A 54762-nucleotide genomic window follows, 5' to 3' on the forward strand; every position below is an offset into this window, starting at 1 on the left:
CCCGAAGCTAAAAATAAAGATCGGATCAAGTATAACATTGAGGCCGCCGGAGATGAGCATGGAGTTCATGGCGACCTTCGCGTTTCCTTCCGAACGGATCACAGCGTTTGTCACCATTGCAAGGGAAAAAAGGACAGTACCGTAAAGAATTACTTCCAGATATTCAAGGGCATAAGGAAGAATAGTATCAGTTGCCCCGAATGTTTTCAGGAGTGGTACGATAAAAATAAGCCCTGCCTCTGTTATCAGTAAGCTCGAAAACAGGGAAAGAAAGATCAGATTTGCGAAAATTTTTTCGGCTTTTTTCTGTTCTCTTTCCCCTAGACGGCGAGATATGATGGACGCGCCTCCGATGCCGATAGCAAGACTTACAGCCATTCCGATCATCTGGATTGGGAATGCGACTGCAATGCCCCCGATTGCCTGAATACTCTCGGCTCCATAGGCCCTGCCTACGAATAACGTGTCCACAAGGTTATAGAAGGCCTGCACCAGCATTCCTATAATTGCGGGTACTGACAGCTTAAAAAGAAGTTTTCCGATATTTTCGTCTGCCAGCATCCGGCTTCTTTCGTCCATCCTTTAATTCCTCTAAATTGTATTGACGTATTCATTTTAGTTGTTTTTATTTAGGGCGAATTAATTCTAATTGCTTTTATAGCAGGGGAATTAATAATTAATTTTATATTAAGATATGAAACTTACAAGAACAGTTAATCGAATATAGTCTTATCGGCTTTATGGTTTATACCGTGAATTCGGAAGATAAAGCCGGAAAACTTTATCTGCTATGTTTCATCTGTGTTTAGTTTGTACTCATCACCTGGAATACAGTAGCATCCCATTCAACAAGTAAAAATAAATCTTCTCCCTCTAAGTTTATATAGTACCAGGAATTCGTTTTTATCTGGCTTATCCGGTGAACAGTACAAATCATTTGATAATTTTCGGAAAATGGTTCTCGGAAAAATGATTCTCGGAAAAATGATCTCAGAGATATGGTTCTCGGAAAAATGATTCTCGGAAATAGTCCTTTGAAATATCCCCGAATGGGTCTCGAAATATTTAATTACTGTTGGTTGGAAGAATTAATTAAGGTCATTAAAGATGGTAATGCCAGTTCTCAGAAAAATATTCAGAGGGACTGTATGTTTACTGGCATAATAAATAAATGAATAGAGTTCTATACACTTTTCAGGGTTCAGGAAACCGGAGAGATATCAGGATTAAGCGTATGATGCAGAACAACGGATACATGCGATATTTTACGAAAAAAAGCTGCTACCCAAATCAGGCAGAAGCTATGGAGAAGATTCACTCTGCCCTCCAGCATGAGAAAATAGTGCTTTTTGAGGGAGCATGTGGGACAGGCAAAACTCTGAGTTCACTTGCTCCTGCCCTTCACGTGGGGAAGAAACTCAACAAGGTCGTAATCATAGTCACGAATGTCCACCAGCAGATGGTCCAGTTCATCCATGAGACCAGGGATATCAACAGGGACAACAGCATAAAAACAATTGTTTTCAAGGGCAAGACCTCCATGTGTCCCGAGAACCTCGACTATGAAGAGTGCAAGCTAAAAGGGGAAAATACCTATGACCTCCTTGAGTTTGAGAGGGAAGTTTCTTCAAAGGAAAAAGAACTCAAAGATGCCTCCGAAAAACACAAAAGGACAAAAGACCCTGCCCTCTACGCCCTCAGGAACGAGCTTGAAAAAGAAATCGAGGAAGCCCGAAAAAAGGCTCAATCCCTGAGAAACCACTCCTGCCCAAAGCTTTATGAGGTCCTCAAGTTTGAAGGAAATGAATTTTCGTCCTGGCTCTTTTCTGATGTTAGAAGTCCGGAAGAAGTTATGGAATATGCTGAAGACCGGAGCATGTGCGGGTATGAGCTGCTTAAAAAGGAACTTAAAAACACGGAGCTCCTTATCTGCAACTTCCATCATGTGCTCAGTGCTGATATCTTCATGACTCTTCTTAAATGGCTTGAGAAAGATCCTGAAGACATAATTCTTATCTTTGACGAAGCTCACAACATTGAGGCTTCAGCCCGTTCCCATTCCTCCATAATGCTCTCAGAGCTGACCATTGAGAAAACCCTTTCCGAGGTGGGGGAGATTCCAGAGCCTGACAACTCTCCTGTATTCGGGGGAGGCTCCGGATCGAGTATCGGAATCCCTCTTGACCAGGACTATGCTTCCCGGCTCTATGCTAAAAGGCTTTTTTCCTGTTTGCTGACCTCTATCAGGGATACTTACGACTCAAAGCTGAAGTTCGGAGAGAGAAATCGGCTTGGAAAACACTGGCAAGACATCCAGATTAGTGACCCTTATGAGCGCCTTGACATCCTGAAAGCTCGCTTTTTGCGGGACGCAAAGAAAGAAGGGTTTGCAGATGAAGAAAATGTGCTGATCCGGTTGCGGGAAATCGGGGAGTTCGGAGGCAGGCTGGAAGAGATTTATGCTGAAAACTACAAGAAAGGGCTTCTTTCCGTTCCCAAGCGTTCCCAGATCCGTTATGTTGCAGATTTCCTTTCTTCCTATCTTGTTCTTTCGGACAGGCAGAACTATTATCCGATCCTGAATATGCGCAGAGACTTTAAAAGCGACAGGGTGGTCGGCAGGCTTGAACTTTTCACCTGTATTCCCAAAAATGTGACCCAGCCTTTGTTTGATTCCGTTTATTCTGCAGTGCTGATGTCGGCTACTCTCCGGCCTTTCGAGATGGTAAAATCCACACTGGGCATTACCCGGGAAGTTGAAGAAATCACCTATGGGACCACTTTCCCACAGGAACGAAGGCTTACTCTTGCGGTTTCAGTCCCTCCCCTCTTTGCAAAAAACAGGGACAGTCCTGAGACCCTGGACAGTTTGAAAGAGGCACTTCTCGCTGCTATTGCTGCATCGCCAGGGAATGTAACCATTTACTTCCAGAGTTATGCAGAAGCCCTTCGCTATACAAAACTCCTTGAGCCTGAGCTTTCGGTTCCGATTCTCCTTGATGAGGTAGGGGTTTCAGCCCATGAGGTCAGGCAGGAATTTTTCAAAATAGGGGAGCAGGGAGGAAAAGCTGTGCTTATAACCTATCTGTGGGGAACATTGAGCGAAGGTGTAGATTTCAGAGATTCCCGGGGCAGGACCGTGATTGTCGTAGGTGTGGGATATCCTGCCCTGAATGACAGGATAAAAGCTGTAGAGTCGGCCTACGATACTGTTTTCAACTGCGGAGATGGCTGGGAGTTTGCAGTTCAGGTGCCGACTATCAGGAAAGTAAGGCAGGCTATGGGAAGGGTTGTTCGTTCTCCGGGAGATTTCGGAGTAAGGATTCTCCTTGATGCCCGCTACCAGGGCTCTCAGATGCGTAAACTTGGCAAATTTTCGGTCTTCGGATACTTCCCACCTGAAGAGAGTAAAGAGTTTCTTGATGTAGCTCCAAAGGATGTGGGAAGCCTGGTAAAAGAGTTTTTTGCAAATATAGTACCTTATACTCCTGAAAAAAATGAAACTGAAATCAAAAAGACTGGAAAAGAGGATCAGGAATCTCCGGTTTCAGGTCGTCTGGAGTTCGGGAGCCTTGCAGAAAAGCTCTGAAAGAAAAGAGCTCCATCACTCCAGCCCAACTCTTGAAATGAATTTTCGTTAAACTCCTGGTCTTATCTTATTTTTTATTTTTCTTACTATCGCTTTTATTGTTCTTTTCTTCATTACTGACTTTCAAGGCGTGCTCAGGCCTTTGACACTACTATATAATTGTACTTTGTTGTCGTAGTGCTGCCTGCTCCATTGGTTACCGTCAGCTTTATCGTGTAACTACCTGCTGCCGAATATGTATGCTTTGGATTCTGGACTGTTGCGTACGTTCCGTCTCCGAAACTCCAGTTCCACGCAGTAGGCGATCCTGTAGAGTTGTCCTTAAAGGTTACAGTCAGGGGCGCAGTTCCTGACCTCGGAGTGCCCCAGCAGTTTATTACTGGTGTTTGTGCAGCTATTCCTGTCACTGTTATATAATTTGATTTTGTTACCGTATTGCTGCCTGCAGCACTGGTTACTGTAAGTGCTACCGTATAATTCCCTGCCGCAGAATAGGTGTGTACAGGACTCTTGGCTGTTGAGGATGTTCCGTCTCCGAAATTCCAGTTCCACACGGTGGGAGTTCCTGTACTTGTATCAGTAAACAGAACATTAAACGGTGCACTTCCTGAGGTTGCATTGCTGCTGAAGCTTGCAACCGGCGTTTGTGCAGCCGTTCCTGTCACTGTTATGTAATTGTATTTTGTTGATGTAGTACTTCCTGCTGCATTGGTTGCTGTAAGGGCTATCGTGTAAGTTCCTGCCGCTGAATAAGTGTGCTTTGGATTCTGGACTGTTGAATATGTTCCGTCTCCGAAACTCCAGTTCCATGCTGTGGGGGAGCCCGAGGAATTATCCTTAAAAGTTACAGTCAGTGGTGCACTTCCCGATCTCGGAGTACCCCAATAGTTCATAACCGGTTTTTGTGCAGTTGTCCCTACACTTATATAACTGGATTTTGTTGCCGTATTGCTGCCTGCAGCATTGGTTACTGTAAGCGTTACGGTGTAGTTTCCTGCTGTTGAATATGTATGCGTTGGGCTCTTCTGAGTTGAACTGGTTCCATCACCAAAATTCCAGCTCCATGTTGTAGGTGAACCTGAGCTGCTGTCAGTGAAGGTCACACTCAGTGGGGCATTTCCTGAGGTTGGAGATGCCGAGAACGCAGCAACTGGCATTTGTGCAGTTGTTCCTGTCACTTTTATGTAGTTTGATTTTGTCACCGTATTGCTGCCTGCAGCATTGGTTACTGTAAGCGTCACTGTATGATTCCCTGCTGTAGAGTATGCATGTACCGGGTTCTGGACTGCTGAATTGTTTCCATCCCCAAAGTCCCATTTCCATGCAGTTGGATTTCCTGTACTGCTGTCAGTAAAGATCACACTCAGTGGGGCATTTCCTGAGGTTGGAGATGCCGAAAATGAGGCAACCGGCATTTGCGCCGCATCCGTTCCTACACTTATATAGTTCGTCTTTGTTACCGTAGTATTACCTGCAACATTACTTGCTGTAAGCATTACTGTGTAATTTCCTGCTGAGGAGTATGTATGTACAGGGTTCTGGACTGTTGAATATGTCCCATCTCCAAAACTCCAGTTCCATGCAGTTGGAGTTCCTGTGCTTGTATCAGTAAACAGGACATTTAGCGGGGCTTTCCCTGACGTGACGTTACTGCTGAAGCTCGCAACCGGCGTTTGTGCAGCCGTTCCTGTTACTGCTATGTAATTGTACTTTGTTAATGTGGTATTGCCTGCAGCATTACTTGTTGTCAGTTTTATCGTGTAAGTCCCTGCCGCCGAATAAGTGTGCTTTGGATTCTGGACTGTTGCGTACGTTCCGTCTCCGAAACTCCAGTTCCATGCTGTGGGGGAGCCCGAGGAATTATCCTTAAAAGTTACAGTTAGTGGTGCATCTCCTGATCTTGGAGTGCCCCAGTAGCTTACAACTGGTTTTTGTGCGGTTGTTACCTTTATATAATTCTCTTTTGTTTTTGTGTCATTACCAGCTGTGTTGCCTGCCGTAAATGATACTGTGTAATTTCCTGCCATTGAATAGGTATGTACCGGATTTTTCTGAGCTGAGTATGTCCCATCTCCAAAACTCCAGTTCCATGCGGTAGCTGTTCCTGTACTTGTGTCGGTAAACAATACAGCCAGAGGTGCGTCTCCTGAGGTGATATTGCTGCTGAAGTCCGCATCAGGGGCTGCCGGGTTGGAAGGGATTACCAGAGGCAGATAATCTGAGTATATGCTGCTTGATATACTGGTGTATGCGGAGTCGGAAATTCCGTCTCCATCCTTATCTACTGCTGTGTCGGAGAAACCTGTTCCATCTGGTTTTCCCCAGTAGTTCCCGCCAATATAGGTTCCACTTATTATGTTTTTGCCTGCAACTTTTGTAGTATTGTAGGCGTTTCCGGTCCCGCTTTTGATAGTCATATTGGTGTTATTGAAATAATTGTTATAAATGAGGTTTCTATCGCTGAGCCCGCAGACGTACATTCCATAAGCACTGTTCGAAGCAACGGTATTACCTGAAACTTTATTGTCGTCAGAGGAGCCCAGATGGATGCCGCGGGCATCACTGGAAGCCGTATTTCCGGAAATAGTATTGGCGCTGGAACTTCCGAGCACAATTCCATAATAACCATTATTCATAATTGTGTTTTTCGAGATAGTGCACCCTTTGGAACTCACGAGATAAATCCCGCGTCCGTTGCTCAAAAGTTTGTTGTTTTCAATTACGCATTTATTGCATCCGGACAGATAAATCCCTGAATAACTGGATCCGCTTGCTCCAACAGCTCTGATCCCGCTAATCTTAACATTATCTGCCTGCACTGAAATTACATTGACTGTTGAGCTTTTAGCTTTTATTATTGTATTATCAGGGTTTCCTGACTCGGACCTGATTGTAAGATTACCTGTAGTTATTTTTACATTTTCGGTGTAAGTCCCGGGCTTTATAGTTATTACATCACCTGAGCTTGAACTGTTTATGGCAGCCTGTATTGAGTTTCCTGGCTGGACAATAATTTCAGCTGCTGCTCCAGTACCCGAAATTAATGCTAAAATGAGAAAGATTCCTAATAAAATGACCAGCTTATTTCTAATTTCAATTCCTCCGTCCATTAAAGAAAGTTAGGGATGAAGTCTGTATCAGGGGTAAAAATTGTGTTATTAGTAATTCATGAAAACATATACTCAATGTCCAATGAATGTACAAATGTAAAGCTCTGAATTTGCGCTGAATTTATCTAAAATCCAGAGTAAGATCCCTGCATGAGCCACTTTAACTAAGCGGGAATGTATATGAAGTAATATAAATATACTGATTTTAAATTAATACTTCTATAATAATAAAAAACAGCTTACAGATCGATAAAGTATAATTTAATTGTAAGGCAATAATTCGTTTTTTTAACTTCCTTAAAAATTACCTTTATCATTTCTATATTCCATTTGATGAGCTGTCAGCCTCTTTCAAAACAAGCAATAATCTTTTCTTACCATTCCTATATCAAATAGATTGAACTATACCAACACCCAAAATTACGTCCTTATATCTCGAATTTGGACTAATTAATCGATCTTCTGATCAGGAAAATATTCCTGAAACTCTTATTGATGTAGAAATAAAATTGTTTTTGGGATGAGCTCATTAAGAAATTACATGGATTATAAAATCAAGAGAAAAAGCTAGAAAACTGAACCTATATATAAATGATACATATAGAAAACAGGATGAAGGGATAAACCCTCATCAGCCTTTTTTTATCTAATTATGTATTTAAACTTGATACCTGCTTTGATTTGATTGTCTTTCTTTTGTATTCTTTTAGCTTTTCTATTTTCTTTTATACAGGAAAATGACGGACAGGCAGACCATCCTGTAGATTAGTTCAAACCCTGGGACCGTCGTGTCTTCTCCCTGCTCAGAGTTTTGTTCGACTTTAGACTTTATATTTTTCGTATCTTCTCTTTCAATAGATCGAATTTCCTGTTCAGGCTCCGAGTCTGTTACGCCTTCTCCCGATATGTTTTTTGCCTTTCCTGTTATTGCAAAGGAAGAGAAGCCCTTGACTTCGGTTTCAAAGTACAGGAATTTATCGTCTTCCCCTGACAGGCTAACTGGTAGTTGTTCCCATGTTTTGTTGCTGTACCTGTTAAGGGTAATGGAAGACTTGTCTATCTTTTGATCCTGTAGCCAGGCCTTTTCAACCTTGAAGCAGATAACAGGGTTTTCTATATTCTTTGAGGTTGCATAGCCGCTGTTTCCGACCCACACGTTAAAGGACTTATAGACTTCCCCGGAAGGCAGTTCGGAAACAAGTGCAGACTTATTCTTTAATTGTTCAACAATGGTTGTGGTCTTGCCTACGTTCTTGATTGCATCAAAACCAATATACACAACACAGGTCGCATTCTTCGTGAAGTCAAACTTTACAGCTTTTCCATTTGTGATGAAGACCTGGGAAAGTTCCTTTGTTTCAACGTTTCTTGCAGGCTCGGGTGAACCTCCACCACCGCCACCGCCACTGCTGCTTCCACCACTGCTCTTGTGGCTGCTTCCTCCAGAACTGCTCTCTTCCAGCACCTTTATTTCGAGAGTTTTTATAGCCGTGCCGTTTGCATTGGTTGCTAACAGATTTACAGTGTAGGTCCCAGGAAATGTATAGACATAAACTACAGTACTGGAGCTCACGTCAGTCACTCTGTCATTGTCAAAATCCCAGCCTATCTCAGTTGCATTTTGCGAATTGTCTGTAAACAGAACAGAGAGGGGAGCATAGCCGCTAGTAACGTTCGCATTGAAGTCTGCAACAGGAAGACCTGTATCCTTTTCTGCCTCCAGCACCTTTATTTCGAGAGTTTTTGAAGCCGTACCGTTTGCATTCCTTGCTGTCATGTTAGCGGTATAAGTCCCTGTAGAAGTATACACATAAACCGGACTCTGGACGGTAGAGTCAGGCTGTCCATTATTGTCAAAGTCCCAGCTCCATGAAACTGCATTTTGTGAAAGATCGGTAAACTGGATCACAAGAGGAGCAGGGCCCTGAGTAGCATTGGTGCCAAAATCTGCAGCAGGAAGTGCCGGATCAGGGTAAGGCTCAGGGTTTTGAAGAACATTTATTGCGCCTGTTTTTGAAGCCGTACCGTTTGCATTGCTCACCGTCAGGTTAACAGTATAATCTCCTGCTGAAGGGTATGTGTGTACGGGGTTCTGGACTTCTGAATTAGTTCCGTCTCCGAAATTCCAGTTCCATGAAGTGGGAGCTCCTGTGCTTTTGTCAGCAAAACTTACATCCAGTGGTGCATTCCCTGAGGTAACATTGCTGCTGAAGTCCGCAACAGGAATTACTGGTTCAATGATAGGTTCAGGTTTTTGAAACACAGTTATCTTACCGTCTTTTGAAGCTGCTCCGTCTGCATTGCTTACTGTAAGCTTTACCGTGTAAGTCCCTGCTGAGGTGTATGTGTGTACAGGGCTCTGTTCTGTTGAAACATTTCCGTCTCCGAAATCCCAGTCCCATTCAGTGGGATCTCCTGTGCTTCTGTCTTTAAAGGTTACAGTCAGCGGTGCATTCCCTGAAGTAACATCGCTGCTGAAGTCCGCAACAGGGAGTACAGGCTCAGGAGAATTGGACGGGTAGACAAGAGGCAGGTAATCTAAGTATGAGCTGCCCGGCAGACTGTATGCGGAGTCGGAAATTCCATCTCCATCCTTATCTACTGCTGTGTCGGAGAAACCTGTTCCATCTGGTTTTCCCCAGTAGTTCCCTCCAATATAAGAGCCGCCAATGATATTTGTGCCTGGGGTTTTTGTAGTATTATAGGAATTTCCTGATCCGCTTTTAACGGATATCTCGGTGTTATTGAAGTAGTTATTATAAATCCGGTTTCGGTCACACAAGCTACAACTATAGTACCCTAAAACACTGTTCAAAGTGACAGTATTGCCTGAAACGGTATTATCGTCAGAGTTGCCTATATAGATGCCACGCGCGGAATTGGTAACTGTATTTCCGGTAATGGTATTGCTTTTGGAACTTCCAAGCACAATTCCAAAATAACCGCAATTTATAACTGTATTACCTGAGACCGTGCACCCTGTAGAACTCACGAGATAAATCCCTTGCCCCTCGCTCGTGAGCTTGTTATTCTCGACTATACAGTTATTGCATCCGGAAAGGCAGATCCCTGAAGCACTGGACCCGGTTGCTGCAGCAGCTTTAACGCCGCTAATTTTGACATTAGCCGCCTTCACTAAAATCGCGTTGTCTGTTGTGTTTTTAGCTTTAATCATTGTATCATCAGGGTTTCCGGACGCCGACCTGATAGCGAGGCTATCTGTATATATTTTGACATTTTCGGTATAAGTTCCGGGCTTTATGATTATTGTATCCCCTGAACTTGCATTATTTACGGCATCCTGTATTGAATTCCCCGGCTCGACAGTAATCTCAGCCGCTGCTCCAATACCTGAAATTAATACTAAAATGAGAAAAATTCCTGGTAAAGTGATGGATTTATTTCTAATTTCCAATTCCTCCGTCTATTCAAGAAAGTAGGGGTAAAATCTGGATCACGGATGAAATTAATTTACCAATAATTAACTTTCATTTTTTTCCATACTCAAAAAAATATACAACTCCAATTATAAATATCTAATAAATGAATTTATTACATCAGGTTTAATTATTTATAAAATTTATTTTAACTAGATTGGAGAAAATGTGAAACAATATAAATATACTGATTTAGATTAATACTTTTAAATAGATATAAAAAAGGACCAACGATTTCAAGTAATATATTCTAATTCATAATGTCGACCTGCCGAAAGATATTACTTCGTCGTTTCACTTCATTTTTTTAGCTGTTTCTTACTGTCTATGTTTAATAATAAAAAGAGCACCATATCTTCGAAAGAAATCCATTAAAAGTGATGTCGGTATTAATTTGAAACCAGGGGAGGAGACAAAGAGACAAATATGGACTCTAAGAGTTTATCCAAAAGAAGAGTATAGCCCTAGTTCAAAGAACCATGTTTTGAATGGTGGGTGTTACGCCTGAAACTGTGAATACAGGATTACTCAAATATAATGAAGCTAATATTTAATAAAACAGGACTGGAAATATAGAAGAAGATAGATAACATTTATTATCCATATAAACAAATGATACCATACACATCGGGGGATAAAAAAGATGGGTGTAGAAGAAACCATTAGACAAATTGCAAGCGAACTTGAAAAAATTGCAACTACAAAAACTGTTGTTGGAGAGCCTATTACAGCTGCCGGAAAAACAATTATTCCCGTTTCCAAACTTACAATGGGCTTTGGAGGCGGAGGCGGAGAAGGCAAAAAGGAACACGAGTCCGGGTATGGTGGAGGTGGAGGTGCAGGTGCGAAGATCGAGCCTGTAGCTTTTATTATGATCTCCGAAGATGAAGCCAGAATCTTCCGGATCTCTGAAAAAGGCGATGTTGGATCAATCTTCAGTTCCATACAGGATGTCATGCCTGATGTTATAGATAAAATCAAAGGCATGAAAGGTAAACATAAAAAAGAAGAAAAACCGGAAGAAAAAGAGAGTAAAGAGCCGGAAGTCCGCGAAACGGAAGTCAAAGAGCACACGGAAACCTACTCTGAGAAAGGGGGCTGTTTCCACTAAATTCCTTCGGGTTAAACCCGTTTAAGGGATTTTCCAGGAAGCGGAAATAAAAGGTCAGGGTCTTCAGGATAGTCAGGACTATCCTTTTTCCCTCAACTTGTTTAGCATGCTTGCCATATATCTAATCATTCTGGTTTTTCTGCTTGTCTTATTCATACTTTTTACAGCTATAGTCCTCACCTTCAAGCTCAAGGTCCTGAGTGTAGAAGAAAAGAAAGAATTGGGGGGCATATTTACTGTAAAATGGCTGTTTTTTTCCCATACTTTTTTAATCGGCGAGCCGAATGAAAAAAAACCTATTCTTGAGGAATCAGCCAGAACAGAAAAGGAAAAAGAAATTATAGTGGAAACAGGAGCTCAACGGGACAGAAAAGGATCTAAGCAAACTGAAAACAGAGAAGTGGACCTTCTAAAAGCAGAATCCGAAGCAGAATCCGAAGCAGAATACAAAGCAGAATACAAAGCAGAATACAAAGCAGAACAAAAAATACAGGTAGAAAAAGGCAGGGGACCCGGAGAACAGAGACCTGAAGAGGAAACAATAATTATTGAGGGTAAAGAGAGAATTGAGGTTAAAGAAAAATCTCAGGGTAAAGAGAAAAGAGGGATATTTGACTGGATAAGAGGGAAAAAAAGAGTTAGTACGGAAGAAAAAGTTAGTACGGAAGGTGAGGTGGAGAGAAAGAAGGGAATGACAACCAGGGAAAAACTTCACTGGGGTCTGGAAGCTTACAAAGCCCTTCGAAAACCTCTATTTCGTCTGTTTTCCGATATGCTTAATGCAATAAAAATCAAAAATCTGAAAGCTGACCTTACCTTCGGGCTTTCCGATCCTGCAGATACAGGGATGCTTTGCGGATTTATACATGCTATTCTGGGGATGGTTTACAGCCGTTGTCGGAGTTGCAGTTTTTCTGTATGTCCTGTGTTTATGGAGTCACTACTGGATTTCCGGGGGGGTGCGGAGATCCGTATAAAAATATATTCGCTGATTTTCCCATTCATTAAATTTATATTTAACGGGAAAACTTTATCTTTTACTTATTCGATTGTTAAGGAAAAACTTCGGGGTAGTTCGAAGGTTAACTCCTAAGCTTTATGAATAAGCAATGAGGATACAAATGAATATGATTAATGTAGTGTCTCCGTCCAGACTGCATCTCACCCTTATTGATCTCAATGCAGAGATCGGCAGGGTCGATGGGGGAGTAGGAATTACTCTCGAGTCACCCAGCCTGGAAATTTCGGCAGCGGAAGCGGATGCTGTCGAAGTGGTGGGGGATTCTCTTCTCGCAGGCAGAATGCGAAAAGCAGCAAAAGCTCTGCTTCCGGCAGGGAAAGGCATCAGGATTCATATTAAAAGAGACCTTCCTGACCATGTAGGGCTTGGCTCCGGAACCCAGGCCGCTCTTTCGGTCGCAGCAGCCGTAAATGAGATTTACGGGCTCGGAAAAAGTGTCCGGGAACTGGCAGTTGCCGTGGGTAGAGGAGGAACTTCCGGAATAGGAGTTGCTGCCTTTGAAAAAGGAGGCTTTATCCTGGATGGAGGGCACAGGTTCAGGGATAAAGGTGCGTTTTCCCCTTCCGCAGCCAGCCATATGCCTCCGGGTCCTGTGCTTTTCAGGAAGGACTTCCCTGACTGGAATATTGTGCTTGCAATTCCCAATACCAAAGGTGTTCATGACGCAGAAGAAGTCGATATTTTCAAAAAAGTCTGTCCCATCCCTCTTAAGGAAGTTCAGGAAATATCTCATGTAATCCTTATGCAGATGCTCCCTGCGCTTATCGAAGAAGATCTGGAAAGTTTCGGCAGGGCAGTCAACCATTTTCAGACTGTGGGCTTTAAAAAGCGGGAAGTTGAACTTCAGCCCCAGGCTGTACTCGATGCCATGAAATATATGCAGGACAACGGGGCAAGTGGTTCAGGAGTCAGTTCTTTCGGGCCTGTTGTTTACGGGATTGTCGGAAGTCCGGAAGAAGGCAAAAAGCTCCAGAAAGAAATCCAGCGTATGCTTAACGAATCCCTTGGCGGAGAAGTACTGCTTACGAAGGCAAAGAATCGGGGCGCGGATATTTTCGGAGGCTCCGCTTGAAAATCAGTACCTGGTTTGGAGTCCTTGAGATGGGCAGTAAAGGAGAAATCCTTGCCTCCGAGCTTTTTCCAAAAGATGTAAGAGAGCTTGCACTCCATTCTCTTTCCCTGAGGGATAGCAGGCAGAATCTCCCTCCCGAAGGTTTTGACCTGAAAGCTGCAGCTGTCGAGTGCAGGTTTGTAGATTCTCTTTCGGAATATTATTCTCTTTTACATGAAGTAACTCTAGATACTGTAAAAATCCAGATTTCGGGGTCTCTTACCCCTGACCAGCGCATCATTCAGGCAGTAGAAGCTCTTGATGACATCAATGAAACCACAAACTCTCTCTCAGAAAGACTTTTTGAGTGGTATGGGGGCTATTTTCCTGAAAGCGGGCTCAATGGTGAAGCTCTTGCACTTTTTATCGTAAAATACGGCTCCCGTGAAAATGTTGCGACTGATGATCCCCTTTGCTTAAAAGCCAGGGATTCCATGGGCGCAAAACTTGAAGCTGCAGATGAAATGCTTCTTAAAGGCTTTGCAGAGAGCGTATGTAGCCTCTATGAACGGAGGAAGCAGATTGAGGCTTACATCGAGAGCAATATGGAAGTCCTTGCTCCCAACCTTACCACGATAGCGGGACCCATGCTGGGGGCAAGGCTCATAAGCATTGCTGGAAGCCTTGAAAAACTCGCTGCTTTTCCTTCAAGTACCATTCAGGTAATTGGGGCAAGTAAAGCCCTCTTCAAACACCTGCGTTCCCGGGCTCCGTCCCCAAAGCATGGTGTAATCTTCAGTCATCCTCTTATCAACACTTCACCCTGGTGGGTTCGGGGAAAAGTCGCAAGAGCCCTTGCAGCAAAACTTTCTCTTGCTGCAAGAATTGACTTTTATTCTGCAAAAAAAGACATCTCCCTTGAAGGTGCACTGGAAGAAAAAATCCGGAAGATCAGGGCTGCAAACCCCAGACCTCCTCAAAAGCGTCAGGAAGGTGGGGCAAAGCCACAAAAGAAAAGGAGGAAGTAAATGGCTGAAATAAGGCTGCTTTCCGAAGGGATTTTCGAGATCACAAAAGATAAAAGGCAGCTTGCTACCCCTAACCTTGATCCCGGAAAGGTGGTTTACGGAGAAAAGCTTGTCTCTGTTGAAGGGACAGAATACCGGACCTGGGACCCTCGCAGAAGCAAGCTTGGAGCCATGGTCCTCAAAAAATTCAATATCCCTTTGAGAAAAGATTCAAAGGTTCTCTATCTGGGCGCTGCTTCAGGTACAACGGTCAGCCACGTCTCTGATATCGTCTTTGAAGGGGCAGTATACTCTGTTGAATTTGCTCCAAGAAGTATGCGCGACTTTGTAGGGCTTGCTTCCAGGCGCAAAAACATTTTCCCTATTCTTGCTGACGCGGGAAAACCGGACAGTTACGCCCATATTGTTGAGCCTGTGGATCTTATTTTTCAGGACGTTGCCCAGCCCAACCAGGCAGAAATCGCTGCAAGAAATGCTATCCGGTTTTTGAAAAGAGATGGTTATCTCCTGCTTTCTATCAAAGCTCGTAGTATTGACACTGCGGCAAGCCCGAAGGAGATCTTCACCGAAGAAGTAAAAAAGCTTGAGAAAGCTTTCGAACCCGGATTCGAAATCTTGACTGCCAGGGACCTTGTGCCTTACCATGAAGACCACCTTGGAGTCCTGGCAAAGTTAAAGGAGTAAATCCTTCTCTTCAGGAAGCTGAATTTTTCGAGAATTCATTTGATCTGGATTCTCTGAATGGTAGTATAAGTTACTTTCACAGAGGTTACTTTCATGAAGATTACTTTAGTAAAAGCTTTTCTGGTAACCTTTAGTAAAAGTTGCTCTGGTAACCTTTAGTTAAAGTTGCTCTGATAAGCTCTAGTAAAAGTTGCTCTGATAAGAATTGCTTTATCTCTTTATATTCACAAACAACCTTTTTTTCGTGATCGGAATTAGCTTCTTCCACTCAACGATGGCATCTTCGTAAAATGTATACTCTTCCACAGTCTTATCCGAGAATTTGCCGTCCACTTCATATACATAAAAGCCCTCTTCTCCATCCGTAGAGACAACTTTTACCCTGTCTCCCATTTTCTTTACCTCGACAGCGGCTACGCTTTTCAGGGCTTCAAGCAGACTAGTACCCTTCTCTACCTCAAGCTTCCTGTTTTCTGCAAAGCGGTCCAGAAAAGAATAGACATTGTTCATTTTTATGCCTATCATATGAGTATTTCCGAACTTTTTCCTCTCTATAAGCTCGGCTTTTTCCAGGACTTTCACATGTTTTGCAGCTACGGGCACGGAGATTCCTATTTCTCTTGCAAGACCGGAGATATGCTTATCTCCTTCAGTCAGGCTTTCGAGAATAGAAAGACGTGTGTCGCTTGAGATCGCTTTGAAGAGGTTTTCTCCGCCGCAATTCATTCCTTAATCCCTCTAATACTTACTACCATGGTGGTTCTCTATTTTACCTCCATTACTTATAATTATTGCCTGATCTAAAACAAGTAACATATATTATCCTGTCTTCTAGTTGCTCTTTTTATTTATTATCCTAACAAATTTACTTTACTTATTATTCCTTACTTCCTTTTTTTAAAAATATTTCTTAGTTAACAGAGTGAATTATTGCATAATTTTTGTTAAATTCTGTTTTTTATTTGTTATTCAACCTGCGCAATCTTATTTTTAATTGGTTCTATATTAACACACTTTCATGACTATTGCTTCACTTCTATAATTACTTTTTCTGCACCCTTGTGACTGAGAGCCGGGAATTTAATCCTTATTCCAAAAAATGCCATCAATAGGCTTGTTATCCTGAAAGATAACGATTATTACCCAAAAACCAGTTTTTATTTAATTTTACTATAGATGCTCAGAAGGTACTATGGACTCTTCGACATTAACTGTTATTGGAATTATGATAGGTATTCTTATCTTCGGGATTAAAACAGGATTAGGTTGTGGATTTTCAAATATTAATAAGCGAGAAATTTTGACAATTGGAGGCAGTTATTTTTTTCTTGCCCTTTTATTCGGAAGCATTGCTGATCATATAAGCCTGGACGCCTTTGAGCGTCTTTCTGCAATGGGTATGGGAGTCCATGTTCTTGTCTCCCTGCTCCTTATAGGAGCCGGGATTTACACCCAGAAAAAGTGGAATGCAGGAAAGGATGTCTCAAGACACACTTTCCTGGCAATATCCTTGCCCTGCCCGGTTTGCCTGGGAGCTCTTGCTGTATCCTGCATGCTGCTTTCGGAAAGTCTCAACTTTTCCGGGATAAAAATAGGGCTTCTTGTAGGAATTGCTTTTTTTACGGCAGTGATAACTTCTTCTTTTCTTTTCAGGTTTGGGAAGACCCGGTTAGGAAAGACCCCCGAAACTATGGGAAGCGCCATGATGCTTCTTGGAATTTATTATCTTTTAGGGGCTTTGCTAATCCCGGCATATATGAAAACAAAACAGATGAACCTTGCTCCAATAGGTGGGGGAGATACAGGAATCGTCCCCCTTATGGGTTTTGGGGTCATTGTCTTTGCAGGTTTTTTCCTGGAACGTATAAGGAGGCAGGACCAATGAGCATGATGAATTTATTATCCGGCATGATGAATGTCTTCTCATCGGCTTTGCTGATCCCTGTAATGCTGCTCCTTACCCTCCTTGTATTTCTGGCCTTGATCCAATTGGGTGAATTCCTTTCCGAATATACCAAAAGGCACAGGGACTGGAATAACCTGGAGAGTAATTGCAAAAAGATTGAGCACGATATCCAGAATTCGGATTTTTCGGAAGCGTCCAGAAACCTTAATAACATAAAGCAAAACTACATGGTCACTTCCTTTGCAAGGGACGCTGCAAAATATCTGGAAGAGCGACATATCCCTGCAATTGAGAGGCTCTCGCAGGAATACGAGATCAAGATGGCAAAGCGGCTTGAGCAGACAAAGATAACCTCAACTGTCGGACCCATGCTCGGGCTTATGGGGACTCTTATTCCATTAGGTCCTGCCCTGATAGGGCTTTCACAGGGAGACCTCGAAACCCTTGCACAGAACCTGATGATTGCTTTTGCAACTACCGTTGTAGGGCTCTTTTCTGCCGGAATAGCCTATGTGCTTACCCAGGTCAGGAGGCGCTGGTACTGGGAGGATATGTCTGACATTGATTACATCCTGGATACCATTGAGGAAAAAAGCTGAGGCTTAGCATCTCTTAGTAAGGAGGAAGAAATCATGCGGAAATCCCGAAGATACAGGCGTACAGGGCTTTTAAGAGACGAGGATGAGCAAAACCCTATGGCCAATGTTGCCAATGTTTTTGATGTTGCAATGGTCTTTTCAGTGGCTTTGCTGGTAGCCCTTGTGATGTCTTACCATCTCCCTGAACTTCTGAGCTCGAATGAGGATTTTACAATTGTAAAAAATCCCGGGGCTGAGGATATGAAGATAATCATCAAGGAAGAAGGGAAACCCATTGAAGTAATGAATATGACCGAAAACATTGGCGGAGGCACAGGGGAAGCGCTGGGGACAGCATATAAGCTGGCTGACGGTAGGGTGATTTACGTCCCTGAAGGTTCTGAGGAAAATGGTAGCACTTCAACAGGTACATCCACTTCAACTGATGCATCTGCTTCAATTGATGCATCCGCTTTAGATTAATTTTTCAAACCTTCTGGACAAATTTTGTTTATCGAGTGATGGAATTTACCGGGATTCAGGAAAAAGAAGTTTTAAATTCCTATTTTAAATCCCTATATGAAATGCGACGTAAAATAATAACACCTTATTTTTTCTTTTTTTGGGCTGTACAGTTTTTTTAGAACAAAGGCTAAATTCTGATTTTCTCAGGATTAAAGTCTATTTTTAGTTCTATTTTTTATAAAAACGCTATCTACGTCTCTTTTTACCTGAATAGCTAATAATTGTGAGCCAAAAACCGCATTTTATGTATCTTATTTCCTAATGCTCCAAATGTTGAACATATCAAACAGAATCGGCTGCTCATTTGTTTGAGGAAGTTCTGGAGTTGAATTAAGAGCTATAATCGAGAGCCTCCAATTTCATTTCCAAAACTCGAAGACTGTTTTAATACAAGTTCCGAAAATTCGTAAACTTTTAAAATAAAATAGTCTGGTGAGCTGGGCATCCTGATTATTTTTCTCCCGGGGTGCCCCGGAGTTCATGATAAATTGTCTGGGGATAAAATGCATACGGCACAAAGCAGGTTGTTGGTTTTATGTGCGGTGGTTCTTCTACTGCTGACACAGAATGTATCGGCTGATGGAAATCAGGTAAACATTACTTTTATCTGTTATGATGGAAGCGCCCTTGCTGTGGCAGAGGAGTCCAATCCATACAATGCAAGTATAAATGTAACATATATTTCGGGGTATGCCAACTTTACTAATGTCACCTTTGAAAACCAGGATGTGATATTTTCCTACATGCTCTGGTCGCAGTTCGAAGATATCGGGGATGACCTTGAAAGTGCTCATGAAAATGGGACTGCACTAATAGACATTACATCAATGATGGATCCGACATATATTAACACTTCAACTTATGATCAGATCTTTGCTGGAACTAGCCCATATAATTCTACTGAAGAGAAATTCTTCTACAATATGGGTTCTAGGGGAGTCCTGAAGAAAAACGCTGAAAACTTCCTTATTTATCTCGCAAAAACTTACGGAGATAAACCTGAGCTTACGGATAGCTGGGTTTATCAGGACCCTGTAGAATTCCCTGAAGCTGCGCTCTATCATCCGGATGCTCGCTCTTCTACAAACGAATCTCAGCCCGACTGGTTTGAAAATACCACCGATTACCTTGAATGGTACTCTAACGCAACTGAGTCACGACATATTTACTACAAGAGTAAGCCCACTATAGGGATCTGGTTCCACGCTTCCGATTATACAGGTGATAACCTTGAAGTCATAGATGCCCTTATTCGTGATCTGGAAGGAAAGGGCTGCAACGTAATTGCAGGCTTTGATACCTTCAATGATATCCACAGGTTTTACTTTGACGAAAATGGAGAACCTCTTATCCAGTGTGTAATTTCTCTTAAGAGCTTCCGTTTGAATTATGAAGATCCTGATAAAGGTGTACAGGAGCTTGAAGACCTTGACGTTCCTGTTCTCACGGGACTGGTCGTTTCAAACCCTGCCGATTCTACAGACGTAGCTGACAGCAACAGGGGTATTCCCGGCAGTGAAGTTGTGTATAAGACCCTGCTTCCGAGTATTGATGGGATTTTTGAATACATTGTAATAGGGTTTGATAATTACGACTCCGAAACCGGAGAAAGCAATTATGAGCCACTGCCTGCACAGGTAGACTGGATGGTCAACAGGTCAATCAACTGGGCAGAACTGAAGCTAAAGGAGAATGAAGACAAGAAAGTAGCTGTCATCTATTACAACTACCCTTCAGGAAAAGACAATATAGTGGCAAATTACCTCAACACCACCCAGAGCATGCTTGATCTTCTCAATTCAATGAATGAAAGCGGGTATGAAGTCTCCGGAATTCCTGATAATAGCAGTGCACTCATGGAAATGCTTCAGGCTCAGGGCATCAATATCGGTTCCTGGGCTCCGGGTGCTTTGAATGAAATGGTAGTAAATAAGACTGAGTGGGGAGTTCGCCTCATACCCATGGAGACTTACAGAGAGTGGTTTGAGTCTGAAATTCCGGAAGACCTGAGAGCCAACGTAACAGCTGAATGGGGAGAACCCTGGTCTGAAGATCTGCCTCAGGATAAGAGCGTTATGGTCTATGAGAATGAAACCGGAAAGTACATTGTAATTCCTGCAGTGCGTTTCGGAGACGTCTGGCTCATGCCTCAGCCTGCCAGGGGAACAGGGCAAAACAATGACACCCTTTACCACAGTAGTGTTGTACCACCCACACACCAGTACATAGCTTTCTACCTCTGGCTGAATCATGACTGGCAGCCTGATGCGCTTATTCATATGGGTACTCACGGTACGCATGAATGGCTTCCGGGTTCTACTTATGGTATGAACAGGACTTCTGACTGGTCTCCTCTGCTTCTTCAGGACCTTCCGAATATCTACCCCTATATAGTTGCCAACGTGGGAGAAGGAATAACTGCGGAGTACAGGGGCAATGCCCTGATCATTGATCACCTGACTCCAACTCTCGAACGCAGCGGGCTTTATGGAGGCTTGCTGAACCTCTCAATTGATGTCCAGCAGTACTACGATCCCAGCATTACTTCCCAGACGAGGGCAGGATACAGGCAGGCAATAATCGATGAGATAACGGCACTTAACCTTGGTGTCGATCTTGGTATGGAGAATGTAACCGCTCTCCAGGATTACAGTGAAGAGGAATTTGAAAATTTCGTCAAAAATGTCCTTCATGAGTATCTGGAAGATGTAGGAAATGAAAATATTCCATACGGGATGCACATTCTCAGCCGTGTTCCCGGAACGAACATGACAGATCCTGATAAAGATGAACTCTCTGCAATGGTAAGGGCTATGCTTGGAGGAAGCTTTGAGGATAATGTTACTGCCTTCTATCCGGAGTCTGTTTATCCTCTCGGAATTCCGTTAAATGATACAAAAGTTACCAGACTTGTCTGGGAGGTCGTAACCAATAATACTGGCGTTTCCGCGGCGCAGCTTGAAGTTTACGGAGAAACAAACAGTTCGGTTACACTTGACCTTGAACTTGGACTGGAATACAGGGACCGGCTTCTTGACTGTGATGTGGAAATTGACAAAATTCTTTCAGCCTTAAACGGAGGCTTCATCTCTCCAGGTTCTGGGCTGGACCCGATAATGAATCCGGATGCTGTGCCTACAGGGCGCAACTATTACAGCATAAATTCGAAGCTCTATCCTTCAAAAGCAACATGGGAGATCGGAAAATCTCTTGCAATCCAGATGCTTGAGGACTACTATAGCGAGCATGGGGAATATCCTGAAAAGGTTTCATTCTCAAGGTTCGGGGTGGAGTTTATTGCAGACCACGGAACTCTGGAAGCAGAAGTGCTTTATATGCTTGGAGTACAGCCTGTCTGGGACGAGTACGGGTATGTTACCGGAGTTGAAGCTATCCCTGAAGAAGAATTGCTGCCAAACTATGATATGTCAAAACCGGGGAGACCGCGTATTGATATTGTCTACACAACCGCAGGAATGAGGGATGCTTTCCCTGATAAGATTAAGATGGTAGATAGCGCTGTAAAACTTGCAAGTTCTCTTCCTGGCGAAAACTACCCCAACTACGTTAATCAGAGTTCCCTTATACTCTACGATACCCTTGTCTCCGCAGGGTATGACAGTGAAACTGCAACAAAACTCTCTACAATGCGCTGCTTTGCGGTAATGGACGGTACTTATGATATAGGAGTCTCAGACGCGGTCAGTGCAAGCGGGACATGGGACGACGAAGAAGCTATCGCAAACGTATACCTGGACAAAATGGGATACGCTTACGGAGAGGATTTCTGGGGCATACAGTCCAGAGAACTCCTTGAAGGCAACCTGAAAAATGTTGAAGCTTCCGTGCATTCATCCTCTTCAAACCTTTACGACTCCCTTGACAACGATGACCTTTTCCAGTATTTCGGCGGCATGAACCTGGCAACAAGGTATATTAGCGGCAACACTCCGGAAATGTATATCTCGGACACAAGTGACCTGGACGGGGCTCAGATGGTGGGAATGCAGGAGTACCTCAGCAAGGACCTGCGGGCCAGATATTTCAATGACAAATGGATCGAGGGGATGCAGAGTTCCGGATATTCAGGCGGCAGCATGATGTCAGAATTTGTGGACAACCTCTTTGGATGGGAAGTCAGTGATCCTGACCTTGTAGACGACACTGTCTGGCAGCAGGTGTACGAAACCTATGCCAGTGATGCTTCTATGAGAGAGTGGTTCAAACAGAATAATCCGGACGCTTACCAATCAATCACTGCCAGGATGCTTGAAGCTGTCAGGCACGATTACTGGACACCTTCGGACGAGGTTATTGAGAGCCTTGCAACAGCATATGAAGAGTCCGTGGCTGAGAATGGGGCTTCATGCTGTCACCATACATGCGGAAATCCCCTGCTTCATGAGTTCGTAAGCGGGATGGTATCTGTTCCGGGTTATTCCGAGCAAATAAAGGCAGCAACTCAGGTCGAAACTCAGGAGATCACAGAAGAGACTCAGAGCAGCAGTAGCAGTAAAGGGCATCAGACGAGTGTTGACGAAAAACTGAACCAGACAGCCAGAGCAAATTCCGAATCCCAGGACAGCAATCAGACTGTTCAGGACTCTAACACGGGATACGGAACAGATTCTCCAGAACCTGCTCCCGAGGTCCGGCAGACTTCTGAACCCGATTATGTGGAGGGCTACGAGATGCAGAAGGAACCAGTCGAAGAAGCAGAAAATGGAGGTATCTCTTTCTCGGGCTCTGATATTGTCGGAATTCTCTTCGTGATAGTGGCAGTTGGAGGTATCTATCTCGGGTTCCGTAAAAAGAAAATGTAAGTAAAAGAAGATTCAAACCTTTCTGGAAGGAGAGCGCTTTTTAATTCTGTGCTCTTTTTCTTTTCCTTTTCCTTTTTAACCCTATTTTTATCTCTCTTTTCTTCTGGAAGACAAGGCTTTTACAATAAAAAACCAATTTTAATGCAGAGGCGAGGAGTTACTTTAATCAAAATAATTCTTCTTTTAATTATTCTGCTCTTTATGCTGTTGCCTGCTGCGTCAGCTGTGGAAATAGGGTTTGGATATGTCCCGGTAATCTGAACTTCGCTCTTTCACCGGGGGACTCGGCCGAAGTTTCCCTGTCCGTACTCAACAAAGGAGCCAGCACAGAAGAATATCTGATTTCTCTGGACAATGAGGTTTATGCCGGCTGGTTTGAAATAACTCCTTCAAACTTTGAACTTCAGCCAGGGCAGGAGAGGCAGGTTACTGTTAAACTTTCCGTTCCTTCTTTGGCGCGGGGGGACGCGGATTGCAAAATTGAACTATTACAAACCTCTGACACAAATGTACTTATGGGGTCAGAGTCCCTGTCCATATCGAAATAGTTTCTCCAAACTAATCTTTTTCTGGAGAGCCTTCAGGTATTTCTTTCCCTGGAACAGGAATTGCAGACAATAGAGATCCGGGGATTGAAAATAAACCGAGTAAAGCCTTTTCTGAACGGGAAAATAAAACGGATCAAACTGCCAAAAAGCACGGATTTCTCTATATTTTCGTCTCCTCCATTCTCGTAGGAGCAGGCCTGGCGTTTCTGGTTGTCCTGCTTAGAAAGCTACTGGACAAATAAGAGCCTTTCTGAATACCTTATTTTTCACTTTTTACCTCTTCCTAATTCCTTTTCACATTTTTGTTATCTTCTTAGCTAATGATTATTATCTAAAATCGCAGGTTTTTATGTAAGTAAGGTAAACTTGAGTTCAAATTGGTCAATATATTTCTGATTTCGAGGAGAACAGTTGATGATTTTTTGAGGCTATTGTTCTTTAAAATACCCTCAAAAATTTCCAATTGAATGATATTTTCCCCTCGTGTTGGGAAGTAAAGTTTACTTTATTTATTTGTGCAAAATGAAATTTTTTCCTATCAAGTCTGACCTTTCAAGTTTGGCGTGGTAAATTTCAAGCTAAAATTTTAAGAGTATCTTTGAAAACAGCATTTAGCTTCAAGATCATATTCTGATATTCTAACGACCTGGAACTTAAATTATTTGGAGAAGAGGTTATGAAAAAAAAGTTGATTAAAGGAACATCTGCTTTGAATAAAAAACTTAAAATTTACGGATTAATTTTTTTGATGCTTTTTGTACTGGTTTCAACTGCTCAGGCATCTGAAAGCGAAGATGCGCAATATGAGCTGGTTGCAAATTTAAACTGTGACGAGAGTGGATATTATGTCTTTAATAACATTCCTGATGGTAACTATACTCTGGTTGCAACTAATTATTCTGATGATAAAAGTAAATGGTACACCGCCTCGCTGAATATTACGGTGAACAGTGCGGATCTGGTTGACCAGAACCTGCTTATAAACGGCAGCAACAATATTGATCCTTACTGGGTTCAGGACTTGCTGAATAACTCTTTTGTTTCTACTTCTTATGCTACAGGGTTTTCGGTTTCTGGAATCTCTTATGTTATGAAACTTGAATATCCGAAAATGAGTACTGTTGTTTTACTTAAGAATAAGTCCGGCTATGGATTTGTAGAACTTCCAGGTCTCTCTGATTCTTCTGATTCTAATTCTTCTGATTCTAATTCTTCTGATTCTAATTCTTCTGATTCTAATTCTTCAGATCCTGATAGTTTCGATCAAAATTATACCGAATCTCAGGACTTAGAAGAAAATCAGAACTCTACATCTGAATATCTTTTCAAGTTTTCCGGCAACACTACAAGCGATGAGAACGGAGAATACCTCTTCTCAGATATCCCTAATGGAGAATACAGGCTCATGGCTGTAGTATACAGCTCTTCTATGGGCGGGATGTGGCTTGCCAATGAAAGCGAATTCAGTGTTGAAGACAGTCAGCCAGTAAATGTCACTTTTACGATGAGAACCGATGAGAATCTCGATTATGAAGAGATCCTTGGCTATCTGAACAAGACCACTATCTCCGGTAAGACAATAAGCAAAACCGGGGAAAACAAGGCTGGAACAGATTTAGTCCTTACAACACAGGCCGGAGAATTCGTTGCTAACACTACAAGTGATGAGAACGGAGATTATATTTTCTCAGATGTTCAAAACGGGGAATACAGCCTTTCTGCTGTCATATATAGTTCTTCTATGGGTGGGATGTGGCTTACCAATGAGAGTGAATTCAGCATTGAAGGTGGTCAGCCTGTAAATGTCACTTTCGCCATGAAAAGCGATGAAAGTATTGATTATGAAGAGATTCTTGGCTATTTAAACAGGACTACTGTTTCCGGTAAGACGATAAGCAAGACCGGAGATAACAAAGCTGGAACCGACCTTGTTCTTCTCACTCAGGAAGAAGAATTTGTTGCCAACACTACCAGTGATGAGAATGGAGAATACCTCTTCTCAGATATTCCGGATGGAAAATACAGGCTTTCTGCTGCAGTATACAGCTCTTCCACGGGTGGGATGTGGCTTACCAATGAGAGTGAAGTAAGTATTGAAGGTGGTCAGCCGGCAAATGTCACTTTAACCATGAGAAGCGATGAGAGTATCGATTACGAAGAAATACTCGGCTATCTGAACAGAACCACTATCTCGGGCAAGACAATAAGCAAAACTGGAGACCTCAAGACTGGAACCGACCTGGTCCTCCTGAAAAAGACGTACGGCTCGTCGACTCAGGATTCGGATTCTTCACATACCGGTGACGCTTCCCATCTCGATATTGCCATAATTACGGGATACTCAAATTATGACTTTAAATTAAATGCTCTGGCAGAGAGGATTAACGGTAACCCTTCCCTTAATATGAGCGTTTCCTATTACCTCCCGGCTACAAGCGGAGAAAACGTTGACCTCAGCGGCATGGATATAATTTATATCAACATGTTTACAGACAGTGCCGGCAAACTTGAAAATACAGTCAACGAAGCGATAGCAAACGGGGCTGTTATTATAGGTTATAACACTTATTTGCCCGACAGCATAGACAACTCTTCCTTTCCTTCGTCATTTACGGATGTAAGCGATTTTAAGGCTTACCTTCAGGAGTACTGGGTGTTTGGGGCTACTAATGACTCAAACTTTGATAATCTGATCTTCTATCTGGCCCAGGTGTTCTATGGTCGTGACGATCTTCAGGTCTCAGCTCCTGAAGGGGCCGCCAGTGCTATTTATCACCCTGGTATGGCCAATGGTTCTTATTTCACATCCAATGCGAGCGAATACTTTGAATGGTACGGCAGCAGGAATGAAGGTGAGCATTCTTTCAATGAGAGCGCTCCCACGGTAGGGATACTGTTCTATCTCTCCTATTATCCCGCGGATATGCAGCCTATCGATGCGCTCATAGAGGAGTTCGAATCCAGAAATGTGAATGTCATTGCATGTTATGGGTCAAGCGAGGAATATGTTGACAAATTCCTCAATTACGACAACTCTACAAAAGTGGACCTGATAGTCTCGACCACCTATCGCAGTCAGTACTTTGATGTTGAAGAACTGGGAGTTCCGGTTATCAACTGCATCCTCAACGGTTACATGAACCTTGCCGAATGGCAGAATGTCAGTGACCCTTTGACAAGTACCTATATGATCAGGCTGTACAGGCCCGAGACCTGGGGCTGGATCGACCCGATAATGATTGCCTCCAACGAGATGGATAATGAAACAAATTCTGAAGTTTATGTCCCTGTTGCAGATCAGGTGGAATGGCTCGTTGACAGGGCAGTTGCTCAGACCGAGCTTTCCGGAAAGAATGAATCCGATAAAAAAGTTGCAGTCCTCTATTACAGCCACGGCTGTGGAAATGACAGCATAGGAGCTTCTTACCTTGAGGTTATCCCGAGTATTAACAACCTCCTTGAGGGAATGGCAGATGCAGGCTATGATGTTGATCAGAACTCCATCCCGAATGAAAGTGAGTTAACGGATCTGATGTTAAAACAGGGTACTAACATAGGGACCTGGGCTCCCGGAGAGCTTGAAAGACTCGTAGAATCAGGTGGAGTCGAGCTGATTCCCGAATCCACATACCTTGAATGGTTTGAGTCCCTTCCCGAAACCTGCACGGAAGAAGTTCTTGACACGTGGGGGCCTGCTCCCGGGGAACTGATGGTCTATGAAGACGATTCCGGGGACAAATTCCTGGTAATTCCGAAAATCGAAGTCAGCGACAATGTAATCCTTGCTCCCCAGCCAACAAGAGGGTGGCTTTCGGCCAATGAAATTCTCTATCATGACGGAGAACTGTCCCCTCACCACCAGTACCTTGCATTCTATCTCTGGCTCCAGAATGAGTACGGGGCAGATGCAATTGTGAATATGGGCCGCCACGGGACTGTGGAATGGCTCCCCGGAAAAGAATTCTGCCTCTTCAGTGATGAATGGCCTGCAATCATTAATGGGGATATCCCGGTTATCTATCCCTATATTATGGACGGGATGGGAGAAGGGATGCAGGCAAAGCGCAGGGGCAATGCAGCGATTATAGATCACCTGATCCCGCCTGTGGTGCTTTCCGAAAGTTATGGGAATTACACTGAGTTGAGCAGCAAGATTTCCCAGTACCAGACTCTTCCCAGCGAATCCGAACTGAAAGAACTTCGCATGCAGGAAATCGTTTCTCTCACCGTGGAACTCAACCTGGATGAGTTTGTAAACGTAAGCCTCTCTGAGAGTGAGGATACGGAAGAAGAGTTCCTTGACGAGCTTGACGATATTCTGGAGGAACTCAGGACCACTTCCATGCCCTATGGGCTTCACACACTCGGGACCTCGCCAGAGGGAGAAAACCTTACACAGATGGTATACTCGATGCTGGGTGACGATTTTACAGGAGAGGTGGCTGCATACAATAGTTCCGGAACCGCTCCTCTTTGCCTTCTGGACCTTGTTCTGCTTCAGAACATGAGTATTGCAGACGCTCAGCAGCAGGTGCTTGGGAACAGTTCCGAAGAAGTGACTGATTATCTGACCACAGCTCAGGAATACGCAGAAAAACTCGGAGAAAGTGAAAATGAAATCCAGCAGATCCTTAAGGCTCTGGACGGTAAATACATCGAGCCGAATCTTGGTGGAGACCCCATACTCCGACCGGATGCACTTCCATCAGGAAGGAACTTCTATGCCTTTGATGAGCAGCTTCTCCCCACAAAGCAGGCATGGGAGCTTGGTAAGGAAATGGCTAACCAGACAATCGAAGCCTATCAGGCCGAGCACGAAGGGCAGTACCCGAAAAAAATCGGTTTAGTCCTCTGGGCCGGCGAATCTACCCGGAACGAGGGTGTAACTGAGGCTGAAATCTTCTACCTGCTGGGAGTCAAACCGGTCTGGGACGACGACGGAGATGAAGTTGTAGATGTTGAACTGATTAATTCTTCGGAACTGGGCAGGCCGCGTATTGACGTGCTTGTACAGATTTCGGGGCTTTACAGGGATACTTTTCCCCATAAGGTAGAGCTGATCGATAAGGCGGTCTATCTCGCTTACAATGATCCTGAAAATCAGTACGGAAAAGATGAGGAAAGGCCTGCTCCTGTGTATATTCCCTATGACCAGGAAGAAAATACGAATTATGTCCGGGAGAATACCAATGACCTTTTCTCTGTCCTTAACGAGTCCTTCCAGAACGAGACAGCTTCAATGACTATAGCCCTTTTGAGAGTCTTCGGGCCTGAGGACGGCACTTACGGGACCGGACTGGCAAATGTTGTTTCTGTGAGCAATTCCAGCACCAGCGAACTTGCTGAACTCTACATAGACAGGATGAGTTATGTTTATGGAGAATATGTATGGGGAGAAAGTATAGCTGAAATTGTCGAGCAGTTCCAGATTGACGGCAGCTCTGTTGATAATACGGAGGTTTTTGAGGCTAACCTTGGAGATGTCGAGGTCACGGTTTTGAGCCGCAGTTCAAGTACCTACGGAGTCCTGGATAATAGCGACGCCTTTGAGTACCTGGGAGGCCTTAACCTTGCAGTTTCCTCTGTTTCAGGACTCTATCCTGATTCGTACATAATGAACCTGCAAAATCCAGGTGACGAAGAGATAGAAACCCTGAGTGAATACCTTACAAGGGAAATTATCACTCGCAGCCTGAATCCTAAATATATTAAGGGAATGCTGGGAAGTGGTTTTGAAGGTGTGAGCCAGTTATCGGATTTTGTTGAAAATCTCTGGGGCTGGGAAGCTACAAACCCTGACCTGATCAGTGACGATATCTGGAACCAGGTATATGAAGCCTATATAGCTGACTCAGAACTCAGTAGTGCACTCAAAGAGGGTAATCCCTATGCATACCAGTCTATGACTGCCAGGATGCTGGAGACTGCCCTTGAAGGTAACTGGGAAGCTTCTGATGAGGTCCTCGAGAGCCTGGCTACGGAATATGCAGAATCCGTTGTTGAAGACGGGGTCGCCTGCTGTCACCATACCTGCGGAAACCCAACCTTAAACAGCTATGTTGCAGGTCTGGTTTCGGTTCCCGGTTTCACCGAGGCAATCGAAAAGGCAACATCAAGTGAATCTTCCCAGAGCGGATCTTCCCAGCAACCAGAGAACAGCAGTATCAGTAGCAGTCATAGTGATCATGATACTGGAAAAGCTACTGTAGTTTCAAAAGACAGTACAGCCACCAACCAGACATCAAGCGGCGGGGAATCAGCCAGTAACCAGACGGTTCAGAATTCCGATGCCGGTTATGGTGTAGATTCTCCAGAAACTGCTCCTGAAATCAGGAATGCTGCAGATTCCAATTATGTGGAAGGCTACGAGATGCAGAAGGAATCCGTCGAAGAAGCAGAAAATGGAGGTTTCTCTTTCTCTGGATCTGATATTGTCGGAATTCTTTTCGTGGTAGCAGCAGTTGGAGGTATCTATCTCGGGTTCCGTAAAAAGAAAATGTGATATCTGTATAGAAGAAAAGAGCTTTCATTTTGTGCTCTTTTCTTTCATTTTCCTCTTTTTGTTCTCTTCCTTTTTCTCTTTTTCAGTCCGTGCTTTCTCCGTCCTTTTCTTCTATATCTTTCATATATGGCTTAATATCCAGCACAGGCGTCCCGTTGATGGCATCCAGGCCTTTTACATGGAGCACGTTGCCCTCTACTTTTAAAAGCTCTACAATGGTGAGTCCTATCCCGTTAGGGCGGTACGGGCTCCTGCTGGCAAAAACTCCTGACATATCCCCGTCATAGCGGCGGCGGTGGATTAGTTTATATCCTTTTGATTTGCTGAAATAAAAGAGGATATACAGTTTTTCAAGCTCTTCTACTCTGTAAAGCCCCTCTTCCAGGTCTTTCTTCAGGACAATTTTTGAAACCTTCTGATAGATCTCTTCGTCATACCCAGGCTCAAGGTAGTCATTCTCAACATAGCCTATAGGAATAAACTCTACTTTTTTGGGAATCTTCTCCGCATTTTCATTCATCTTTTGCCTCAAAACAGGAGATGCAGACAATTTCCCCAGTTTTCACTCTTCCCAGGGGTTCCATAAAGCCTTCTCCGCACTTGCTGCAGATCAGGGTAGGATATATTATGGCTTTTTCCGGAGGCTCGATTTCCACTTCACTGATACTGAATAGTTTCTCTTCTGGCATTTCCAGTACTCTCTGACTTTTTGCTTCATGCGAAGCCCGAAACTCTTTTGCTTCTTCGGGGTTTGCAGTGCCTGCCCTCAGTTTTGCGAAGAGCGCAGTGTGTTTTTCGTCCTGTGGGAGAACGTCAGGTTTCAGGGAAATTCTCAGGGCTTTTTTGTCCCCTCTCTTGAAAAATGTGTATACATGCTTCCCGTGTTCTTTAAATATGAGATTTCCTTTCCCGCAGGTGCAGCCGTTGATTGCCTGAATTGCATCTACTGCACATGATCTGTTTTCCACAACTACAACAAGTTCTTCATCTTCGCTCCGGTCCCTGAAACGCTCGGCAGCCAGCATAGCCACTCTGTACCCTAAAGAAAGGCCGGGGCAGACGTGTCCGTGGAACTTTACAGCGGTATCGAAATTAGCATTATTGAAATCCAGGTTCTCAGCTCCTACTTCCATTACTTTTCTGATATATCAGATTAATTTAATTACTCAGTTTCATATTCTCCGAATACTATTTATAAATTTTGTATTTAATTATTATTACAAAAAAAATCTGAAGTATTAACTATGGATCGGCACCGGTATTGTTTTAAAAAACTGTAAAGTTATGATATTAATTTGTCTCTCTTATTCTTTTACCTCCATGTGCTGCAGATATCAGGTCATCAAACCTTCCCTCAATCTTTTTCTATCTAAATTAATATTTATATTATGATGCTCTGCGGATAATCAGTTTTATCTTCAAAGTAAGTTCAGCCTTCAAAGTACAAACGAAGTGAAAACCAGATAGTAAATGACGTAAATCCTTTTACAGGCAGCTTGCCTGCTGCCTGTAATAATTATTCTCAGAATCTAAACCATCTAAAAACCGTCTAAAAACCATCCAAAAACCAACATACAAAGACTCATTTGAGAATCAGTTGACTATTTAAAACCAGCAGTTAAGAAATATTTTCCTTTTAGAAAAGAAAATTCAGGTTTTAAAAGAATCAGTCTGTGAACTACTCCCACCTCCCACCTAAAATCTTCGCCTTTCGGCTCAGTTTTGAGGAAGGAGCTTCCTTCGGTATTTTTATCATCGGCTCTGGTTCTAAGAACCTCAGTTCCTTAAAAACCTGTATTGTCAAAGATTACCAACAAATTGTTGATAGCCCGTCCACAGGGCATTTTGCAATAGGTTTCACAACCTCCCATTGCATAATATCCTGTCAAGCTCGCTGTTCATCGTTCAAACTTTTACCTATAGAACTTCTCTATAGAACCTTATAGTTTAAGTTCAGAAAGTTGTACCTGACCGCGTGTTATCTGGCTATCCCATCTTTGTTGCCTCTAGGGTGTGGGTGAGCTAGTGAATTACAATATAGAACAGACTTAACAGACTTACAAGTTTAAGAAATTATTCTAAATCACTAACAGGAGAAAGTGTGAAAGTTGACGGCTCTCATCCCCCACCTGTTCAATCCGGTAAACCGGATCTCCTGAGGAAGGAGACTTCCAGCCTTAAAGTTAAAAGAAAACTCAGACTTTAAGAAAATTAGATTTTGAGAGAATCAGACTTTCAGAGAATTCAAGCTTTATGATTATTTTCTATGATAAGGATAATAGGGACCATATTTGTCCAGAGGTCCCTACTGATGATCCAACCCCATTGGACTGAGAGGAAACCCTTTACTCTCAATCTCTATCACTTTTTACGGTTTCTAATTATATAACATAAACGACATGAAATATTGGTTATGATTCAAATTATGGACGCTCTTATTTTTCTTACATGGCTTTGAAAAATTTGTTCACACCATATATTTCATCTACGTTAAAACTTTCAGAGGAGATAAAAAGATGCCTCATTTCTTTATTTCTTTTATCCTCCTGAAAATTTATTTCAGGATCTGAAAATCTACAATCAAGTTTTTTTCAATTAATGAAGTTCAAATCTGGTTTTTGGCTTACAATTTTTTCAATCAGAGCCTTCCCAATTCATAACCTCTCCAATCTGGACATAACTATCTAAAATTATTGGAATCGAACTAAACGATTTTTGAAAAGTTAGATGTCCGAATAATCCAGGATTAAATATTTTTTACGGATGAAAACTCTTCAAAAATACTGGTATTAGAATTGGGAGCCTTTTGCCACCTCTGATTTGGCTCCCAATTGTGTGATTCAACCCCTACGATTAAGAGAAAAACCCCTTAACTCTTAATCGTCAACTTCCTCTTTATGTTATAGAGGTATATAACCTATACGACCTTAAAATTTACTTCCCATTAAATTATTTAGCTGCCTCAAAATCAAGTTACTCTGACTTAAAAGCAATATCTTACATTCTCAATTTCTATGATTTTTTACTCTGCAATATTTATTCAAATTTATACTTTTCCATCGGTGCAATGTGTTAAATTTTTTTCATACAGATTAATGGAAAATGTTAACTAATTGAATACTTTTGGAAAGAAAGGTGCTGAAAAATACGAAAGATACTTATCAAGTGTTTACGTATATCTCAAAAACATGAACAGCCAGCTTCTCGAATTAATTTTCCTCTCTGAGAAAAGAAAAGATCTTCTTTTATTTTTGAAGGACGGGCCAAAAACTATCAATGAAATAAAGATACATTTAAATGCCAGTGCTGTAGCTGTCCTCCCTCAGTTAAAAAAACTAAGGGATGACTCTCTGGTATTCAGGACTGAAGATGTTTACATCCTGTCTCCTCTTGGTATAGCTGTAGCTGGGAGAATGCAGGCAATGGTCAGTTTGTTAAACGTTTTTGGTACCTGCTATAAGTACTGGGCAAACCATTCAATTGAGTGCATACCTACCCTTTTGAGGAGCAGGATTGGAGATCTGAAAAACTGTACATTCTCCGAACCTCCTGACAGGACACGCCTTTTTGAACCTCACAGGGAATTTGTGGAAAACCTTGCGATATCAAGACGAATAAAAGGTACTGCCTCCATTTTCCATCCTCTTTACCCGTCTCTTTTTCTTTCTTTCGCAAAAAAAGGAGCTGACATCTCTCTTCTTGTAACCCGTCCGGTTTATGAGAGGATAAAAGAGGAATATCGAACTGAATTTAGAGAATTTATGAATTTAGAGAATACATGTTTCTATGTATGTGACGAAAAAATAGAATTTTCTCATGTTGTTACTGACAGGTTCCTCTCTCTAAGCCTTCCTTTTTCTGACGGCATTTTTGACCATAAGCAGGACGTCATGTGTTTCGACCCGGGTGCCCTTCGGTGGGGAGAAGACCTTTTTGCTTACTACAGGGACAGATCCGAAGAAATAACTGAAATCTGAATTTAAATAAATTCAGTCTTTATCGCCTGAATTCGGGAACTGCCGGGGGCTGGCTATAAATCGGGGAAAGATAGCTATAAATCGAGCTCTGACTATCCTTTATATTATGGAAAAAGTTAAGGAAACCGCAGAAAAGATTCGGACGATGGAAATCCGGGGCGCAGGCAGGATTGCAAAAGCTGCTGCAGAAGCCATCAGAGATTATGCTGCAGGTCTGGAGGCAGCTTCAATGGAGGAATTTAGTGCCGGTATCCAGGAAGTTTCGAGTTTTCTTATCAGTACCCGCCCTACAGCTGTTTCCCTTCCGAATGCTGTAAAACTTGCTTCGAGGTATTCTTCAGGAAATGTAGAAGAAGCAAGACAGGAAGTTATCGAAAACGCAAATTCCTTTATCGAGAAAGCAGATAAGGCCCTTGGAAGAATAGGAAAAATAGGGTCAAGAAGAGTTCGGGACGGGGACGTAATAATGACTCACTGCAACTCCCACGCTGCTCTTTCCATCATTACAGCAGCTTTTGAAGAAGGAAAGGACATATCGGTTATTGCCACTGAAAGCCGGCCCCGGCGCCAGGGTTTGTTAACTGTCCGGCACCTTAACAGCTTTGGAATCCCTTCAACCCTGATTGTAGACTCTGCTGTACGCTACTACATGAAAGAAGTGGATAAGGTAATAGTCGGAGCTGATGCGATTGCAGCCAACGGAGCTCTTGTAAATAAGATCGGGACGTCTCAGCTTGCCCTTGCTGCCCATGAAGCCAGAAAGAGTTTTATGGTAGCCGCTGAAACCTTCAAGTTCAGCCCGAGCACGATTGTAGGAAACCCCATAGAAATTGAAGAAAGGAATACGGATGAAATAGTCGATCCTGCGATTATTGCAGACCTCTCTCATGTGCAGGTAAAAAATCCGGCTTTTGACTTTACCCCTGCTGAGTACATTGATATGATCGTAACTGATATCGGAATTATTCCGCCTGCAATGGCATATACCGTAATAAAAGAGCACCTTGGATGGGAGTTTGGGGAAATTTAAAGAACATACTTTCTGGTCTCTGTTCCCTGCTTTGTTTTTTTTGGCGGGTTCTGGTAAGCTGGCGCATATCTTATCGAATGTGAACGGGAAACCGGCTTCCTGATCAAGATAAATATTTCTCAGCCTGGATGCATCTGCTTATAATTCCTTCTTTTTAATTTTCCTGGTTGATAGTGTCTTTAATAATCTTTAATAACTCCATCCGTAATCCTGAGCACCCTTGAACACTCTTTTGCAACCTCTGGGTCGTGGGTAACCACAAGAATTGTTTGTCCTTTTTCGCTCAATTCCTTGAATGTACGGACAATAGAGTCCCGGGTTTTACTATCCACCTCGCCTGTTGGCTCATCTGCAAGAATCAGGGCAGGCCTGTTCGCAAGCGCCCTGGCAATAGAGACCCGCTGCTGCTCTCCCCCGGATAACTCCGTAGGTTTATGATTGAGGCGGTCTCCAAGGCCCAGGTCATCAAGCAGGGCTTTTGCTCTTTCTTTTCTCTCTTTTTTTGGCACCCCGGAAAAGCGCATAGCAAGTTCAACGTTCTCAAGGGCTGAAAGTGTAGGTATCAGGTTGTAGTGCTGGAAAATAAAACCTATTTTCTCTCTTCTAACTCCCGGAAGCAGCTTTTCGGGCACTGAGGTAAGGTCTGTCCCGTCGAGGATTATTTTGCCTTCCGTGGCTTTTTCAAGCGTGCCGATCAGGGCAAGCAGGGTTGATTTTCCTGAACCCGAAGGCCCCATTATCGCAAGAAGTTCCCCTTTTCTTACGGTTATGCAGGCGCAGCGAAGGGCATGAACTGGAATTTTACCCTGTGTATAGGTCTTGGAAAGATTTTCAACCTGCATTATGACTTTCTGCCCTTCGTTTCTCAAATTGGGCTTATTTCCTTCTCTTTTATGCTTTTTCGCAGTTTCAAGCCCTTTTTCTCCAATTCCCATTTCATGCATGCTTCAAAGCCTCCATAGGACTCATCTTTGAAGCCCTGTACGCAGGATAAAGCCCGGAAAGAGCGCCAATCAGCAGAGCAAAAACCATGGCAATTATAAGAAGCCTGGGAGTTATCAGGAAAAGGACGATCCTTGTCGTTGCAAGCCAGGCATTCATGATATAGACCGCCCCAACACCAACCAGAATTCCGAGAATTCCACCTAATAAACCCATGAATGAAGCTTCCCCCAGTGTCAGGAGCAGGATATCCCGTGTTTCTGCGCCTATTGCTTTCAAAATCCCAAACTCCCTTGTCCTCTCGGCAACGGACATGAGCATTGTATTCATCACACAAAGCCCGCCTATAATTGCTGCAAGGAGCCCGGAACTGATGGTTATTACACTGAAAATCATAAAGGACTGCCTTGCCTGCACCTCAAGTTCCCCTGGAGAAAGGGTGCTTGTGCCTTTTACGCTTAACTCTATGCGCTTGGATAGCATCTCAGCATCCACCCTCTCGTCAGGCACGGCAAAGATATAGGATACCGAATCCCCCACATTATACAGGTCCTGGGCAGTTTCAAGAGGAATAATTACGGCATTATCAAAGATCGAGCCTGTATACTCAAGGATCCCGACAACGGTAAAATATTTGTCATGGATTTCAAATTTGCTGCCTACCTCAAGTCCATATTCTCTTTTGATATTGTTCCCGACGACAACGCTATAGGAATCTCCAGGATTGAGGAAGCGACCTGCTTTCAGCTCCACAGGGTTAAGGGCAACGCTGGACTTTTCAGGAGGGACACCAAGGATCTGTTTTCCTGTCATGCCCATCTTATCTTCGTCAAAGGTGGTCATTAAAAGCCCGTAAGCATCTTTTACCCCGGCTACTCTCAAGACGTCGCTTACCTTATTGTCTGTGAGCCCTCCTCCAAAGACCCCGCTCTCGGCAAAGACCCGGATCTTATCGCTAGTTACACTCATGGAACGCTCAAAAGTCTGGTGGAAATTCTCAGACATGGCGCCCATAACTATAACTGCAAAAATCCCGAGGGCTATTCCGCAAATTGTCAGTGCGCTCCGGACTTTCCTGTTCGTTATGTTTCGGATGATCAGGTCAAACATAGTGATCCCGCGTGCGAATGCGTCTAATCCCGGCTAACTTTAAATAGCTTTGAGGTTGTTGATTTTGAGGTTATTGTCTTTTAAGCTATCGGCTTAGGCTACTGGCTTGGAATATTGACTTTGAGCTTATTGAGACAATTAGCGCACTTCTTTTTTCCCTCTCTTTTTTCTCCCCCTCAAAACCGCAAAACACAGGAAAATCCCAAGTGCTGCCTGAAAGCTAAAGGCTGGTGATTCCTCAGAGGGATTTATCTCGGCTACGGGCTCAAAAACCCGCAGAACCGTTTCATGGCTGTCAAGGACTTCACCTTCCAGGTTTACTGCATAAACCTTTACATTATAGTCCCCCCTGGGAACCCCCTGCCAGATAATTCCTACAGTGTCTTCCTTCCCTGCGGTCAGGATATCGGCAGTTTCTTCAAAAACCTGTACATCTCCTTCTTCAGGAGTCAGCACAACCCTGATAATTCCGTTGAAAGGCACCTGGGATTTTCCAATGACTGTAACGCTTGCCCCGTATTCATCCACGTCGATGTCCGCATCAAGGATTTCTACTTTTTCTTCCGCCCTGAATTCCGATGTATAAGCTGTAGTAAGAGCAGGGGAATGGGAACGCACTTTCAGGAAAGCCGTATAATTTCTGTCCTTTTCGAGAAGGAAAGGCCAGTACATTGCTTTATAGTAGGCATCCGTTACAGGGACATTTTCCAGGTTTTCGGAGTATATGATATCCGTGCCGGAAAGGAGTTTTAGGTCCAGATCTGCCATGCCTGGCTCAGGTACCTGAACGAATCTGAGATTTGCGGAGCTCGTAAGGGTTATCAGAACGGAAGCTTTTTCGGAGTCTGCAGAGAAATCCACAACTTTAAGGTTTGAGAGATGCGGGTTTCGGTAAGAAAAAGAAAGTTTCCGGGATTCAATAGTCTGGCTGCCGTCCTTTATAAGAAGCTGTGCTGTATAGGAATCCCTATCTTTTCCAAAGTCCTCTTCAAGCCCCCAGAAAAGGACTTCTGTTACTTCCTGCCCTTCATGTACGGATCCCAGATTAAAGGTCTCTGATTTCAGAATTTCTTTTCCCGAGCTCAGGGTAAAAACAAGAGAAATATTTTCAAAGGGCTGTTCAAACCTGACCGTTGCGTCGCTCAGGTCATGGTCTGAGAAAAAGTCAATAATAATTCTATTCTCAGTCTCTTCTCCGGCAATTGTCCCGCTCACTGCCCCTGAAACAGGACTTGCCTGAACACATAAGAAAATCAGGAATAAAATTAAAGAAAATAAACGGAAAGTAAACTCTCTCTGTTTTAAACAGTTCTTTTTTTCTGGCAGGCTCAAGCCCGGTTCCTCCTTATTTCTAAAAACTGCCTGGAACCAGAGTCGGGAAACTATCTGGCTCTCTGCAATATGAATGTATGTAGGAACCTCTATGTTTAAGTTTTTATGTTTTCTCTGTTTTTCAGTTTTAATATGTCGGAGAAGGGCTGTAACCCTGCTTCAGGTTTTTATTTTCTTTTTGTAATCCAGGTTCCGCAGGATACCGGGGATTTCTTGGCTGCCTCTCCGCCCAGAATTTCTCTGAGCAAAGAAGGGTCACGGGCGTCCATAACAAGGGCATCGAGCTTGCAGCGCTCGATGATCTTTGCAGCTACGGGGTCCACCGGAGATTTCGAGCCTGCCTTCATTTCAATTGCCATAACTATGTTTATGAGTTTTTCAGGAGATATTGTATCATATTTGACTGCATTCGGGTCACAGTTCGGGTCTGAAGAATAAACTCCGTCAATTGAGGTTGCAATTGTCAGCAGGTCTGCACGCAGGTACTCGGCAAGGATTGCAGCTACAGCATCAGTTGTCTGGCCTGGTGTAACTCCTCCCATTACCACAACTTTTCCTGAGTTCATAGCCTTTGAGGCTTCAAGATAGTTTGAAGGAACATCGGGATATCCGTCGGATCCGAGAGCCGCAATAAGAAGTCTTGCGTTCAGGCGTGTGATCTCAATGCCTATATAGTCGCAGGTTACTTCGTCTGCCCCCATGGCCCGCGCAGCCTCTATGTAGTTCCGTGCTGCTTCCCCACCACCAGTTACTACAAGCAGTGTATGTTTTTTCGATATGTCCTGCAGGACTTTTGCGTATTTTAAAAAACGAGCCGAATCAAGATTTTTTGCGAGAATTGAACCGCCTAATGAGAGTACTATGAGCATGATGATCTCTACACATTAACAATGCGGATTTTTAAATGTATCGCTGATATTTTTACTCCACAGTTTTTCACATTTCTTCATTCTTCAGGCTGCTACAGGGTTCTTGAAGCCTTTTTGTTCTACACTTCTTTTCTGTTCTCAACGAAGACTAAATTCAACTTTACTTGATTTCTATTTTCCTCTATCTGAATTTTGATTTTTTACAGTTGTCACAGTGTTAATCCATAACTATTTACATAACAAATTTTAAACTATTGAGGGAAAGTAATCCCTATATACTTTTTGGAGGAGGCAATATATTTTGAATAGCGAAGTATATGCTGCAGTAATGGCCTCAGTCTCAGGTATCCAGAATCTTACAAATGATAGGATAGAAGCCCTTACCAAAGGCCATGGAATGACAAATATAGGCGCTATTTGTGCCGCAAACGCTATCGCTACAGAGCTTTTCCGGGGTGCCAACATCAAGCTTACGGATGAAGACAGTGGCAGCCTGGAAATAGATCATGTACTCAAAAAAGGTATTGACGCTGCAGAAGAAGCCGGAGCAAGTCCGGCAAATGCAGCCCTTTTTGCGGCTACAATCTGCTACTTTGCAGGTTCCAATGCCCAGGCCGGAGTTCCTGCAGGAAACAGGAAGTTAGGGGCCCTTGCCCGCATGATCGCAGGAGCGGATAGGACAGGGGTTATAGCTGTTCCCACTCCCAAATCCAACAATAAGGTCTCAGGCTTTGCAGCCGTGCAGGCTATTTACAGTGCCATGGCGGAAGGCAAGCTTACCAGAATTGATGGGCGAAAACTTCCCCTTGGAGTTGCAGGCGGTCCTCTGTACGGACACAACACCCTCGGAGAAGACATAGGCTTTCCGGAAGTAGCCATGAATGGCGCAAGGATAGGGACAGAAGCGATGATGCAGGCCTATTGGGGAGCAGGTGTTTCTGCAAGCCCCATAATTTCGGCAATTCTCGGAGCCGCAGCAGCGCTTGAAATTGTTCACCCTGATGCTTTTGTGGGTGAGGAATACGGTGGTTTCTTCGACGTAAACAGCGCCTATCTTGCAGGCAAAGCCGCGTGCCAGGCTGCAGGCATCCCGGAAAAGCTTCATATGCGCGGCACAGACGAAGAATATGACTCTTTTCGGCTGGTAGGGGACCTTGGGGTCATTATAAAAGACATAGGTGCTCCGACTGTTGTTGGAATGATGTCTTTTGGCGAGATGCTCTGCGCCTTTAAAGAGTCAGTCGAAATCGGGGCTGGTTTTTCCGGCGGGCCTATAATGCCCCCCCTCGGGCATATGACTGCAGATTCCATAATTGCTCTCAGGGCCCTGATCAAGTTTGAAGGCAATATTGAACAGGCTGCGGATATCATTGCAGAGGTAAAAAAGAACGAATGGCTTGACCCGGAAATTGCCTCAGTTGCCCTTAATACAATTGCAAGGAAAACCGAACAGGTCAGAAGAGGTCCTATTACACGTACCATGATCCTGGGGACTGATGGAGTTCGCTCAGCCGCAGTTGTCAGGAGGGCAAAAAAGGCATATGAGGGTATAAAAGCCGGAAAGTCCGTAGAGGATGTTGTTAGGGAACTTGACCTGGAAAGAAAGAAAACTGTTGAGACCAGGGCTGCTGAGATGCTTGGAGCCATGACAGGGCACGACATCAGGATTGACATCAAAAAAATGGTCGGAGGTGCCCGTAGAAGCCATCCATTCACGAATTCGTACTATGGGTTTGATACGGATGCTGATGTTGAACTAACTGTAGACGGCAAGACATTCGAACTTCTGGGGCTTGGACAGAAGGTGATCCCGGACGCTATTTTCAATGACAAAAAGGAGCTTCTGGAAATTATACCCCTCGCAGCCATACCCGTCTGTGAACTTCAGCTTTCGGGGCACTCGATTATTAATATCACAGTACCTGCAGCCGTTGCAGCTGCAATGAACGTTGCCGATCCAAAAGAAGTTGCAAAGCTTGCAGAAAAAGGAGGGAAGTCCTGTTCAGCTGCAATTCCCGGAGCCCGGGAAAAAGCGCTGGACGTTGCAAAGCTAGCAGTCAGGATAATGAGATCCATGGAAGGTATCTGAGTACCATCCACAAGCTAAGAACCAGTCAATCCACAAAAAACGGCACTGAATTCTGGACAGAGGAGAAAGGATTTAAGTTACAGGCTTTAATTCCATTTCCACCTCTGCCTTTTTCTTTTCTGGAAAACGCCAGGAGGCTTCTTTTTGTTGTTGATGACTAATGTTGACAATATTACCTGCGACCAGGTCCCTTACCTGATCGAAGAATTGATGAAACTTGGGGCTAAAAACGTACATGTAGTGCCTGCCCTTACAAAAAAAGGCAGGCCTGAATATATTTTTCTCATTGATAGTGAGAAAGATACTCTTGATTCACTTGCCGAGTTCATGGCACTGGAGACTGGGGCTCTTGGAGTCAGGCTTTTGAAGACCGAGCATTATCCCTTTGACTACGAGCTTAGGAAGCTTTGCCTTTCTTTCAGGGACGAAAATGACCTGCCTCTCTGGGAAGGGGAAATTGATATAAAAATAGTTATAGGAAAAGAGCAAAAGCCCCTTTCTGCCCGGGTGGAGTACGAAGAACTTAAGGAACTGGCAAGCCGGGTAAGGGAAGCGGGCCTGAAGCTTTCCATGTACGAAATTAAAGAATTAATTGAAGAAAGGGCTCTGAAAGGCATAAAGGACTTTACTGTTAATTTCAATGATTGTGGTCCGGGACTGGACATTGAACCTTTGTCCCCGGTTTCAAAAAAACTGTACTGTAAAGATAAGACGAAAACTTGCTTCGGGAATTGAAGCCCGATCTTACCTTTTTTCGGAATAAGGGTCCTTTTCCTAAAAGCTTTCTTATTCTTGAATATTTTTATCGTGAAAGGTATTATTAAGTGCCCGTTATCTCTCATAGTTGCCAAATATCTACTACAATACTTGGCTGAGTGTTTAAAAACCGCCATAAAGTATTTATAATAACATAATAGTACAACATCACTGACTAATCAGTCAATTATCGAGATAATACATGAAAGAACAAATCAAAGACAAAAGAAAAGCCATTCTGGAAGCAGCCTTGAAGCTCTTCACTGAAAGAGGCTTTCATGGTACATCCACTGCTCAGATCTCTAAAGAAGCAAATGTAGCCACAGGCACCCTTTTTAATTACTTTCCCACAAAAGAAGACCTTATAAACAGCCTGTATTTTGAAGTTAAAGGAAACTTAAGCCACGCTATGGGGAAAGATCTCGAAGCTAAGGGTACTTTTCAGGATAAATTAAAAAGAATATGGTCAAATTTAATCAAATGGGGTGTAAGCAATCAGAACGAATTTCTTTTTGTCGGGCAGTTCTGTTCATCCCCTTACATAACAAAATTTACGCGTGAAGAAGTGATGAAAGAGTATGTCTTCCTCCATAATCTTGTGGATGAAGGAATAAAAACGGGAGAGATCAGAGATTTTCCTGCGGATCTGGTCATTGCAATGTTTTATCAGGGTAGCAGGACGATAGTGAACTTCATCCTTGATTCAGATTCGTCACAGGATCAAAATAAGGTTTTAGAGGATGGATTCCAGATTATCTGGAGAGGTCTGGCTAAAGAATAATTTTTTTACTCCACATGTGAGTGACCAGTCAATCAGATACAAAAATTAACGGATTATTTATCATAAAAGTAAGCTGTCAATCAAAAAATCAATCACGAGTAAGTAAAACAATTCAAAAATTCAGGAGAAAGAAAAATGCTGTACAGAAAAATGCCAAAAAATGGAGATGAGCTTTCGATACTTGGATTTGGATGCATGCGCCTTGCCTCTAAAGAAGATGGCAGTATAGATGAAGAAAGAGCCACTAAACAGGTACGCTATGCAATCGACCATGGAGTAAATTATGTTGATACGGCCTGGCCCTATCACATGGGGCATAGCGAGCCTTTCTTAGGTCGTGCTCTTGCTGAGGGATATCGAGAAAAGGTTAAAATCGCCACAAAGCTTCCTTCCTTCCTTATAAAGAGCCGAGAAGATATGGATAAGTTCCTGAATGCTCAGCTGGAGAAACTCAATACAGATCATATTGACTATTACCTTCTTCACTATCTCGTTGGTGACCTATGGGACAATATTGAAAAGCTGGATGTGGGTGATTTCCTTGACAAAGCTAAAGCTGACGGCCGCATAATCAACGCAGGTTTCTCCTTCCACGGTGCAGGAAAGGAATTCAAACGCATAGTGGACGCTTATGACTGGGACTTCTGCCAGATCCAGTACAACTTCCTGGACGAAAAGAACCAGGCAGGCACTGAGGGTCTGGAATATGCAGCTTCAAAAGACCTTGGAGTGATCATTATGGAACCCCTCCGCGGAGGGAACCTGACAAAGACCGTTCCACAAGTTGTGAAAGATATCTGGGACGAAAACCCCATAAAGAGATCCCCTGTTGAATGGGCTCTCCGCTGGGTATGGAATCACCCTGAGGTCACAGTAGTCCTTTCCGGCATGAATGAGGAAACACATATTGAAGAGAATCTTAGAATAGCAGATGAAGCATACCCAAATTCTCTGACTGAAGCTGAACTGCAGCTGGTAAAAAGAGTAACGAGCAAGTACCGTGAACTAATGAAAGTAAGCTGTACAGGCTGCAGATACTGTATGCCCTGTCCAGCAGGAGTGAATATTCCACTCTGTTTCGAGGAGTATAACAACCTGTACCTGGTCGATGATCCCGCTGGTGAACGATTCCTTTATGCTGCAAGGCTTGGTGGTGTAGTCACTGCCGGGGATCCCGAGTTTGCATCCCTGTGTGTCCAGTGCGGAAAGTGCGTTGAGAAATGTCCTCAGCACATTGATATACCTACGGTTCTAGAATCTGTTGTGGAAGAACTGGAAGGATCCGACCTTGAGCAGAGAGTTGCCATGGCAAAGCAGCTGTTCAAGCAGACCTGAAAGTGAGAATTATTTGAAGCGCCAAAAAGATGAGATGGAGATATTGTTTAAACTCCTTTGTTGAAAGATAAATAATATCTCTATTTTCTGCTGCTTATTCTCAAGTTCACTATAAGTTCATTGCAGGTTTATCAATCATTACTTATCGTCCAGATTTGGAATTTTGAATTTTTATTCCAAATTTCAAGGCAATGTCCCATAATTATAAAAATCAAATTTTTATGTGTATAGCACGAAACTCTAAAGAGCCTCCAAACGAATAAATTATTTCCTAGTAACATTGTATTTAAGCTGTTTATTGCCAAAACATTCAATTCTTCTTGGTTAAGGGTGGCGCATGGATCTTACTAATATATTAAAATCTGTCAAAGAAGGAAAAGTCGATCTTGAAACTGCGGAACAGCAGGTTCTTAGTCTTGGTTTTGTTTCCTATTCGAATATCGCTAAAGTGGATACCCATAGGAAAAACAGGACTGGAGTAGTCGAAGCTATTCTTGCTGACTGCAAGGAGCCTGAAGATGTGGTAGAGATTGCCAGGGTTATGGTAGAAAAAAGTAAAAGAGCTCTGATTACTCGAGTCTGTGCCATACATCTGGAAGCCTTAAGGAAGGCTTTTGGTTCTGATAAACTCGAATGGAATTGCCGGGCGCGCACTGTGGTCGTCTACGACGGCACTCCTGCTCCACGCACAGGAGGAGTTGTTGGAGTTATATCCGCAGGCACGGCAGATATCCCTGCTGCAGAAGAAGCCAGGGTTGTTGCTTCCGAAATGGGATGTGAAACCGTTGCCGTGTATGATGTTGGGGTTGCCGGGATACACAGGCTGATCCCTGAGCTTCAGAAGCTCAAACTCCGAAATCCCGGAGCAATCGTTGTTGCAGCCGGAAGGGAGGGAACGCTTCCAACCATAGTCTCAGGGCTTGTCGATGTGCCGGTAATAGGGCTTCCCGTGTCCACAGGTTACGGGGCAGGCGGCGGAGGAAAAGCAGCCCTGCTGTCAATGCTCCAGTCCTGCTCAACACTTGCCGTGGTAAATATTGATGCAGGATTTGTTGCAGGGGCTTATGCAGCCAGGATCGCCAATATGATTGCTACCGCCGAAACTCAAAGAAAAAAAGAAGAGGCGGAATAGGACGAGGAGCAGGACGAAGAGCAGGACGAAGACAAGGGAGAATAATGACTGCGAATAAGTCCAGAGCGAGATTCAGGGAGGAATTCTATGAAAACACTGGTTTTTAATCCATTTTCAGGGGCAGCCGGGGATATGATTCTGGCTTGTGCTCTCGACCTCGGAGCTGACAGGAAAGAGGTAAAGGAATTAATTGAGGCTTCAGCGCCCGTATCCATGGATATAAGGGAAGTGACAAAAAAGGGAATAAGAGCCCTGGATGTTCGCATAAACGTGCCTGAAAAAGAGCATGTCCGAACATACCCTGAAATTGTGGACCTTATAAAGGAGGCAAAACTGCCTCCTAAAGTGGAAGCAAGTGCTCTTGATATATTTTTGAAAATGGCAGAAGCCGAAGCCGCAGTCCATGGGCAGCCTGACCTGAAGAAGCTTCATTTCCACGAAGTTGGGCAGAGCGATGCCCTTGCTGATGTCATAGGCTCTTCTGCAGCCCTCCATTCTCTCAACTGTGACTCGATTTTCTGCACCCCTATCAGCGTGGGCAGCGGCACAATAGAATGTGCTCACGGTACCCTTCCTGTGCCTGCTCCTGCAACCCTTGAGATTCTCAGGAGAGGGAAACTCTATTTCAGGGGAGGAAATGTGAACAAGGAGCTGCTCACCCCTACAGGGGCTGCAATTCTCTCCCATTTCACAAAACCTGTTGAGGCATTTCCTCAGGGCAGGGCAATTGCTGTTGGATACGGGGCAGGGGATGCCGACCTTCCGGGACCGAATGTTCTCCAGGGAGTGCTTCTTGAACCTGACTCACACCTGATTCCGGATATAATTGAGGTTCTTGAGACCAATGCTGACGATGTAAGCGGGGAAGTCCTGGGCAACCTTTTTGAAGAACTGCTCTCGATGGGAGCCAGGGACGTTGCAATCATACCCGCAACCATGAAAAAAGGAAGACCTGCCCATATTATCAAGGTTATTGCAAAGCCTGAAGACAGCGCAAAACTCGCCAGGAAAATCATTATTGAAACAGGGTCCCTTGGAGTCAGAGTTATGCCCGCGCGGCACAGGTTAATGGCTGCCCGAAATATAGAAAGGATAAAAATAGAGCTCGAAGGCCAGGAGTTTGAGACTGCAGTCAAAATCGCCAGGGACTCGGAAGGGATTCTACTCAATATCTCTGCGGAGTTTGAGGACTGCAAAAAAATTGCAAAAGCCAGCGGAGTTCCTGTAAGAGAGGTCATGCGCAGGGCAGAAGAGGTTGCAAGAAAACTGTTCTCCTGATAACTGCTGAAAATGATACTGCCTGAAAATTGCCTGAAAACATATGGCTTGAAAACGGGAGTGCCTGACAAAATAGCTCTCCAGCTCAAACGCAAAACAGCTCAGGAAAAAGAGATTCAAAACTCAAAATAAACTAAACTAAACTAAACTAAACTAAAACAGGGAGTTTTAAAGAAAAGTAAAAGTCCAGGTTTCAGACTTTTTACTTCTCATTCATGTTCTTTACTATTTTTACTGAGCTCCACGCCTCTAATCTTGCTATTTATTTCTTGCTATTTATTATTGCTGAAGCGTTTATCTTAAACTCAGATCTTGCCTATAGAGTGCAGGAGTTCTGCGTTCAGGACACTTGCACCTGCAGCTCCTCGAATTGTATTGTGCCCCATTGCAATGTAACGAATTCCTTCTCTGATTCTACCCACAGAAACACTCATGCCTTTTCCCATATTGCGGTCAAGGCGCGGCTGGGGCCTGTCAACTTCGTCCCGCACTATAAGGGCTTTACCCGGCTCTGATGGGAGTTCTCCAAGCTTAGGATCGAATTTGAGGAAAGCTTCCCTTACCTCTTCAGGCGTGGGTTTATTCCTCATGCCTGCCCAGATAGCTTCCGTGTGCCCATCAATCACAGGCACCCTGTGACAGGAAGCACTGACCTTTATATCCGCAGGCACAATTTCGGAGCCGTTAAATTCCCCGAGGAGTTTTAAGGTTTCAGTCTCCATCTTCTTTTCTTCGCTCCCTATGTAGGGGATTACGTTATCATAAATTGCCATGGCTGAAACTCCGGAAAATCCTGCTCCGGAAATCGCCTGCATTGTAGCTACCTGTATGGTTTCAAGCCCGAACTCCATGAGGGGCTTTAAGGTAATTGTCATGACAATTGTGGAGCAGTTAGGGTTTGTAATAATGTATCCGTCCCAGCCCCTGGTGTCCTGCTGGACCTCGATAAGTCCCAGGTGTTCGGGGTTGACTTCAGGGATTACCAGAGGTATATCCTTTTCCATCCTGTAGGACGATGCATTGCTTGCAACTGCAAACCCGGCTTTTGCAAACTCGGGTTCCACTGTAAGGGCAAGATCTGCAGGAAGAGCCGAAAAGACCACGTCCGCATCAACGGCTTTTGGGTTTACTGGGACAACCTCTATGTTTTCGACACTTTCCGGCATGGCTGTATCCAGCCTCCATCCTGCCGCTTCTCTATACGTTTTGCCAGCGCTTCTTTCTGACGCTGCAAGGGCTGTAATCTCAAACCAGGGATGGTTTGCAAGTGCTTCTACAAATCTCTGCCCTACAGCGCCTGTAGCGCCTAAAATACCCGCTTTAACTGCTGCCATCTAAAAAGCTACCTCCGGAGAGATAAGGAATAATTTTATAAAAGGGAAAAAGAAAAAATGGAATAAAAAATTATTCCATCTTGATCTCTGTTTTTACTCTTGTACTTTGATTGCCTGGTTCGGGCATGCTTCTTCACATGCACCGCACTCTACACATTCGTCCTGGTCGACAACTGCACAGCCCTTTTCTTCATCAAGGGTGATTGCTTCAGAAGGACATTCATCGACACAGCTTCCACATCCGGAACATTCATCTGCGTTAACTAATGCTGGCATATTTTTTCACACTCCTTTTGTTTGCTCGATATGTACCAGGAAATTATATCGGGGCGTTTTGAAACTTCCATAGAATATCGAAAAGTTTGGTCATAACGCCATTACTCAGATAAACATAAAAACTTATCGCTTTTTAGCAAATATCCATTTTATGAATCGGAAGGAGTCAAGGCTCAAATTCCTAAATTAATTTTTTGAATATATTCAAAAAGAAGTAGGAATATGAGAAAATATGATTTTTAACATACGGAATCATGCATTGCAATACCCTGGTCAGTAAGGCGGTACATCCCGTCTTCTAACTTGAGAAACCCTTCTTTGAGCAGGAAATCCATGTGAAACTTAAAGAAGAAATCGTTTAATCCTGACTCTTCCTTTAGCTGTTTTTCAGTTTTCCCGAAGATGCCAACTACTCTGAGAAGTTTCCTTCTCGCAGGGTTTATGGAAACCTTTTCCATCATCATATGTTCCAGCTTGACAGCTTCGCCTTCAGTAGTTTCTCCCTTCAAGGAGAAATAGGCATCAAGTTCGTCAATTTCATCACGCATATTGAAACTCCGCTTCTTTATCCTTTAATATCTCAGTTTTCTAATATTTTGTTTTCTTTACTGACTGAAACCGGATTCTTATTTGTATTCATTTTTTCCACGCTTGTGCCAGTATTTATCTCCACACTTATTTCCTTTTCGTGATCCCGCTTATTTTTGTAAGCGTGTCTTGATGCTGCTGTTCTTTTTTCTCAAAAAAAGTATCTGTTTCCCTCAACTTCTCTTCAAGTGTACTCTCTACTATTTCTATAAGCCTATCTTTAGGGACCTTTGTAATTGCGGAAAGCAGCCTGAGTTCGAGCTTTTCATTTTTGCGGGAAATAAATTCCACCTGCGGAGCTTCTTCTGATGAAGTCACACTGCCCTTGACCATGAAGTCCGGGAGTTTCAGGGATAGTTTAACATGCCCTATAAAATCAGGGTTAATTCCCTTCACCTGGTCCCTTATGGTTTGAAGGCTCTCTTCTACAAGGAGCGCGCCTTTTTCAGGATTAAGGTTGCAGGACGCGAGGGTGTAGAGGACTGAGTGAGCTGAGACTTCAGAGATCTCAATAGAATTTTTCTTTTTCTGAGGAGGCTTCTCAATCCCTGGTACTGCAAGGTGGATGAGGAGGTTTTCGAACTGTTCATCTCCTAGCTTTGCCGAAAACTTCAGGATCCTGGCTTCAGGGTTCAGTTCAGCAAGCATCTGTTCTGTTGCCGTGACTATTCCTGCAGGCGCTACATCCACCTTGTTTATGCCGAGGATTTCAGCTTCCTTCACCTGGGTCTCGATAAACCTTGGAATTTCTTTTGCCTCAGTGCCGAAGCGCCCGGGGTCTACAAGGGTCACAACCGGAGCAAAGGATAGCTCGGAAAGCCCCATCACTTCGATTTCTTCTCTTATCTGCCCGGGAAAAGCAATTCCTGTTGGCTCGATAATTACAATATCGGGCTTGAATTCTTCTTCAAGGGTCTGAAGCGTATACTGCATGCTGATTCTGAGTGTACAGCAGATACAGCCGCTTGTCAATTCTTCAGTTATGATTCCAGGGCTTTTGAGCGTCTCTCCGTCAAGCCCTATTTCCCCAATCTCGTTTACAATAATCGCAGTCCGTTTTCCGGCATCGCTAAGCTGCCTGCTGATCTTTTGAATGGTTGTTGTTTTCCCGCTTCCGAGAAAACCTCCTATGATCATGACTTTCATGTTTTTCCTGTCCTTATTGTCCTGAAAAAAAATTCTATGTCGGGCTGACAAATATAATATATTTACTTGTATATATAAAATTGGCAAAGCCTTCTATCCGAAGCTTATTTTATGAATGCTTCTGCAAAGGGCTTTTCCTCTTCCAGTCATGGGATTTGACAGGTCTGCTAGGGATCTGCATCAGGAGAATATCCCAGTTTTTTAACCCGCAGAATAGAGACTATTTGATAAGATTTCAAAACTGAATTCCTCTGGAAATATGTGAATTTTCAGGAGATATTTTTTAAGGTAGGTTCTTTAGAGTTCCAAAATATAATTGTTTTATGACCTTTATGAAGAGATAAAATAGGTTTAGCCCAAATATTATTGATTGAATATTATTAATTCTAATTGTGCGCCGCAAATAATAGCAGAAATTATAGCAGAAATTATAGCAGAAATTACAGCAGAAATTAACATAATTTCTATTTCGGACTAACCTATTTTTCCATTCCGCACAAAGATCTTTTAAAGCTTCGGAAGCACCTGAAGTCCGAGTTCTGTCAGTCTGTATACGCCTTTTTCGTCCAGGAGAAGAAAATCAGCGCTTATCAGAATTTCGGTATGGAATTTTAAAGCGACTTCATCAAGGCCAGTTTCTTTAAGGAGCTCTTCTTTTCTTTTTCCGAGAAAGCAAACCGCTCGCATTATATCCCTGCGAATCTGGCTGGATGCTACATAGTAAATCCTCTCACATTTTTCCTGCAGCAGCTCTTTTTCGGTTTTTACCTGTGAATCCAGAAAAAGGTCAATTTCATCTTTCTCTTCTATCATTAACAACCTCCTGCGCCGTAAAAACTAATTTTTAAAAATTAGAAGAGTAAATATATAATTATTTTGATTTTGTTTTCCGGGCTCTGGGTTTAAGGATATATCTTTTTTAGGATGTACGTATAATTGGTAATCCAGGCAATATTCTTTTGTCTATAAATTAATTTTTATCCAGAAGCATATATTTCTCTAAGCATGCGGTTGATATGCTGATTCCATAATTCCCGAGGCTAACGCTTTCATTTTTTCTTTCAATATAGCAGGCAGGCTCAAGTGTCATGCGGGGCATGTAAAGAAATCACGAAAACAATATCCAGTAATCCGGGAAAAATACCACTAATTACCAGATACCAGTAAATTACCAGAAAGCACCAAAAATTTCCTTCCCCTGAAAAAATCTTTTGAAAAATAGATTTGCGTTCCCATCCAAAAACCTGGAAGTTCCGAACGGCATTAAGAGATGCTTTTCTTTTTGTCTGGGAAGAGATATTGAGGTACTGGACTCACGGGTTGCGAGTTTTAGCTTAATTTCTCTATTTTCTTCTTTATCCCTTTACTTGTGTGGAGTAGATCTTGTATTTGAGGGGTGTTGAAGGGATGAGAACGCAAATTATACTATGCATTTCATGTATATAACACTTTTGTAAATTTATGTAACACATAATGTTATTTTATTTGTGCATTATTCTAGCATCGTTCTAACTTTAATCCACATAACTAACATAATAGAACCTGTCTAATACCCCTGAAATACCTCCAACAATCAGAACCGTGTTCCCTCTACACAACACTTCTCTTTGAGTTTAGAAGTGGTCAGGTACGTTGGGTATAAAATGGATGGAGCTCTTAAAACAGGTGCCCAGGAACCGGGCAGGTGCAGAATAAATATAGATACAGAATCTCAGGAAAAGAATCTCAGGAAAAGAATTTCAGGAAAAAACAGAAAAATCTCAGGAAAATAACCTCAGGAAAAAACAGAAAAATCTCAGAAAAAAAACGGAGCATGCTGGAAAACCCAGCAGAATTTATGGTCCCTTGCCTTATTTTTGGATCCCTGTCTTTATTTCATTGACCCTGAGAATATTCCATTACATTGCCTTCTTCATCAACGATTTTCATGTTTCCGTCTTTCATACTCATCTTGGAAACGATTTCTCCTGACATGTCATAAGCAGTCCAGAAATAGGTTTCTCCATTTTCGGACCACAAATATTCAATTTTAGAGAATTCTTCATCTTCAAGGTTTGTCTCATAAACAGCTTTGCACATCGGAACTCCATCAACTGTTTCGGTTCCCGTGATCTTCATTATGACCTCTTCGCCTGTCTGGGGGTTTGTTGATTTCCAGGATGAACCTACAGGGCACCACTCACTGGAACTTCCGGTGGATACTATTTCCACTTTAACTTCCTCTTTTCCCGCACCCTCAGCAGAAATCTCTTCTTCATCGACTTCAACTTGTTCTTCAGGGACATTCGTGTCCTCTTCGCTGTTTTCACTGCAACCTGAGGAAGCAGCAGAAATAGCAAATACGAGTATTACAAGTACTGCAAACCATTTATTCAACATAACTCCTATTCCTCCTTGATTAATTTTAAACTTTAAATCGTATTTCTTTTATTTATATGTGCTTATTTTGGCTTTTTCGGGATGAAAAGGCTTTTTTTACGTTTTGAAAAAATAAATTAATGTGTAAAGAAAAAAACTTCCTTATTTCGAAGTCAGATTCGAACTGTTTAAATTATATTTTCAGAAGAATTTATATACTATCTGACGAAGATGAAAAAAGGCCGGAACTACAAGGAAATATTCTCTTTGAGGGACATTTAGATGCAAGACACACCAATCACGCCGGAATTAAAAGCTTTCCTTATCTCAATAGGTTCTGTTTCTGTGGACCCGTCACTTATTCCCAGGGCTAGAGGTTCTACTGCAGGTCCAGGGGCAGGTACCAGCTCCGTTTTTTTCAGGTCAGGAGAGAAGAGGGTCAGGCTCAGTGTAAGTAAGAATTCTCCCCTTTCCATTGAAGCAGCAGAAGAAGACAGGACAGTCACGCTTTTGCACGAAGGAAGGGAACTTGCCAGGGGAAAACTTGAGCCTGCCCCTGCCCACTGTCCTGAGCAAGCTTTTATTACACTCTGCGAGAGGTGCATTTTTGACTGCAAATACTGTCCTGTGCCCAAACTTCAGGGTCATATCAAGAATGAAGAGGAAGTCCTGAACATAGTGGATGATGTCCTGCGAGCAGGAACTCTCAAAGCTATCTCCCTTACCTCAGGCGTCGAAGACTCAATCGAAGGAGAGGTGGAACGCGTGCTCAAACTGCTCCCCATCCTCAAAAAGTATGACGTCCCCATAGGTGTTTCGGTATATCCGACAGAAGGCTGTTCCAGGAAATTCTATGATGCCGGGGTTGTCGAAGTCAAATATAACGTTGAAACCATGGACAGGGAGATTTTTCAGAAGGTCTGTGGGGATCTTTCCCTTGAATATATCCTGGACAGGCTTAAAGAAGCTGTGGAGATTTTTGGAAAAAACAGGGTCTTCAGCAACTTCATAATCGGGCTTGGTGAAAGCGATACTTCTGTCCGGGAAGGAGTTGAAACCCTTGCAAAGATAGGAGTAATTCCCGTCCTGCGCCCGGTAAACCCGCATCCCCTCAGGTCCGGAGACTGTTTTACAGAACGTCCGTCTCCTGAGCGACTTTTAAAACTCGCAAAAATGGAGGCAGAAATCCTCCGGAAGTATGGGCTTGACACTTCGCTTGCAATGACAATGTGCCTCAAATGCACAGGTTGTGACCTTGTGCCATTTGTGGACTTCTGATTAGGGCATGACCTTTCATGTAAAAGTATAATTTTTTATGCCGAATATGTTTCTGGTCAGAGGGCAGTCTTCCTTTAGTTCCAGAATCATGTTATTAATTTTTGCGGTTTTGAAAATTCGTTTGCTTTTATAATTCTAAGAGTCCTTTTTTTGTGTTTTTTCAATTCCTGCTGTTCTCTAAACAGGAACCCCTTCGTTTCCACTGGAAACATTTGTGAAGAAATTTTGTAACTATTCAGAGTATAGTTAACGGCGCTCCCTTGAGCGCCGCTATAATACCCTCCAAAACAGGTAATCCGTTCTTTCTAATTGTAGAGATGTAAGCTCTAATTCTGCAGAAAGCTTCCGCTCCTTGTGTTGTTCTGAAAGTTCCTGATATCTTCTGCTGTAGTTTCATCATCCTGATATCTCTTTCTGCTTGATTATTCTCAAACGGAACTTTCAAGTCTGTCAGGAATCTCAGGATCTTTTCTTTATGTTCTATAAACCTATCCAGCAGATTCCTTGCTTTAGTTTTTGGATTCTTTCCACGTTTTCCTTGCTTTTCAGGATTTAGAGATTGTGGATTTTCTTCAATTCCTTTAATTATGATAGCATCGAACCTTTCTTCCAATGCTTTAATTTGCTCAAAATCCAGTTCTTTGACTTGCTCCTTGCATTCGTCGGTATACTTTTTCATCTCAGTGAGCAGTTCATTCATTTCTTTAGCCCACTGCTGTTTATAGTTCTCTTCAATTCCAGCAAGTTCTCTCTGTAAATGAGCATTACAGAGAGCATGATCACAGTCATAAATGTTGTAAGGTTTCCATCCGTCGTGAACTGCTACTCCCTTAAACTCCAGAAGAATTCCCATAGCATTTATTGCCTCTGCTCCTCTTTTTGAGTGAGGAAAATAACATGTGTATTTATCATTAGAAGCTACATGAAGCCAGTGCCTTTTTCCTTCGATCTTCATACCAGTTTCATCAAAATGGACAACAGGAGAAATCATTAATTTCTCCCGAATAACGCTTTCGAATTCCTCTATATTCTGAAAACATTCTCTTTCTGCTCGAATTATCGTAGCAGGACAGATTTTTATTCCCATAATATCCTCAAAAAATTCAGAAATCCTTTCATAGGGGATAAAATGGTGATTTTTACAGTAAATAGCTGAAGCTAARATATTWGGACCATACTGAACTGGATATTTTACTGATTCAGGAAAAACAGCTTTATTTATTCTTCCACAGTAAGGA

The 54762-nt window shown here is 43.1% G+C and carries 40 protein-coding genes (1 of these 40 running past the window's edge); 22 read left to right on the forward strand and 18 right to left on the reverse strand.

Features of this window, described 5'->3' with window-relative positions:
• Positions 1-579, reverse strand: partial view of an MATE family efflux transporter gene (locus tag FXV91_RS06665; protein ID WP_229389665.1) — the beginning only. Its footprint begins 825 nt before the window's first position; the window shows 579 of its 1404 coding nt (coding positions 1-579); its start codon is at positions 577-579; its stop codon lies off the left edge, out of view.
• Positions 580-998: 419 nt separating this feature from the next.
• On the opposite strand from FXV91_RS06665, the gene FXV91_RS06670 reads away from it, so the two are divergent.
• Together FXV91_RS06670 and FXV91_RS06675 are read left to right on the forward strand one after the other, a co-directional pair.
• Positions 999-1175: a hypothetical protein gene (locus FXV91_RS06670; RefSeq protein WP_229389667.1), complete on the forward strand. Its 177-nt coding sequence runs from the start codon at positions 999-1001 to the stop codon at positions 1173-1175.
• Positions 1176-1234: 59 nt separating this feature from the next.
• The gene (locus FXV91_RS06675) at positions 1235-3589 is read left to right on the forward strand and encodes an ATP-dependent DNA helicase (RefSeq protein ID WP_229389785.1); all 2355 of its coding nucleotides are present in this window, start codon (positions 1235-1237) and stop codon (positions 3587-3589) included.
• Positions 3590-3723: 134 nt separating this feature from the next.
• Here FXV91_RS06675 and FXV91_RS06680 read toward each other — a convergent pair whose 3' ends face one another.
• The gene (locus tag FXV91_RS06680) at positions 3724-6699 is read right to left on the reverse strand and encodes a PKD domain-containing protein (RefSeq protein WP_229389669.1); all 2976 of its coding nucleotides are present in this window, start codon (positions 6697-6699) and stop codon (positions 3724-3726) included.
• 715 nt (positions 6700-7414) lie between these two features.
• On the reverse strand, positions 7415-10114 hold the full coding sequence (locus FXV91_RS06685; RefSeq protein ID WP_229389671.1) for a PGF-pre-PGF domain-containing protein: 2700 nt from the start codon (positions 10112-10114) through the stop codon (positions 7415-7417).
• A gap of 665 nt (positions 10115-10779) precedes the next feature.
• Between FXV91_RS06685 and FXV91_RS06690 the strand changes: the two genes are divergently transcribed.
• The 5 genes from FXV91_RS06690 to FXV91_RS06710 all read left to right on the forward strand — a co-directional run bounded on the left by FXV91_RS06690 (position 10780) and on the right by FXV91_RS06710 (position 15031).
• Positions 10780-11247 (forward strand): spore germination protein GerW family protein, encoded by a 468-nt coding sequence (locus FXV91_RS06690; RefSeq protein WP_229389673.1) that lies wholly within the window; start codon positions 10780-10782, stop codon positions 11245-11247.
• 106 nt (positions 11248-11353) lie between these two features.
• Positions 11354-12340, forward strand: a complete 987-nt coding sequence (locus FXV91_RS06695; protein WP_229389675.1) for a DUF2953 domain-containing protein — start codon at positions 11354-11356, stop codon at positions 12338-12340.
• A 34-nt stretch (positions 12341-12374) separates the two neighbouring features.
• Positions 12375-13340: a beta-ribofuranosylaminobenzene 5'-phosphate synthase gene (locus FXV91_RS06700; protein WP_229389787.1), complete on the forward strand. Its 966-nt coding sequence runs from the start codon at positions 12375-12377 to the stop codon at positions 13338-13340.
• A complete protein-coding gene (locus FXV91_RS06705) occupies positions 13337-14347 on the forward strand; it encodes an NOP5/NOP56 family protein (RefSeq protein ID WP_229389677.1) in 1011 nt (336 codons plus the stop codon). Before FXV91_RS06700 ends, FXV91_RS06705 begins: the two co-directional genes overlap by 4 nt.
• Positions 14348-15031, forward strand: coding sequence for a fibrillarin-like rRNA/tRNA 2'-O-methyltransferase (locus FXV91_RS06710; RefSeq protein WP_229389679.1), 684 nt, complete (start codon positions 14348-14350; stop codon positions 15029-15031).
• A 210-nt stretch (positions 15032-15241) separates the two neighbouring features.
• On the opposite strand, the gene FXV91_RS06715 is transcribed toward FXV91_RS06710, so the two are convergent.
• A complete protein-coding gene (locus tag FXV91_RS06715; protein ID WP_229389681.1) occupies positions 15242-15757 on the reverse strand; it encodes a winged helix-turn-helix domain-containing protein in 516 nt (171 codons plus the stop codon).
• Between the two features lie 466 nt (positions 15758-16223).
• Here FXV91_RS06715 and FXV91_RS06720 point away from each other — a divergent pair, with 466 nt between their 5' ends.
• From FXV91_RS06720 to cobN, 5 genes are all read left to right on the forward strand, one after another.
• Positions 16224-16916, forward strand: a complete 693-nt coding sequence (locus FXV91_RS06720) for a DUF2162 domain-containing protein (protein ID WP_229389683.1) — start codon at positions 16224-16226, stop codon at positions 16914-16916.
• On the forward strand, positions 16913-17536 hold the full coding sequence (locus tag FXV91_RS06725; RefSeq protein ID WP_229389685.1) for a MotA/TolQ/ExbB proton channel family protein: 624 nt from the start codon (positions 16913-16915) through the stop codon (positions 17534-17536). Before FXV91_RS06720 ends, FXV91_RS06725 begins: the two co-directional genes overlap by 4 nt.
• Before the next feature lie 33 nt (positions 17537-17569).
• On the forward strand, positions 17570-17998 hold the full coding sequence (locus FXV91_RS06730) for a DUF2149 domain-containing protein (protein WP_229389687.1): 429 nt from the start codon (positions 17570-17572) through the stop codon (positions 17996-17998).
• A gap of 545 nt (positions 17999-18543) precedes the next feature.
• Positions 18544-22863, forward strand: coding sequence for a cobaltochelatase subunit CobN (locus tag FXV91_RS06735; protein ID WP_229389689.1), 4320 nt, complete (start codon positions 18544-18546; stop codon positions 22861-22863).
• A gap of 1224 nt (positions 22864-24087) precedes the next feature.
• Positions 24088-29913 carry a cobaltochelatase subunit CobN gene (gene cobN, locus FXV91_RS06740; RefSeq protein WP_229389691.1) on the forward strand — a complete coding sequence of 1942 codons (5826 nt, stop codon included), beginning with the start codon at positions 24088-24090 and terminating at the stop codon, positions 29911-29913.
• 82 nt (positions 29914-29995) lie between these two features.
• Here cobN and tsaA read toward each other — a convergent pair whose 3' ends face one another.
• Positions 29996-30433: a tRNA (N6-threonylcarbamoyladenosine(37)-N6)-methyltransferase TrmO gene (gene tsaA, locus FXV91_RS06745; RefSeq protein WP_229389693.1), complete on the reverse strand. Its 438-nt coding sequence runs from the start codon at positions 30431-30433 to the stop codon at positions 29996-29998.
• Complete coding sequence (locus tag FXV91_RS06750) at positions 30426-31046, reverse strand: FmdE family protein (protein ID WP_229389695.1); 621 nt, start codon at positions 31044-31046, stop codon at positions 30426-30428. The genes tsaA and FXV91_RS06750 overlap by 8 nt, the downstream gene beginning before the upstream one ends.
• 2055 nt (positions 31047-33101) lie before the next feature.
• On the opposite strand from FXV91_RS06750, the gene FXV91_RS06755 reads away from it, so the two are divergent.
• Entirely contained in the window at positions 33102-33890 is a 789-nt protein-coding gene (locus FXV91_RS06755; RefSeq protein ID WP_229389697.1) for a winged helix-turn-helix domain-containing protein, read from the forward strand.
• 106 nt (positions 33891-33996) lie between these two features.
• Entirely contained in the window at positions 33997-34920 is a 924-nt protein-coding gene (locus FXV91_RS06760; RefSeq protein WP_229389699.1) for a ribose 1,5-bisphosphate isomerase, read from the forward strand.
• A 179-nt stretch (positions 34921-35099) separates the two neighbouring features.
• On the opposite strand, the gene FXV91_RS06765 is transcribed toward FXV91_RS06760, so the two are convergent.
• The 4 genes from FXV91_RS06765 to pyrH form a co-directional block, all read right to left on the reverse strand.
• A complete protein-coding gene (locus FXV91_RS06765; protein ID WP_229389789.1) occupies positions 35100-35762 on the reverse strand; it encodes an ABC transporter ATP-binding protein in 663 nt (220 codons plus the stop codon).
• Between the two features lie 94 nt (positions 35763-35856).
• Positions 35857-36972 carry an ABC transporter permease gene (locus FXV91_RS06770; RefSeq protein WP_229389701.1) on the reverse strand — a complete coding sequence of 372 codons (1116 nt, stop codon included), beginning with the start codon at positions 36970-36972 and terminating at the stop codon, positions 35857-35859.
• A 138-nt stretch (positions 36973-37110) separates the two neighbouring features.
• Positions 37111-38304 (reverse strand): hypothetical protein, encoded by a 1194-nt coding sequence (locus FXV91_RS06775; protein ID WP_229389703.1) that lies wholly within the window; start codon positions 38302-38304, stop codon positions 37111-37113.
• 167 nt (positions 38305-38471) lie between these two features.
• On the reverse strand, positions 38472-39173 hold the full coding sequence (gene pyrH, locus FXV91_RS06780; protein WP_229389705.1) for a UMP kinase: 702 nt from the start codon (positions 39171-39173) through the stop codon (positions 38472-38474).
• Positions 39174-39474: 301 nt separating this feature from the next.
• Between pyrH and FXV91_RS06785 the strand changes: the two genes are divergently transcribed.
• The 6 genes from FXV91_RS06785 (at position 39475) to larC (FXV91_RS06810) (ending at position 46544) form a co-directional block, all read left to right on the forward strand.
• The gene (locus FXV91_RS06785; protein ID WP_229389707.1) at positions 39475-41262 is read left to right on the forward strand and encodes a hypothetical protein; all 1788 of its coding nucleotides are present in this window, start codon (positions 39475-39477) and stop codon (positions 41260-41262) included.
• 153 nt (positions 41263-41415) lie between these two features.
• Complete coding sequence (larC, locus tag FXV91_RS06790) at positions 41416-41997, forward strand: nickel insertion protein (RefSeq protein ID WP_229389791.1); 582 nt, start codon at positions 41416-41418, stop codon at positions 41995-41997.
• A 223-nt stretch (positions 41998-42220) separates the two neighbouring features.
• Positions 42221-42799, forward strand: a complete 579-nt coding sequence (locus FXV91_RS06795) for a TetR/AcrR family transcriptional regulator (protein ID WP_229389709.1) — start codon at positions 42221-42223, stop codon at positions 42797-42799.
• A 135-nt stretch (positions 42800-42934) separates the two neighbouring features.
• Positions 42935-44134, forward strand: coding sequence for an aldo/keto reductase (locus tag FXV91_RS06800; protein WP_229389711.1), 1200 nt, complete (start codon positions 42935-42937; stop codon positions 44132-44134).
• A 337-nt stretch (positions 44135-44471) separates the two neighbouring features.
• Entirely contained in the window at positions 44472-45266 is a 795-nt protein-coding gene (gene larB, locus FXV91_RS06805) for a nickel pincer cofactor biosynthesis protein LarB (protein ID WP_229389713.1), read from the forward strand.
• Positions 45267-45353: 87 nt separating this feature from the next.
• Positions 45354-46544 carry a nickel pincer cofactor biosynthesis protein LarC gene (gene larC, locus FXV91_RS06810; protein ID WP_229389715.1) on the forward strand — a complete coding sequence of 397 codons (1191 nt, stop codon included), beginning with the start codon at positions 45354-45356 and terminating at the stop codon, positions 46542-46544.
• Positions 46545-46849: 305 nt separating this feature from the next.
• On the opposite strand, the gene asd is transcribed toward larC (FXV91_RS06810), so the two are convergent.
• From asd to FXV91_RS19720, 6 genes are all read right to left on the reverse strand, one after another.
• Positions 46850-47878, reverse strand: coding sequence for an aspartate-semialdehyde dehydrogenase (gene asd, locus FXV91_RS06815; RefSeq protein WP_229389718.1), 1029 nt, complete (start codon positions 47876-47878; stop codon positions 46850-46852).
• Positions 47879-47971: 93 nt separating this feature from the next.
• Positions 47972-48154, reverse strand: a complete 183-nt coding sequence (locus tag FXV91_RS06820; protein ID WP_229389720.1) for a 4Fe-4S binding protein — start codon at positions 48152-48154, stop codon at positions 47972-47974.
• Between the two features lie 239 nt (positions 48155-48393).
• Positions 48394-48702, reverse strand: coding sequence for a hypothetical protein (locus FXV91_RS06825; RefSeq protein WP_229389722.1), 309 nt, complete (start codon positions 48700-48702; stop codon positions 48394-48396).
• 127 nt (positions 48703-48829) lie between these two features.
• Positions 48830-49888 (reverse strand): GTP-binding protein, encoded by a 1059-nt coding sequence (locus FXV91_RS06830; RefSeq protein ID WP_229389724.1) that lies wholly within the window; start codon positions 49886-49888, stop codon positions 48830-48832.
• 507 nt (positions 49889-50395) lie between these two features.
• On the reverse strand, positions 50396-50701 hold the full coding sequence (locus FXV91_RS06835; protein ID WP_229389726.1) for a hypothetical protein: 306 nt from the start codon (positions 50699-50701) through the stop codon (positions 50396-50398).
• A 157-nt stretch (positions 50702-50858) separates the two neighbouring features.
• A complete protein-coding gene (locus tag FXV91_RS19720) occupies positions 50859-50987 on the reverse strand; it encodes a hypothetical protein (protein WP_255679947.1) in 129 nt (42 codons plus the stop codon).
• A gap of 520 nt (positions 50988-51507) precedes the next feature.
• Between FXV91_RS19720 and FXV91_RS06840 the strand changes: the two genes are divergently transcribed.
• A complete protein-coding gene (locus FXV91_RS06840; RefSeq protein WP_229389728.1) occupies positions 51508-51660 on the forward strand; it encodes a hypothetical protein in 153 nt (50 codons plus the stop codon).
• A gap of 103 nt (positions 51661-51763) precedes the next feature.
• On the opposite strand, the gene FXV91_RS06845 is transcribed toward FXV91_RS06840, so the two are convergent.
• Positions 51764-52267, reverse strand: coding sequence for a hypothetical protein (locus FXV91_RS06845; RefSeq protein ID WP_229389733.1), 504 nt, complete (start codon positions 52265-52267; stop codon positions 51764-51766).
• A gap of 261 nt (positions 52268-52528) precedes the next feature.
• Between FXV91_RS06845 and FXV91_RS06850 the strand changes: the two genes are divergently transcribed.
• Positions 52529-53524 (forward strand): radical SAM protein, encoded by a 996-nt coding sequence (locus tag FXV91_RS06850; RefSeq protein WP_229389734.1) that lies wholly within the window; start codon positions 52529-52531, stop codon positions 53522-53524.
• A 235-nt stretch (positions 53525-53759) separates the two neighbouring features.
• On the opposite strand, the gene FXV91_RS06855 is transcribed toward FXV91_RS06850, so the two are convergent.
• The coding region (locus tag FXV91_RS06855; RefSeq protein ID WP_229389736.1) for an IS66 family transposase at positions 53760-54762 on the reverse strand (1003 nt) is incomplete at its 5' end.

Source organism: Methanosarcina sp. DH2 (assembly GCF_020804225.1).
Lineage (GTDB): Archaea > Halobacteriota > Methanosarcinia > Methanosarcinales > Methanosarcinaceae > Methanosarcina.

Coding starts and splice junctions, on each gene's coding strand:
- FXV91_RS06670 (WP_229389667.1), top strand. CDS start 999: ATGGTTCTCGGAAAAATGATTCTCGGAAATAGTCCTTTGAAATATCCC.
- FXV91_RS06675 (WP_229389785.1), top strand. CDS start 1,235: ATGATGCAGAACAACGGATACATGCGATATTTTACGAAAAAAAGCTGC.
- FXV91_RS06680 (WP_229389669.1), bottom strand. CDS start 6,699: ATGGACGGAGGAATTGAAATTAGAAATAAGCTGGTCATTTTATTAGGA.
- FXV91_RS06690 (WP_229389673.1), top strand. CDS start 10,780: ATGGGTGTAGAAGAAACCATTAGACAAATTGCAAGCGAACTTGAAAAA.
- FXV91_RS06695 (WP_229389675.1), top strand. CDS start 11,354: ATGCTTGCCATATATCTAATCATTCTGGTTTTTCTGCTTGTCTTATTC.
- FXV91_RS06700 (WP_229389787.1), top strand. CDS start 12,375: ATGATTAATGTAGTGTCTCCGTCCAGACTGCATCTCACCCTTATTGAT.
- FXV91_RS06710 (WP_229389679.1), top strand. CDS start 14,348: ATGGCTGAAATAAGGCTGCTTTCCGAAGGGATTTTCGAGATCACAAAA.
- FXV91_RS06715 (WP_229389681.1), bottom strand. CDS start 15,757: ATGAATTGCGGCGGAGAAAACCTCTTCAAAGCGATCTCAAGCGACACA.
- FXV91_RS06720 (WP_229389683.1), top strand. CDS start 16,224: ATGGACTCTTCGACATTAACTGTTATTGGAATTATGATAGGTATTCTT.
- FXV91_RS06725 (WP_229389685.1), top strand. CDS start 16,913: ATGAGCATGATGAATTTATTATCCGGCATGATGAATGTCTTCTCATCG.
- FXV91_RS06730 (WP_229389687.1), top strand. CDS start 17,570: ATGCGGAAATCCCGAAGATACAGGCGTACAGGGCTTTTAAGAGACGAG.
- FXV91_RS06735 (WP_229389689.1), top strand. CDS start 18,544: ATGCATACGGCACAAAGCAGGTTGTTGGTTTTATGTGCGGTGGTTCTT.
- cobN (WP_229389691.1), top strand. CDS start 24,088: ATGAAAAAAAAGTTGATTAAAGGAACATCTGCTTTGAATAAAAAACTT.
- tsaA (WP_229389693.1), bottom strand. CDS start 30,433: ATGAATGAAAATGCGGAGAAGATTCCCAAAAAAGTAGAGTTTATTCCT.
- FXV91_RS06750 (WP_229389695.1), bottom strand. CDS start 31,046: ATGGAAGTAGGAGCTGAGAACCTGGATTTCAATAATGCTAATTTCGAT.
- FXV91_RS06755 (WP_229389697.1), top strand. CDS start 33,102: ATGAACAGCCAGCTTCTCGAATTAATTTTCCTCTCTGAGAAAAGAAAA.
- FXV91_RS06760 (WP_229389699.1), top strand. CDS start 33,997: ATGGAAAAAGTTAAGGAAACCGCAGAAAAGATTCGGACGATGGAAATC.
- FXV91_RS06765 (WP_229389789.1), bottom strand. CDS start 35,762: ATGCAGGTTGAAAATCTTTCCAAGACCTATACACAGGGTAAAATTCCA.
- FXV91_RS06770 (WP_229389701.1), bottom strand. CDS start 36,972: ATGTTTGACCTGATCATCCGAAACATAACGAACAGGAAAGTCCGGAGC.
- pyrH (WP_229389705.1), bottom strand. CDS start 39,173: ATGCTCATAGTACTCTCATTAGGCGGTTCAATTCTCGCAAAAAATCTT.
- larC (WP_229389791.1), top strand. CDS start 41,416: ATGACTAATGTTGACAATATTACCTGCGACCAGGTCCCTTACCTGATC.
- FXV91_RS06795 (WP_229389709.1), top strand. CDS start 42,221: ATGAAAGAACAAATCAAAGACAAAAGAAAAGCCATTCTGGAAGCAGCC.
- FXV91_RS06800 (WP_229389711.1), top strand. CDS start 42,935: ATGCTGTACAGAAAAATGCCAAAAAATGGAGATGAGCTTTCGATACTT.
- larB (WP_229389713.1), top strand. CDS start 44,472: ATGGATCTTACTAATATATTAAAATCTGTCAAAGAAGGAAAAGTCGAT.
- larC (WP_229389715.1), top strand. CDS start 45,354: ATGAAAACACTGGTTTTTAATCCATTTTCAGGGGCAGCCGGGGATATG.
- asd (WP_229389718.1), bottom strand. CDS start 47,878: ATGGCAGCAGTTAAAGCGGGTATTTTAGGCGCTACAGGCGCTGTAGGG.
- FXV91_RS06820 (WP_229389720.1), bottom strand. CDS start 48,154: ATGCCAGCATTAGTTAACGCAGATGAATGTTCCGGATGTGGAAGCTGT.
- FXV91_RS06825 (WP_229389722.1), bottom strand. CDS start 48,702: ATGCGTGATGAAATTGACGAACTTGATGCCTATTTCTCCTTGAAGGGA.
- FXV91_RS06830 (WP_229389724.1), bottom strand. CDS start 49,888: ATGAAAGTCATGATCATAGGAGGTTTTCTCGGAAGCGGGAAAACAACA.
- FXV91_RS06835 (WP_229389726.1), bottom strand. CDS start 50,701: ATGATAGAAGAGAAAGATGAAATTGACCTTTTTCTGGATTCACAGGTA.
- FXV91_RS19720 (WP_255679947.1), bottom strand. CDS start 50,987: ATGCCCCGCATGACACTTGAGCCTGCCTGCTATATTGAAAGAAAAAAT.
- FXV91_RS06845 (WP_229389733.1), bottom strand. CDS start 52,267: ATGTTGAATAAATGGTTTGCAGTACTTGTAATACTCGTATTTGCTATT.
- FXV91_RS06850 (WP_229389734.1), top strand. CDS start 52,529: ATGCAAGACACACCAATCACGCCGGAATTAAAAGCTTTCCTTATCTCA.